The 45782-nt window shown below is 69.7% G+C and carries 39 protein-coding genes, 1 pseudogene and 1 riboswitch; of the genes and pseudogenes, 25 read left to right on the top strand and 15 right to left on the bottom strand.

Annotated elements, in window-relative coordinates; genetic code table 11:
• Nucleotides 1–687: 3-deoxy-7-phosphoheptulonate synthase (locus tag RIV14_RS09715; RefSeq protein WP_309325163.1), on the top strand; the 687-nt coding region annotated here is incomplete at its 5' end.
• 77 nt (nucleotides 688–764) lie between these two features.
• Here the strand turns inward: RIV14_RS09715 and pknB are convergent.
• Nucleotides 765–2792 carry a Stk1 family PASTA domain-containing Ser/Thr kinase gene (gene pknB, locus RIV14_RS09710; protein WP_075373679.1) on the bottom strand — a complete coding sequence of 676 codons (2028 nt, stop codon included), beginning with the start codon at nucleotides 2790–2792 and terminating at the stop codon, nucleotides 765–767.
• A gap of 98 nt (nucleotides 2793–2890) precedes the next feature.
• Entirely contained in the window at nucleotides 2891–4051 is a 1161-nt protein-coding gene (locus RIV14_RS09705) for a polyprenyl synthetase family protein (protein WP_075373680.1), read from the bottom strand.
• Between the two features lie 224 nt (nucleotides 4052–4275).
• Here RIV14_RS09705 and RIV14_RS09700 point away from each other — a divergent pair, with 224 nt between their 5' ends.
• The 5 genes from RIV14_RS09700 (at nucleotide 4276) to RIV14_RS09680 (ending at nucleotide 9538) form a co-directional block, all read left to right on the top strand.
• Nucleotides 4276–5922, top strand: a complete 1647-nt coding sequence (locus tag RIV14_RS09700; RefSeq protein WP_075373681.1) for an RNA polymerase sigma factor — start codon at nucleotides 4276–4278, stop codon at nucleotides 5920–5922.
• Between the two features lie 105 nt (nucleotides 5923–6027).
• A riboswitch (TPP riboswitch) is annotated at nucleotides 6028–6116 on the top strand.
• Between the two features lies 1 nt (nucleotide 6117).
• The gene (gene thiM / locus RIV14_RS09695) at nucleotides 6118–6948 is read left to right on the top strand and encodes a hydroxyethylthiazole kinase (RefSeq protein WP_075373491.1); all 831 of its coding nucleotides are present in this window, start codon (nucleotides 6118–6120) and stop codon (nucleotides 6946–6948) included.
• Complete coding sequence (thiE, locus tag RIV14_RS09690) at nucleotides 6945–7607, top strand: thiamine phosphate synthase (protein WP_004565045.1); 663 nt, start codon at nucleotides 6945–6947, stop codon at nucleotides 7605–7607. The genes thiM and thiE overlap by 4 nt, the downstream gene beginning before the upstream one ends.
• Entirely contained in the window at nucleotides 7604–8431 is an 828-nt protein-coding gene (gene thiD, locus RIV14_RS09685; RefSeq protein WP_075373465.1) for a bifunctional hydroxymethylpyrimidine kinase/phosphomethylpyrimidine kinase, read from the top strand. Before thiE ends, thiD begins: the two co-directional genes overlap by 4 nt.
• 204 nt (nucleotides 8432–8635) lie before the next feature.
• On the top strand, nucleotides 8636–9538 hold the full coding sequence (locus RIV14_RS09680; protein ID WP_075373466.1) for an arginase family protein: 903 nt from the start codon (nucleotides 8636–8638) through the stop codon (nucleotides 9536–9538).
• Nucleotides 9539–9585: 47 nt separating this feature from the next.
• On the opposite strand, the gene RIV14_RS09675 is transcribed toward RIV14_RS09680, so the two are convergent.
• Complete coding sequence (locus tag RIV14_RS09675; protein ID WP_075373467.1) at nucleotides 9586–9996, bottom strand: rhodanese-like domain-containing protein; 411 nt, start codon at nucleotides 9994–9996, stop codon at nucleotides 9586–9588.
• Between the two features lie 221 nt (nucleotides 9997–10217).
• Nucleotides 10218–10490, bottom strand: coding sequence for a DUF7455 domain-containing protein (locus RIV14_RS09670; protein ID WP_178387915.1), 273 nt, complete (start codon nucleotides 10488–10490; stop codon nucleotides 10218–10220).
• Nucleotides 10491–10658: 168 nt separating this feature from the next.
• Here RIV14_RS09670 and RIV14_RS09665 point away from each other — a divergent pair, with 168 nt between their 5' ends.
• From RIV14_RS09665 to RIV14_RS09655, 3 genes are all read left to right on the top strand, one after another.
• Nucleotides 10659–11438 carry a hypothetical protein gene (locus tag RIV14_RS09665; protein WP_075373468.1) on the top strand — a complete coding sequence of 260 codons (780 nt, stop codon included), beginning with the start codon at nucleotides 10659–10661 and terminating at the stop codon, nucleotides 11436–11438.
• Nucleotides 11439–11547: 109 nt separating this feature from the next.
• Nucleotides 11548–13800 (top strand): DNA gyrase/topoisomerase IV subunit B, encoded by a 2253-nt coding sequence (locus RIV14_RS09660; RefSeq protein WP_075373469.1) that lies wholly within the window; start codon nucleotides 11548–11550, stop codon nucleotides 13798–13800.
• A gap of 129 nt (nucleotides 13801–13929) precedes the next feature.
• On the top strand, nucleotides 13930–14982 hold the full coding sequence (locus RIV14_RS09655) for a GNAT family N-acetyltransferase (protein ID WP_075373470.1): 1053 nt from the start codon (nucleotides 13930–13932) through the stop codon (nucleotides 14980–14982).
• A 691-nt stretch (nucleotides 14983–15673) separates the two neighbouring features.
• On the opposite strand, the gene RIV14_RS09650 is transcribed toward RIV14_RS09655, so the two are convergent.
• Nucleotides 15674–17317: an amidohydrolase gene (locus RIV14_RS09650; protein ID WP_178387916.1), complete on the bottom strand. Its 1644-nt coding sequence runs from the start codon at nucleotides 17315–17317 to the stop codon at nucleotides 15674–15676.
• 69 nt (nucleotides 17318–17386) lie between these two features.
• Nucleotides 17387–19933 carry a DNA gyrase/topoisomerase IV subunit A gene (locus RIV14_RS09645; RefSeq protein WP_075373471.1) on the bottom strand — a complete coding sequence of 849 codons (2547 nt, stop codon included), beginning with the start codon at nucleotides 19931–19933 and terminating at the stop codon, nucleotides 17387–17389.
• 151 nt (nucleotides 19934–20084) lie between these two features.
• On the opposite strand from RIV14_RS09645, the gene RIV14_RS09640 reads away from it, so the two are divergent.
• Together RIV14_RS09640 and RIV14_RS09635 are read left to right on the top strand one after the other, a co-directional pair.
• Nucleotides 20085–20705 carry a DUF5998 family protein gene (locus tag RIV14_RS09640; RefSeq protein WP_178387917.1) on the top strand — a complete coding sequence of 207 codons (621 nt, stop codon included), beginning with the start codon at nucleotides 20085–20087 and terminating at the stop codon, nucleotides 20703–20705.
• A gap of 11 nt (nucleotides 20706–20716) precedes the next feature.
• Entirely contained in the window at nucleotides 20717–22045 is a 1329-nt protein-coding gene (locus tag RIV14_RS09635; RefSeq protein WP_143224250.1) for an alkaline phosphatase family protein, read from the top strand.
• 24 nt (nucleotides 22046–22069) lie between these two features.
• Here RIV14_RS09635 and sepH read toward each other — a convergent pair whose 3' ends face one another.
• The gene (gene sepH / locus RIV14_RS09630; RefSeq protein WP_428978877.1) at nucleotides 22070–23530 is read right to left on the bottom strand and encodes a septation protein SepH; all 1461 of its coding nucleotides are present in this window, start codon (nucleotides 23528–23530) and stop codon (nucleotides 22070–22072) included.
• 338 nt (nucleotides 23531–23868) lie between these two features.
• Between sepH and RIV14_RS09625 the strand changes: the two genes are divergently transcribed.
• The 4 genes from RIV14_RS09625 to RIV14_RS09610 are packed head-to-tail and all read left to right on the top strand — an operon-like array spanning nucleotide 23869 to nucleotide 26106.
• The gene (locus RIV14_RS09625; protein WP_004565030.1) at nucleotides 23869–24174 is read left to right on the top strand and encodes a DUF4193 domain-containing protein; all 306 of its coding nucleotides are present in this window, start codon (nucleotides 23869–23871) and stop codon (nucleotides 24172–24174) included.
• A gap of 27 nt (nucleotides 24175–24201) precedes the next feature.
• A complete protein-coding gene (locus RIV14_RS09620; RefSeq protein ID WP_075373473.1) occupies nucleotides 24202–24909 on the top strand; it encodes a DUF3710 domain-containing protein in 708 nt (235 codons plus the stop codon).
• On the top strand, nucleotides 24910–25287 hold the full coding sequence (locus RIV14_RS09615; RefSeq protein ID WP_075373474.1) for an OB-fold nucleic acid binding domain-containing protein: 378 nt from the start codon (nucleotides 24910–24912) through the stop codon (nucleotides 25285–25287).
• 33 nt (nucleotides 25288–25320) lie between these two features.
• The gene (locus RIV14_RS09610) at nucleotides 25321–26106 is read left to right on the top strand and encodes a DUF3159 domain-containing protein (RefSeq protein WP_075373475.1); all 786 of its coding nucleotides are present in this window, start codon (nucleotides 25321–25323) and stop codon (nucleotides 26104–26106) included.
• Nucleotides 26107–26118: 12 nt separating this feature from the next.
• Here RIV14_RS09610 and RIV14_RS09605 read toward each other — a convergent pair whose 3' ends face one another.
• Both RIV14_RS09605 and RIV14_RS09600 read right to left on the bottom strand, forming a co-directional pair.
• Nucleotides 26119–26781, bottom strand: coding sequence for a potassium channel family protein (locus tag RIV14_RS09605; RefSeq protein ID WP_004565026.1), 663 nt, complete (start codon nucleotides 26779–26781; stop codon nucleotides 26119–26121).
• 3 nt (nucleotides 26782–26784) lie between these two features.
• On the bottom strand, nucleotides 26785–27408 hold the full coding sequence (locus RIV14_RS09600; protein ID WP_256695097.1) for a potassium channel family protein: 624 nt from the start codon (nucleotides 27406–27408) through the stop codon (nucleotides 26785–26787).
• A 91-nt stretch (nucleotides 27409–27499) separates the two neighbouring features.
• Between RIV14_RS09600 and RIV14_RS09595 the strand changes: the two genes are divergently transcribed.
• The 3 genes from RIV14_RS09595 (at nucleotide 27500) to acnA (ending at nucleotide 33903) form a co-directional block, all read left to right on the top strand.
• Nucleotides 27500–29608 carry an APC family permease gene (locus RIV14_RS09595; RefSeq protein WP_075373477.1) on the top strand — a complete coding sequence of 703 codons (2109 nt, stop codon included), beginning with the start codon at nucleotides 27500–27502 and terminating at the stop codon, nucleotides 29606–29608.
• The gene (locus RIV14_RS09590) at nucleotides 29605–31002 is read left to right on the top strand and encodes a class I SAM-dependent RNA methyltransferase (protein WP_075373478.1); all 1398 of its coding nucleotides are present in this window, start codon (nucleotides 29605–29607) and stop codon (nucleotides 31000–31002) included. Before RIV14_RS09595 ends, RIV14_RS09590 begins: the two co-directional genes overlap by 4 nt.
• Nucleotides 31003–31230: 228 nt before the next feature.
• Nucleotides 31231–33903: an aconitate hydratase AcnA gene (gene acnA / locus RIV14_RS09585; protein ID WP_075373479.1), complete on the top strand. Its 2673-nt coding sequence runs from the start codon at nucleotides 31231–31233 to the stop codon at nucleotides 33901–33903.
• Nucleotides 33904–34261: 358 nt separating this feature from the next.
• Here acnA and RIV14_RS09580 read toward each other — a convergent pair whose 3' ends face one another.
• The gene (locus tag RIV14_RS09580) at nucleotides 34262–34723 is read right to left on the bottom strand and encodes a prevent-host-death protein (RefSeq protein ID WP_075373481.1); all 462 of its coding nucleotides are present in this window, start codon (nucleotides 34721–34723) and stop codon (nucleotides 34262–34264) included.
• A 369-nt stretch (nucleotides 34724–35092) separates the two neighbouring features.
• On the opposite strand from RIV14_RS09580, the gene RIV14_RS09575 reads away from it, so the two are divergent.
• A complete protein-coding gene (locus tag RIV14_RS09575; protein WP_075373482.1) occupies nucleotides 35093–36544 on the top strand; it encodes a dihydrolipoyl dehydrogenase family protein in 1452 nt (483 codons plus the stop codon).
• A 43-nt stretch (nucleotides 36545–36587) separates the two neighbouring features.
• Here the strand turns inward: RIV14_RS09575 and RIV14_RS09570 are convergent, their stop codons facing one another.
• Nucleotides 36588–37181, bottom strand: coding sequence for a YbaK/EbsC family protein (locus RIV14_RS09570; RefSeq protein ID WP_075373483.1), 594 nt, complete (start codon nucleotides 37179–37181; stop codon nucleotides 36588–36590).
• A gap of 6 nt (nucleotides 37182–37187) precedes the next feature.
• Nucleotides 37188–37841: a GNAT family N-acetyltransferase gene (locus RIV14_RS09565; protein ID WP_075373496.1), complete on the bottom strand. Its 654-nt coding sequence runs from the start codon at nucleotides 37839–37841 to the stop codon at nucleotides 37188–37190.
• 68 nt (nucleotides 37842–37909) lie between these two features.
• Between RIV14_RS09565 and RIV14_RS09560 the strand changes: the two genes are divergently transcribed.
• Nucleotides 37910–38368, top strand: a complete 459-nt coding sequence (locus tag RIV14_RS09560) for a tRNA (cytidine(34)-2'-O)-methyltransferase (RefSeq protein WP_075373484.1) — start codon at nucleotides 37910–37912, stop codon at nucleotides 38366–38368.
• A 23-nt stretch (nucleotides 38369–38391) separates the two neighbouring features.
• On the opposite strand, the gene RIV14_RS09555 is transcribed toward RIV14_RS09560, so the two are convergent.
• Together RIV14_RS09555 and RIV14_RS09550 are read right to left on the bottom strand one after the other, a co-directional pair.
• Nucleotides 38392–39255, bottom strand: a complete 864-nt coding sequence (locus tag RIV14_RS09555; RefSeq protein ID WP_070661846.1) for an SDR family oxidoreductase — start codon at nucleotides 39253–39255, stop codon at nucleotides 38392–38394.
• A complete protein-coding gene (locus RIV14_RS09550; protein WP_070661842.1) occupies nucleotides 39252–39827 on the bottom strand; it encodes a YbhB/YbcL family Raf kinase inhibitor-like protein in 576 nt (191 codons plus the stop codon). Before RIV14_RS09550 ends, RIV14_RS09555 begins: the two co-directional genes overlap by 4 nt.
• A gap of 228 nt (nucleotides 39828–40055) precedes the next feature.
• Between RIV14_RS09550 and RIV14_RS09545 the strand changes: the two genes are divergently transcribed.
• Nucleotides 40056–40952, top strand: coding sequence for a hypothetical protein (locus RIV14_RS09545; protein WP_075373485.1), 897 nt, complete (start codon nucleotides 40056–40058; stop codon nucleotides 40950–40952).
• Nucleotides 40949–42649 (top strand): DNA polymerase Y family protein, encoded by a 1701-nt coding sequence (locus RIV14_RS09540; protein ID WP_075373486.1) that lies wholly within the window; start codon nucleotides 40949–40951, stop codon nucleotides 42647–42649. Before RIV14_RS09545 ends, RIV14_RS09540 begins: the two co-directional genes overlap by 4 nt.
• On the opposite strand, the gene RIV14_RS09535 is transcribed toward RIV14_RS09540, so the two are convergent.
• Complete coding sequence (locus RIV14_RS09535) at nucleotides 42614–43357, bottom strand: phosphatase PAP2 family protein (RefSeq protein ID WP_075373487.1); 744 nt, start codon at nucleotides 43355–43357, stop codon at nucleotides 42614–42616. The genes RIV14_RS09540 and RIV14_RS09535 overlap by 36 nt on opposite strands.
• 147 nt (nucleotides 43358–43504) lie before the next feature.
• On the opposite strand from RIV14_RS09535, the gene RIV14_RS09530 reads away from it, so the two are divergent.
• The 3 genes and pseudogenes from RIV14_RS09530 to RIV14_RS09520 all read left to right on the top strand — a co-directional run.
• Nucleotides 43505–44152: a thymidine kinase gene (locus RIV14_RS09530; protein ID WP_075373488.1), complete on the top strand. Its 648-nt coding sequence runs from the start codon at nucleotides 43505–43507 to the stop codon at nucleotides 44150–44152.
• Nucleotides 44153–44284: 132 nt separating this feature from the next.
• Complete coding sequence (locus RIV14_RS09525) at nucleotides 44285–44983, top strand: SatD family protein (protein WP_075373489.1); 699 nt, start codon at nucleotides 44285–44287, stop codon at nucleotides 44981–44983.
• Between the two features lie 407 nt (nucleotides 44984–45390).
• Nucleotides 45391–45782 (top strand): annotated as a pseudogene (locus tag RIV14_RS09520) (hypothetical protein); the annotation flags it as partial.

The following is a 45782-nucleotide window of genomic DNA, read 5'->3' as shown; positions in this document are numbered from 1 at the left end:
GGCGTCGACTTCGAGGCCCTGCGCCAGGTCGACTTCTACGCCGCCCACGAGGCCCTCCTCCTGGAGTACGAGGACGCCATGATCCGCGAGGACTCCCGCTCCGGGCGCCTCTACGACACCTCCGCCCACATGCTCTGGGTGGGGGAACGTACCCGAGAGGCCGACGGCGCCCACGTCGCCATCCTCGCCGGCGTCCACAACCCCGTGGGCGTCAAGGTCGGCCCCACCACGTCCCCCGACGACATCGCCCGGCTCATGGACCGTCTCAACCCCGAGGGCCTCCCCGGACGCCTGTCCCTCATCACCCGCATGGGCGCCGACCGCATCCGCGAGGCCCTGCCGCCGCTGGTGGAGGCGGTGCGCGCCGACGGACGCCCCGTCACCTGGATCACCGACCCCATGCACGGCAACACCATCACCTCGGACAACGGCTACAAGACCCGCCGCTTCGAGACGATCCTCGACGAGATCCGTGGCTTCTTCGAGGTGCACCGCTCCCTGGGCACTGCCCCGGGCGGCATCCACGTCGAGCTCACCGGCGACGACGTCACCGAGGTCCTCGGCGGCGGCGAGCACATCGACGAGGCCGGCCTGGCCGAGCACTACGAGACCCTCGTCGACCCGCGCCTCAACCACCAGCAGTCACTCGAAGTCGCCTTCGAGATCGCCGAGATGCTCAAGGGCTGAGAACACCCACTGAGCGCCCGCCTGCAGAGCAGGCGAAGCGTGGCCCGGTCCGCTGAAGCGGCACCGGGCCACGTTCGTCAGAAGATGTTGATGGTGACCTTGGAGCCCGGCTTGACGCTGGAGCCCGGTGCGGGATCGGTGGAGCGCACCGTCCCGAAGGGGCCACCCAGGCGCTTGTTGACCTCCACCTTGAGCCCGGCGTCCTCCAGAGCCTTCTTGGCCTCGTCCTGGCTCTTGCCGGTCACGTCCGGGACCGTCACCTTCTCCGGCCCCTTGGAGACGGTCAGGTCCACCGAGTCGCCCTTGTAGTAGCCCGAGGCCCCGGCGATGGGGGAGGAGGAGATGACGTTCCCCTTCGCTACGGAGTCGGAGTAGCCCTTGCTGACCTTACCCTTCTTCAGGCCGGCGTTCTCCAGGGCCTTCTTGGCCTCGTCCTCGCTCAGGCCGGTCACGTCGGGGATCGTGGCCGGCTCCTTGCCCTTGGAGACCACGATCGAGACCTTCTCGGTGTGCTTGATGACCTTGCCGGCCTTGGGGTCGCAGGAGACGACCTTGCCCGACTCCACGCTGGCGGAGTACTCCTCGGTGACGTCCCCCAGGGTCAGGCCGGCCGCCGTGATCGCGGCTGTGGCCTGGTCCTTGGTCTTCCCGACGACGTCGGGAACGGTCTTGGTCTCCACGCCTCGGGAGACGGTGGCGGTGACGGCCTGGCCGAGCCCCACCTTCTGGCCCGCCTTCGGCTGGCAGGAGACGATGCTGCCGGCCGGGACCGTGTCGGAGTAGGCGCGCTCGGGCGTGCCCCAGCTGAGCCCCTGCTTCTCCAGTGCGAGCTGCGCCTGGTCCTCAGACATGCCGACGATGTTGGGGACGGGAACTCTTCTGCCGGGACCGGCCGTCAGGTACCAGGTGGCGCTCGCCCCGGTTCCGGCCACGGCCAGCAGCCCGATGATGACCGCACGACGGCGGATGAAGTTGCCGGTGCCCTTCTTCGGGGCGGGGACGGCAGTGGTCTTCTGAGCGTCGGCCGCCAGGGCCTTGCGGGAGAGCGCACGTGTTCTCCCCTTGGAGTCCGGGCCGATGGAACCGATGGGAAGGGAGACGGTGCGCATCCCGGCGTGCGGCGAGGAGTCCTCGGCGGAGGAGTCGTCGGCGTCGTCCTGGGGCTCGTTGTCGATGGCTGAGCGGGCGGCCTGAGCATTGGCCGTCATGACCTGCTGGGTGCGGATGGAGCCGGTCCCGCCCCCGCGGCGCACGGAGAGCTCGGACTCGGTGAGCTCGTCGACGACGTTGCGCAGCAGTGCCAGCGCCTCGTCGGCGTCAGCCGGGCGCTCCTGCGGCTCACGGCGCGTCATGGTGGCCACGAGCTCGTCGACGTCGGCCGGCATGTCGGGCACCAGCTTGGAGGGCAGGGGAACGTCCTCGTGGACGTTGCGGAAGGCGATCTGAATGGGGGAGTCTGCGGTGAAGGGCTGCTGGCCGGTGAGGAGCTCGTAGAGAACCACCCCTGCAGAGAAGACGTCGGCGCGAGAGGTGGACTCCCCGGAGGTGATGAGCTCGGGCGCCAGGTAGGCGACCGTGCCCAGCACGTTGCCCGTCGTCGTCTGCGTCACCTCCGTGACCGCCCGGGCCAGGCCGAAGTCGGCCACCTTGGCCACCGAGCCGTCCGAGGGCAGCAGGACGTTCTCCGGCTTGATGTCGCGGTGGACCAGGCCGGCCCGGTGGGCCGCGCCGAGCGGACGCAGCAGCTGGGCCACCAGGCCCAGGGCCTCCTTGACCGACAGGGGTCCTGCCGCAATGAGGTCACGCAGCGTGGGCCCCTCGACGTACTCCATGACGAGGTAGGCGACCCCGTCGAGGCTGCCCTGGTCGAAGACGGCCACCACGCCCGGGTTGGACAGGCGTGCCGCGGCCCTCGCCTCACGGCGGAAGCGTGAGACGAAGTCGGGGGAGTCGGCCAGGTGGGCGTGCATGAGCTTGAGCGCCACGGTCCGGTCCAGGCGACGGTCATGGGCGCGGTAGACGGTGGCCATCCCGCCACGCGCTAGGCGGTCGACGATCTCGTAGCGAGAGTCGACCAACCGACCAATGAGGGGATCTGTCACCACCCCGCGATTCTACGATGCCGGTCGGGTGGTGACAGCCGCCGGCCGGATCGGGCGGGTAGTACTGCCCGCCTGGCGGGGTGCCCTGTTCCTGCACCGGATCAGGAGACTCGGTGTGTCAGCAGGTCCGCCAGCACCGCCAGGTCCTCCAGGGATGCGGTGCTCACCACGCCCTCGGTCCCGAGTCGTTCCAGCGCCCGGTTCCCGGCGTCGCGGTGCGCGGCAATGATCTCCTCGTGGGCGGCGCGCGCGCCACAGTCCTCGATGAGAGCGGTGACCTCGCCGATCTGCTCCTCCGTGGCCTCAGGATTGGCCAGGACGCTGCCAAGCAGGTGCCGGCCGGCCTCGTCGCAGCGCCCCCAGGTCAGGGCCAGCAGCACCGTGCGCTTGCCCTCGCGCAGATCGTCTCCGGCGGGTTTGCCGGTGGTCTGCGGTGAGCCGAAAACCCCCAGCTCGTCGTCGCGCAGCTGGAAGGCGATACCGACGTCCTCGCCGAAGGCGGCCAGGTGCTCGGCGGTGGTCCCGCTCGGGTCCAGGCCGGCCAGGAGGGCGCCAATGAGCAGCGGGTGACGCACCGAGTAGCGGGCCGACTTATGCCGCACGACCGACAGGGCGTCGCCCTGCATGCGCCTGGCCGCAGCGCCCGGCTCCCGGTCCCAGGGCAGGGGCAGGTTCTCGCTGCGCACGTCGAGGAACTGGCCCAGGGCCACCTCGGTGGTCATGGCGTCGAAGGCGGACCGGGCATGCTGCACCGCGCTGCTTCTGGTCTTACTGGAGGCGCGCGACGGCGCCAGCGCGCTCATCTGCTCTCCAGCCAGCGACAGCAGGAGGTCACCGAGCAGGATGGCGCCATTGGCCCCGAAGGTCTGCGGGCGTCCCAGCCAGCCCCGGGCCTCGTGGTCTCGAGCGAAGACGCGGTGCGCCGAGGGCAGGCCCCGCCGAGTGTCGGCACCGTCCATGAGATCGTCGTGGACCAGGGCACTGGCCTGGTAGAGCTCCAGGGCCGCACCCAGGTGGACGGCGTCGGAACCGGTCAGGCACTCGGCTCGCTGCTCCGGGGTGCTCAGGATCGCGCAGCCGACGGCCCCCAGGACGGCCCGCATGCGTTTACCTCCGCTCAGGACGCTCCCGGCGGCCTCGAGCAGCTCCGGGGTGGCCTGGCCCAGGTCCTCCCAGCGCCGGTGGCAGTCCTCCAGGACCTGAGTCAGGCGGTGCTCGACGGCGGGACGGACACGGCCCAGGGCCGCAGGCAGCGCACTCATGACCGCCAGAGTAGTCCCAGCTCAGACGTCAGGAGGGGTGGTGACTCCCCCGGTGGCGGGTTTGCTGCGGCGCGACGCGAGTGCGAACAAGGTGAGGTCATACTAAGTCGTCTGTGCGGAGATCCTGAGGAATAAACGCTACAATTCGGGGGTTGTCTACTGTGCCGGGTCGGGTTCCCATACCCCGTCACCGGCTGTCCGCCCGCCCACGCGAAAGGAACTCCGTGGCTTCTTCCACAGTGACGCGCTCCAGCACCGAGCTCACTGACGACGTCGACGAGACCCCGCTCGACGACGAGGACTTCGACCTCGACGACGAAGGAGACGACGACGCCGGCTATGACGACGAGGACTACGACGGCTCTGACGAGGACGACAACGAGGACTCCTCTGACGAGGACGAGGACCAGGATGACGACTCCGAGGCGCAGACCGCCCAGGAGGATGACGGTCCGGCCCCCGAGCTGCGCGACTACTACCTGGATGTGAGCCTGGAGGAGAACGGCGACGGCTCCAAGCGCAGCCCCTTCAACGACCCCGCCTCTCTCAAGGGGGTCCGCCTGGCCCCGGGGGCGACTCTCTTCGTGCGTTCACGCACGGTCGTGGAGAACCTGGAGATCGCCGGTCACGGCACCCTGGAGGAGCCCATCACGCTGGCCCCCTACGGACACGGCCCGGTTCCCCGGTTCGTCGTGGGTGACTCCGCCCCGATGGTGGCGCGTGACTACCTCGCTCAGAACGGCTACATCTTCCGCGGCTGGGTTATCAAGGGCATCAAGATGCAGCCCTCCATCGCAGCCCTGACCGGCGAGCTCGAGCGCATGCGCCGGGAGGAGGCGGAGAAGGCCGCCTCCAAGAAGTCCGGTAAGCGCGGCAAGTCCCAGGACAAGGACGGCTCCTTCACCGTCTCCGACTCCGATGAGGGTGACGAGCCCGCCCAGCGGGTCGTCACCGCCGGCGCCACCGCGGACCCGGTCAAGGACTACCTCAAGCAGATCGGTAAGGTCGCGCTGCTGAACGCCGAGCAGGAGGTCGAGCTCGCCAAGCGCATCGAGGCCGGCCTCTACGCCGAGCACCGCCTGGCTGAGGAGGGTAACGACCTACCGGCCAAGCTGCGCCGCGAGCTGCACTGGGTGGCCCAGGACGGTCAGAGGGCCAAGAACCACCTGCTGGAGGCCAACCTGCGACTGGTGGTCTCCCTGGCCAAGCGCTACACGGGGCGCGGCATGCTCTTCCTGGACCTCATCCAGGAGGGCAACCTGGGCCTCATCCGAGCTGTGGAGAAGTTCGACTACACCAAGGGCTTCAAGTTCTCCACCTACGCCACCTGGTGGATCCGCCAGGCCATCACCCGCGCGATGGCGGACCAGGCCCGCACCATCCGTATCCCGGTGCACATGGTCGAGGTCATCAACAAGCTCGCCCGCGTGCAGCGCCAGATGCTCCAGGACCTGGGACGTGAGCCCACCCCGGAGGAGCTGGCCGTCGAGTTGGACATGACCCCGGAGAAGGTCGTCGAGGTCCAGAAGTACGGGCGCGAGCCGATCTCCCTGCACACCCCCCTGGGTGAGGACGGGGACTCCGAGTTCGGTGACCTCATTGAGGACTCCGAGGCCGTGGTCCCGGCCGACGCGGTCAGCTTCACCCTCCTGCAGGAGCAGCTCCACGCCGTGCTGGACACTCTCTCGGAGCGCGAGGCCGGCGTGGTCTCCATGCGCTTCGGTCTGACCGACGGCCAGCCCAAGACCCTCGATGAGATCGGCAAGGTCTACGGGGTCACCCGCGAGCGCATCCGCCAGATCGAGTCCAAGACCATGTCCAAGCTGCGCCACCCCTCGCGCAGCCAGGTCCTGCGCGACTACCTGGACTGAGCGGACGGACCCTGACGAAGGAGCCCCGACGGCTCCTGTGTGTCGACGGCGTCGGCCCCGGAACCGCATGGGTTCCGGGGCCGACGCCGTCGATGCTAGTGTCTCGATCGTGACACGGGGTGCCACATGGCTGAGAACACACCCGTCGAACCTGTCCAGCTAGTACTGACGAAGGGATGTCACATGCACTGGGGCATGTCTACCCCAGCGGCGCTTGAGGCGGTACGCCGCCACGCCCCGCTGGTCTCCTGCATCACCAACACGGTGGTCACCAACATCACCGCTAACGTTCTCCTGGCTCTGGGCGCGGCGCCCGCCATGGTGGATATCACGGGGGAGGCGGGCCCCTTTGCCCGCGTCGCCTCCACGCTGCTCATCAACCTCGGCACGCCTCAGCCCGAGCAGCGGGACGCCGCCCGTGAGGCCGTGGCTGCGGCAGCCGACGCGGGCACGCCGTGGGTCCTCGACCCGGTGGCCATCGGCACGCTGACGCACCGCACTGCGCTGGCCCGTGAGCTCTTCGGCCGGGGACCGAGCGTCGTACGGGGCAATGCCTCGGAGATCCTGGCTCTGGCAGGAGACGGCAGCGGTGGGCGGGGCGTCGAGACCGCCGACGACGTCGCCGCGGCACTCGATCCGGCCTGCGACCTGGCCCGCAGCCACGGCTGCGTTGTCGCCGTCTCCGGGCCCGTCGATCTGATCACCGACGGCGAGAGCGTCATCCACGTTCAGGGCGGCTCCGCGCTACTGACCCGGATGACTGGCGGGGGCTGCGCTCTGGGTGCGGTGGTCGCGGCCTTTCTCGGGGCGGGGCGGAAGGAGGGCCTGGATGACGTGAGCGCCGTCGTCGCTGCGCATGCCGTCTACAGCGCTGCTGCCGAGCGAGCGGAGGTCCGATCAACCGGCCCCGGATCCTTCCCACCAGCCTTCCTCGACGCCCTGTACGCCCTTGAGATGCAGGACCTGCAGAACGTTAGCGTCAGTGCTACCAGCGCGACCACCGCCGCCGGGGGAGGGCCGGCATGAGGGCCGCACCGGACCTGTCGGTTTACCTCGTCACCGATGAGGGCCAGTGCCGCTCGCGCGGCAGAGACGTCCTGGCCACCGTTGAGGCTGCTGTCGACGGCGGAGTCACCTGCGTCCAGCTGCGCGCCAAGGGTACCGACGGCGGACTCTTCCTGACTCAGGTGCTGGAGGTGGCCGAGGTGATTGGTGATCAGGTCCCCGTCATCGTCAACGACCGCGTCGACATCTTCCTGGCGGCGCGCGATCAGGGAGCGCCCGTGGCCGGGGTACACCTCGGCCAGTCGGACCTGCCCGCCCGCATCGCACGCCGTCTCGTCGGGGAAGAAGCCTACCTCGGGCTGTCGGCCGCGACTCCCGACGAACTGCGCACCGCCCAAGAGCAGGGCGCCTGCGACCACGTCGGCATCGGCGTCGTTCATCCCACCGCCACCAAGGCCGACGCTCCGAAGAGCCTGGGGGTGAACGGCGTGGCGCGCATGGCTGCCCTGATCGATCTGCCTGCTGTGGCCATCGGCGGCATCACGGCCAGCGACCTGCCGGCCCTCCGGGCGGGTGGTCTGGCCGGTGCCGCCGTCGTATCAGCCATCTGCACGGCCGAGGACCCCAGGAGCGTCGCCGCCGACCTGCACCGTGCCTGGGACGAAGGATGTCGGCGATGAGCCAGCAGCGTTCGGCAACCGTGACCGCCTTGACCATCGCCGGCTCAGATCCTAGTGGTGGCGCCGGCATTCAGGCCGACATGAAGGCCATGAGTGCCCTCGGCGCCTACGCGATGAGCGTCATCACGGCGTTGACTGCCCAGTCAACGCGCGGTGTGGCCGGTGTGCACGCCGTGCCGGTCGACTTCGTCCGTCTCCAGATGGACACGTTGCTGGAGGACATCGTCCCCGATGCCACGAAGATCGGGATGCTCGCCACCGCCGAGCTGGCCGACGCGGTGGGGGAGTACCTGCCTGGACTCACTCATACGGTGCTCGACCCGGTCATGGTGGCCACCTCCGGGGACCGCCTTCTCGACGAGCAGGCGGTCGGTGCCGTGCGCCGTCTGTGCGCCAAAGCCGATCTCATCACTCCTAACCTCTATGAGGCGGCCGTCCTGCTGGGGGAGGAGCCCGCGGCGACCCTCGGTGAGCTGCGCAACCAGGCGCAGCGCCTGAGGGATCTGGGTGCACGTAGGGTCCTGGTCAAGGGTGGTCACCTGAGCGGTGACGCTGGTGACGCCGTCGATGTCTACGCCGATGCCGACGGCGTCGAGATCTTGTGCGGTCGCAGGGTATCCACGCAGAACACCCACGGCACGGGATGCACGCTCTCTTCGGCGATCGCCTCGCTGCGACCACGCCGGGCGACCTGGCTGGAAGCGGTGCGGGACGCCAAGGACTACCTCACCGGCGCCATCGCACACGCCGAGGCCCTGGGCGTTGGACACGGGTGCGGGCCCGTCCACCATTTTTACCGAGTCTGGATTAGAGCCGGATGGTAAATTATGTCGTTGTCATCGGCGACCTCCCCGGCTCACGCTGCCGAGCTTGCACAGGGTGGAGGTGCGGCGCCCAGTGCGTCCTTGACGACGGTGACCGCTCCCACCAGGCACCTCTGCATGTGAGACTTAGGACTGAGTCAGGTGGTGTACAGCCCGGGATCGTAAACTGGACACCGGGAGACTCCCTCGCTCAGGAGCACTGAGATGGTTGACGCACGCACCGCTCTCGCCCAGTCCGACACCCTTCGCCTCATCTGGCCCCAGTGGCAGGGGGCGGGAGAGGCCTCGGTGCGCAGCCTGCTGCCCGAGCTGCCCTACGGGGAGGCGCGGCGCGTCTATGCACTGGGAACCCGGGTGCTGACGGCGCTCCTGCCCGAGCACGCCGGTCCCACGGAGATCGTCCCCGTCAGCGATGAACCCACTGGCGAGGAGGTTCTCGTCACTAACGGCATGGAGTCGCGTGCCCAGATCCTGGCCGGGATTCGTGACGCCCGCGAGGCGATCGCCCGGCACGACGCTCCCAGGATCCTCACCCTGGGCGGGGACTGCGCTGTTTCCGTCGTCCCCTTCACCGAGCTCGCCGCCCGTTACGGAGACGACCTGGCCGTCGTCTGGATCGACTCCCACCCCGACATCGGCACCTCGCACTTCCAGCACCCCGGCTACCACGCCATGGCGGTCTCTCACATCATCGGTACTGGTGACGTCGAGGTGATGGAGGAGTTGGCGGCCTTTGTCTCCCCGAGTCGACTGACCCTGGCGGGCCTGCACTCCTGGACCGAGGACGGCTACCCCAACATCGCCACGTGGGGGCTGCACGCCTTCGGCCCGGCTGACCTGGGCGACTCGACGGAGCCCCTGCTGAGGTGGCTGGAGGCCACCGGCTGCAGCCGCGTAGCAGTCCATCTGGATGTCGACACCGTGGACGCCGATGAGGTCCGGCTGAGACTGGGCTACGATCGCGGCGGCCTGAGTGTGACTCAGACCAACCGCGTGATCAGGGATCTAGGGCGGGCGGCCGACGTCGTCGGCCTGACGATCGCCGAGTACGTGCCCCGGCAGGTCGTCGCCCTCACCCATCTCCTGGAGGGGCTGCCGCTTCTCTGAGTGATCGGGGCGGGCCGGGCGAGCTTCGCCCGCCGGGGCGACCGACGTCAGCCGGTGACGACCTTGGCCCCGGTGGTCTTCTTGGCGGCGTCGAGGGTTCCCAGCTCGGTGACTCCGGAGAAACCAGCGTTGCGCATGACGGCACTGGCCATCTTGGGCTGGTCGGCGGAGCCGTAGAGCTGATACTGGGAGCTGCGGTCCAGACCTGAGATCTGGCTGGAGAAGTCACCCGAGGAGAAGTCGTAGTTAACGGCCCCCTCCAGGTGCCCCTTCTTGAACTCCTCAGCCGAACGCAGGTCGACGATGACGACGGGTCCGGTGGCCTTCGCGTCCGCCGGGGCGGTGTGTGCTGAGGAGGCGGCGCTGGAGCCGGTGGATCCGGAGCATCCTGAAAGCGCTAACGTGCCGCAGAAGACGAGCAGGGCAGAGGTGGTCATGACGCGGAGAGAGCGTTTCACAGACAGTTCCTTCAAAGGTCACGCGGCTTCGTCGAGCCTGGATGGGGGCAGGTTGCTTCATTCAGCGCAAGGCTCTGTGCCGGGGGACTCGGGGTGGGAACAGGAGCAGGGCCTCAGGAATGAGGATATGCGGCATCCGGTAGAAAAAGACTGTGATACTCAGTGAACCGCAGTGCCGACTTCAGTGAAGAAGTCCACGTCGGCTGGGTCGACCGGCGCCGTCAGCTGCCGGCGGCCAGGCTCGCGGTCTCGTCCTGGAACAGCAGTGCGACCTCCTTGAGCTTCTCTGCGTGCTTGCGGGCGTGGTGACCGCAGAAGAAGAGCTCGCCGGTCAGCATGACGACTCGGACGTAGGCCTGCGCGTCGCAGACGTCGCAGCGGTCGGCTGTGGTCAGCGGGCGCTCGGCGGAGTCGGCGGCAGGAGCGGTCTGCTCGTCCAGGGTGGTCACCGCCTGCGCGGCGGTTGAGGTTCCGGTTGTGCTCATGGACCGCATTGCATCATGACGCGGACGCTTCCACCCGCCCGAGGCGGCCGTTTCCGCCTGAGGCGCACGCGCTTTCGCCCACGGCGCACGTCACCACGGAACTGATCGGTCGGGTGAATGCTGGAAGGTAACCGTGGCGAGCTGTCAGCCCGCAGGAATCGGGAGGGAGCAGTCAGGATGTCGGTGGTGCAGGAGTTCCGCGACCGTGAGATCGCGAGCCTGGAGCGCTCGGGTTGGGCGACCAACGCGGTCCTTCGGCAGAGGCTGGAGGCCGTGGGGCTACGAGCGCCCGCCGAGGTCGTCGCCGAGTGCTTGGACGAGGATGCAGGAGTCGGAGGTGGCGCCGGTGCCCGCTGGGAGCGGGCCGAGCGCGCGGTGGCCCACTTAAGGGAGCACTTCGCCTCATTCCGCTTCTCCGACGACGTCGACTACGGACTCCTGGCGATCCCGGCCACCGACCGACTCGACACCCGCGGGGCCATTGATCCTGGCATCCGCCGCGGTCAGCAGCCCGATCTGACCGAGGACTTCGTCGACCCGGCCCTGGGGGAGGGAACTGACCTCAGCGCCTCCGTCGGAACTGCCGCCGGGACCATGCTGGGCAAGGACGGTTGGATGGTGGTGGCCGGCGTCGTCGGCCAGTACGGAATCTCGGCGGGAAGCCATGAGGACATCACCGCCGCTCCTACGGAGCTCTTCGAGGTCGACGGTGTCGACACCCGCACCCTCATGACCCGTCAAATCTGGGGAGCCCGCCTCCTGCAGTGCTCGCCCGGGCTCGTCCCCGACTCGGACTACGCCGAGCGATGGACCTTCACGCTCTTCCCTGCCGAGGGGCTGGTGGACGGGCAGGCCGCCTCGGGTACCGTGCTCAAGAGGCGGGTGCGCTTCCGGCTGGGTAAGGCGGGCCGTGGGATCGGCAGCGCGCGGGTGAGCCCCGCCCTTCCGCTGACGTAGCGGTCGTGGCGGCCCGTGGCGGCCTCGGTAGCTGCATGACGTATGACGCCACAGGCCTGCCGCGGCGAGGCACAAGGCACCAGCGGCACTGATCGGCTAGATTCCCAGCGTGCCCTCATCTGAGAACAAGACCAGCCGGGGCGACTACTCCGCCCGCCACCTCTCCGTCCTGGAGGGGCTCGAGGCCGTGCGCAAGCGCCCGGGAATGTACATCGGCTCCACCGACCAGCGCGGTCTCATGCACTGCGTGTGGGAGATCGTCGACAACGCCGTCGATGAGGCCCTCGAGGGGCACGGCGACGACATCTCGGTGACCGTCCACGACGACGGCTCCATCGAGGTGCGCGACAACGGGCGCGGCGTGCCCGTGGACATTGAGCCCTCCTCCGGCCTGACCGGCGTCGAGCTCGTCTACACCAAGCTGCACGCCGGCGGGAAGTTCGGCGGAGGCTCCTACGGCGCCGCCGGCGGCCTGCACGGCGTGGGGGCGTCCGTCGTCAACGCCCTGGCCGAGCGCATGGACGTCGAGGTCGACCGCGGCGGCAAGACCTACGCCATGAGCTTCCACCGCGGCGAGCCCGGCATCTTCGACGACTCCGCCGGGCGCAGCCCCTCCTCACCCTTCACCGGCTTCACGAAGGCCTCCGAGCTGCGCGTCATCGGCAAGGTGCGCCGCGGCGTGACCGGCACCCGGGTCCGCTACTGGGCCGACCCCCAGATCTTCCCCAAGCCCACCGAGTACGACGCCGCCGCCCTGCGCGCCCGCCTGCGCCAGACCAGCTTCCTCGTCCCGGGCCTCACCCTGCGCCTGGAGGACAAGCGCCCCAAGGCCGAGGCCATCGCCGCCTCCACCACGCCGGCCGCCGACGCCGGCGAGACCGACGACGCCGTCCACGAGGTCACCCTGCGGGCGGCCGCCAAGAACGCCACTGAGAACCGCGGCGACCTGTTCGACACCGGCGATGACGACGACGTCGAGGTCTTCCAGGCCCTGGGCGGCACCGCCGACTTCGTCGACTTCCTGGCCTCCGACGGCTCAGTCACCGACACCTTCCGCCTCACCGGCGAGGGCACCTACACCGAGACCGTCCAACAGCTCGACCGTGCCAGCGGGCACCTGCGGCCCGTCGAGGTCGAGCGCACCTGCATGGTCGACGTCGCCCTGCGCTGGGGGATCGGCTACGACACCACGGAGCGCTCCTTCGTCAACATCATCGCCACCCCCATGGGCGGCACCCACCTGACCGGATTCGAGCAGGCCCTCACCAAGGTGCTGCGCAAGCGCATCGAGGCCGACTCCCGGGCCCTGAAGCTCACCGCCAAGGACGGGCGCGTCGAGAAGGACGACATCATGGCGGGCCTGACCGCCGTCATCACCGTGCGCGTGCCCGAGCCCCAGTTCGAGGGCCAGACCAAGGAGGTCCTGGGCACCGGGCCCGTGCGCCAGATCGTCTCCAAGGTGGTTGAGCGCGAGCTCACCGCCCTGCTGACCTCCTCCAAGCGGGACCTCAAGGCCCAGGCGCGTGCCCTGGAGGAGAAGATCGTCGGCGAGATGCGCGCCCGCGTCTCAGCGCGCCTGCACAAGGAGATCACCCGCCGCAAGACGGCCCTGGAGACCTCCTCCCTGCCGGCCAAGCTCGCCGACTGCCGCAGCGACGACGTCGCCGCCTCCGAGCTGTTCATCGTCGAGGGCGACTCCGCCCTGGGAACCGCCAAGAACGCGCGCAACTCCGAGTTCCAGGCGCTCCTGCCGATCCGCGGCAAGATTCTCAACGTGCAGAAGGCCTCCCAGGCCGACATGCTGCGCAACGTCGAGTGCTCGGCCATCATCCAGGTGGTCGGCGCCGGCAGCGGACGCACCTTCGACCTGGAGGCCGCCCGCTACGGCAAGGTCATCCTCATGACCGACGCCGACGTCGACGGCGCCCACATCCGCACCCTCCTGCTGACCCTCTTCTTCCGCTACATGCGCCCCATGATCGAGGCGGGCCGGGTCTTCGCCGCCGTCCCGCCCCTGCACCGCATCGAGGTCTCCGGCTCGGGGCGGCGCAAGAAGGAGATCATCTACACCTACTCCGACGAGGAGCTCGTCGCCACTCTGCGCCGCCTGGAGCGCGCGGGCCGCAGCTTCAAGGAGCCCCAGCGCTACAAGGGCCTGGGGGAGATGGACGCCCACCAGCTCGCCGAGACCACCATGGAGCCCCAGCACCGCACCCTGCGGCGCATTACCCTGGGGGATGAGGCCCAGATCATGGAGGCCGAGTCCGTGTTCGAGCTTCTCATGGGCTCATCGGTTGAGCCCCGCCGCGACTTCATCGTCGAAGGCGCCCGTGATGTTGATCGCGAGCGCATCGACGCCTGATCCCCGCGTCAGGTCTCGGCCACTCCTTCAGGTAGGGTCAGTAACCTTCGTGTCACGGCCCGCCGCAGGTCGAGGCGCGCTGCTTACTGACTGATCGTCTTTTTTCATCCTCATGAGGGAGGTGCACTCATGGCACCCGGTTACGGTATCCGCCGGGCGGGGTCCTCACCGTGGCCCATCCTGCGCCCGGGTCCCCGTTCGTCCCTGTCGCGGGAGCTGTCCTGGCGGCCGCTGGGCCCGGAGGACAACCACGAGCTGGCCGCGCTCATCGCTCGGGCCGAGGACGTCGACAACCCGCCCTACCGCACCAGTGAGCAGGAGACGGCCGAGTACTTCCTTGACCCCACCTACTCCGGTGTCGCCGGGCGCGACGCTGACGGCGTCATGCGCGCCTTCGGCTTGGTGCGCCTGCGCCCAGCCGGGGAGATCTACGCCTCCATGACCGGCACCGTGGACCCGGCCGTACGCAAACGCGGCATCGGTCGTGCCCTCCTGCACTGGCAGGCCGAGCGGGCCCGCCACCTCGTGGGTGCCGAACGAGCCGGCACCGTGGCGGGCAAGGGCTCGACCCGGGTCCCAGCCCACGTGGTCACCACCGTCATGGAGGATGACAAGCGCATGCAGGGGCACCTGGCGGACATGGGTTTTGAACCGACGCGCTGGTACCGGGAGGTGCGCCGTTTCCTCGGCGACGAGATCCCCGAGGTGGACCTGGACGGCTTCATCACCATCGACCCGTGGACCCCCGAAATCGACGACGACGTCCGCCGTGCCTACAACCAGGCCATGGCCGAGACCTGGAAGGCGGAGAACGTCACCCCCGAGGACTGGACCGCAGGCAGTGCCTATTTCGCCCCCCAGTGGAGCTTTGTGGCCATGGACCGCTCCGGGGACCGGGCCCGGGTCGCCGGCTACCTGCGTTCGGGCCGCTACGAGCAGGACTGGCAGGCACTGGGCTGGCGGGAGGGCTACACCGACGTGCTCGGGGTCCTCAGCGACTACCGCCACCGCCGGATCGGGCCCGCGCTGCTGGTGGCCGCCATGCGCGCCTACGCCGCCGACGGCATGGAGTACGCCGCCGCCGGCGTCGACACCGACAACCCCAGTGGTGCCGTGGACCTGTACGAGTCCCTGGGCTACGTGCCCACCCGCGGCACCATCCTCTACGCCCTCGACGTCTGAGCGGGGCCTTCGTCTCCCGGGCGGTTTGTGCTGTCTCCTCACTTGGGAGGCGTTCGCTCGGACGGGAATCCGGGACAGGCTGGTGGTCCTGGAGGCGACGAGGCGCGGAGGGAAGAGGCCTGGCGGTTCCTGGCAGGTCGCTGGTGTCCACAGCGCTGACATCAACCCCGCATCGGGGCTGCGCGTCGGGGAGGAACCGCAGGATTCCAACGATCCCCGCTGGGTGCTTCGATGGCAGGCTCGTTCATGTCAGCGCTGTGGACACCGGGCCGCGCAGGAGTGAGTCCGGGGTTCTTACGGCATAGCCCGACGCCTCCGTCACAGGTCCTCCTGCACCGCTCCCTGCCCGCCGTCTGCGCAGGGGCCCGGAGGTCATGGTTCGACGCCGGCTCCGCCCCGCTCCGCCCCGAGTCGGTCTACTCCACGAGGGTCGGGATCTACTGACCAAGGGTTGTGCGTACTGCACGAAGGCCCCACCTACCCGCAGTACCCCCAACCCTCCTCCAGTAGCACCCCCCTCGTGCAGTGCATCCAGACGACACCGGCAGCCACCACAGTCACCGAGCCGGCCCCCTCCGACAAGCCCAAGCAGCAGCTCTCCGATCTGGCACACCCACTCCAGCGGTGTCTTGAGACGTCATGACACCCGAAACCCTCAGAAGACATGAGACAACACAGTCTCCCGGGAGGCTCACCCTCGCAGGTGGGCCACAGCTCCGGCCACCACGGTGGCCACTGGGCGAACACCCGCCAGCTCCTCGGCCCCCAGGCGCAGGGGGTCCTCGGCCAGGAGCACCAGGTCGGCCTGAGAGCCCACCGCCACCGGACCGGCCCCGTTGACACTGGCCGCCAGCGCCTCCTCCGCCGTCAGCCGCTGATCCGGCGACCACACCGAGCCATCCGGCGTCCGGCGCCCCACGGCCGCCGACATGGCCAGCCACGGGTCCAGGGGCGCCACCGGCGCGTCCGAGCCCAGCTGGAGCAGGGCCCCGGCGGCCACCATGTCCGCGAAGGCGTAGGTGCGCCCCTCCAGCCCCGGCCACACCCGGCCCACGGCCGCCCAGTCGTCAATGAGGTGGGCCGGCTGAACCGACAGCTCGATGCCGCAGCCCACGAGGCGCCTGAGCGCCCCGTCAGGCTCATCGAGGGCGTCGGCCGGCAGCAGCTGGGCGTGCTCCAGGCGCCCGGCGGCACCCGAGCGAGCGAAGGCCGCGGCGACGTCGTCGACCGCCGCGTCCCCGATGGCGTGGACGGCCATCTCATAACCCTGCCGGGAGGCGTGGGCCATGAGGTCTGTGAGCTCGGCCCGGTCGATGTTGACCACGCCGCAGGTGTGCTCCAGGCCCAGCTCGGCCGGATAGGGCTCGCACGTGTGCGCGCTGCCCGAGCCCATCGAGCCGTCTGCGATCACCTTGAGCGGCCCCTGAACCAGCACCGGGGAGCCGTCGGGCAGGTGGGGTGAGCCCGCCAGCTCTGTCCCGGTGCGCAGGCCCCTGGCGATCCACCGCTCCAGCTTGTCGCGGTAGACCCCGATGCGGATACGGGGCAGCACCTCAGGAAGGACGCCCTGGTCCGCCATGGCCCGCAGGCGCCGCGGCCAGTCATCGGGATCCTCCGACCAGCTCATGTCAACCACGCCGGTGATGCCCCGGGACAGCATGTCGGCCAGGACCTGCCGGTAGCCGGACTCCCGCAGCTCGCGCGTCCCGGGCACCTCATCGAGGCGGTCCAGCAGGGCGAACCACGGATCCTCCTTCATCGGCGCCCCCGGGTCCTGGGCGCTGGCCCCCGGTAGGCCCAGAGCCCGCAGCGCCGCCGAGTTCAGCCACCCAGAGTGCACGTCCCCGGAGATGAGCAGCGTGGGAGTCTCCCCGGTGACTGCGTCGAGCTCGGCGACCGTGGGCACCCGGGGCCAGTTGGACAGACGGTGCCCGAATCCCTGGATCGTGGCCGGCCGCGAACCCGCCGGCAGCTCCCGCAGCGCCCGGGCCACCAGTTCCAGGGCCTCCTCGGCGCTGCGGGTGGCCAGCGTGTCGATGCGCGCCGAGCGCGCCGCCTCCATGTCCAGGTGGGCGTGAGCGTCCCACAGACCGGGAATGAGGAAGGAGCCCTCGGCCTGAAGGACCCGTACCCCGGGAGCACCCAGCTCCTGCCCGACCTCGACGACCCGGCCTACCTCGATGCGCACATCCACGGGCTCACCCGGGGACGGTGGGTCGTCCAGGGCGCCAGGGTGCGAATCCCTGCGGCGCAGCGCCCCCAGCTCGGTACGGGACCGGAAAGGGACGATGCGCGCGTCCCTGATGAGCAGGTCTGCGGAGGGTTGATCAGCCATGCGCCACTTTAGGCACAGCCGCCCTGCTCGCGGGCGGATCTCCGGGATGCTGCTGCTACTACATCCCCGTCAGCCGATTCCGATGATGGGAGCCGGCAGCGGTGAGCCGGAGCCGTCGCGCCGCTCATCGGGTTCCGGCAGCGCGACCGGCTTGCCGCCCTCGCGCAGCGCCCTAGGCGGGGCCACCCCCACCCAGGCCACCACCAGCTCGTCCTCACCGCGCAGGAAACGGTGAGAGCGAACCCCGCCCGTGGCCCGTCCCTTCGCCGGGTAACGATCCAAGGGCGTGACCTTGACACTGCCTCCTCCGGTGCCCGGAAGCGAGCCCTCGGAGCCCGCCACCGTCACCACGATGGCCTCGGCCAGGAGCTCCTCAGGAACCGCAGCACCGGCGATAACCCGGGCGCCCTCATGCAGCGAGATCCCCGCCATCCCACCGGCGCCCCGGCCCTGCGGACGCACCTTGGCGGCCTGGAACCGCAGCAGCTGGGCGTCGGAGGTCACCAGGGCCAGGAAGTCCGTGTCCGCGGCGGTGCCCGCGAAGACCACCCGGTCGCCCTCGGACAGGGAGATGACTTCCCAGCTCTCAGCGTTCCTGGGCTCGTCGCCGGGCTTGACCCGCTTGATGACGCCCTCAGCCGTGGCCAGGACGATGGGAGGGTTGTCGGCCGACCCCACCGGGACCAGCCCCACCACCTTCTCCTTCGGCTCGATGTCCACCAGCTGGCGAACCTGAGTCGCACCGGCCAGCCCCGGGGCCCCCTCGGTGCGGGGCACCTCCGTGGTGGAGACGACGTCGAGCAGCACGAGCCGTCCGGTGTCGGTGACCGCGCCGATGCGCCCACGCGCCGTGGTGGCCACCTGAGAGGTCAGGGCGTCGTGGGGCTGGCGCCCGCCGGTGCGGGCCACCGGCTCGGCGCCGGGGGTGCGCGCCACCAGTCCGGTGGCCGACAGCATCACCCGGCACGGGTCGTCAGGGACGGTCAGCGGCACCGGGGAGGCGCTGGGCATGAGCGTCATCGGCTGAGCGGAGGCACCGGCCGGCTTCGCACCCCCACCTGAGGCGGGGGCGTCGTCCGCAGTCGCGGCGACGGCGGCCGACGACGTCACGCGCTCACCGGAGGCCTCCAGCAGTACCGTGCGCCGCGGGGTGCCGAACTGCTCGGCCACGGCCGCCAGCTCCCGGGAGACCACGCGCCGCAGCAGCGCGTCGTCGGCCAGGATCGCCTCGAGGGACTCGATCTCCCGAGCGAGCTCGTCGCGCTCCTTCTCCAGCTCGATGACCGAGAACTTCGTGAGCCGGCGCAGCTGGAGCTCCAGGATGTAGCCGGCCTGCGGCTCGGTGAGGTCGAAGACCTGCATGAGCCGGGTGCGCGCCGTGGCGGCGTCGTCGGAGGAGCGGATGACGGCGATGACCTCATCGATGTCGAGGATGGCGATGAGCAGGCCGTCCACCAGGTGGGCGCGCTCGCGACGCTTGCCCAGACGGAACCGGGTGCGCCGAGTGACCACCGTGAGACGGTGACGTACGAACACCTCCAGCAGCTCGCGCAGCCCCAGGGTGTGGGGCTGACCGTCCACGAGGGAGACGTTGTTGATGCCGAAGGAGTCCTCCAGCGGCGTGTGCTTGTAGAGCTGGGCCAGGACGGCCTCGGGGTTGTAACCGTTCTTGACGCTGATGACCAGGCGGGTTCCGTGCCTGCGGTCGGTGAGGTCGGCGACGTCGGTGATGCCCTGGAGCTTCTTGGAGCCCACCGCCTCCTTGACGCGGGCGATGACCTTCTCCGGTCCCACCATGTAGGGCAGCTCGGTGACCACGATGCCCTTGCGGCGCGGTGAGATGGACTCCACGTGAGCGGTGGCCCGCGTGAGGAACTTGCCCCGCCCCGTGCGGTAGGCCTCCCGGATCCCGTCCAGGCCCACGATCATGCCGCCGGCGGGCAGGTCCGGCCCCGGCACGAAGGCCATGAGATCCTCCAGGCTCGCCTCGGGGTGAGTCAGCAGGTGCCGGGCGGCGGCCACCACCTCCACGAGGTTGTGCGGCGGCATGTTCGTGGCCATGCCCACCGCGATACCCGCCGCACCGTTGACCAGCAGGTTCGGGAAGGCCGCCGGCAGCACCTCGGGCTCGGTGAGCGTGTAGTCGTAGTTGGGGGTGAAGTCGACCGTGTCCTCATCCAGGTCCGCCGTCAGCGCCAGGGCAGAGGCGGCCAGACGCGCCTCGGTGTAACGGGGGGCCGCCGGGCCGTCGTCCAGGGAGCCGAAGTTTCCGTGGCCGTCGATGAGCGGCAGGCGCATCGTGAAGGGCTGGGCCAGGCGCACCAGCGCCTCATAGATCGCGGTGTCCCCGTGGGGGTGGAGCCGACCCATGACATCTCCCACGACCCGGGAGGACTTCACGTGCGGACGATCCGGGCGCAGCCCCATGCGATCCATCTGGAACAGGATGCGGCGCTGAACCGGCTTGAGCCCGTCGCGGGCGTCGGGCAGGGCGCGCGCGTAGATAACGGAGTAGGCGTACTCCAGGAAGCTGGTGCGCATCTCCGTGGACAGATCGAGGTCGACGATCTCCCCGTCGGTCGGGGGAGGAGTCCGGGTGGTGGCAGACTTCGGCATGGGCGCATTCTCCGAGGAATCGGGCCGAAAACAAACCACGACACCCGGGCGTGACAGGTCAGACGCACCCGCCGGCAGCAATCGGCCCGCCTCGAGCAAGGGCATACCGACGCTCGACGACGAAGGGGCGGACGATGGCACAATGGCGACCATGACGACCCACTCAGGCCGCAGCTCGGCCGCCGGTCCCGCCTCGCGCGAGGCGTCGCAGGAGGCCTTCGCAGACCTGGTGCAGCAGGTGGAGCTCGCCGGCTACTACCCCGAGCTGGTGCTCGACACCCTCCGCCTGGCTGTGGGTGAGGAGGAGATCCTCTCCGGCATGGTCCAGGCCGAGACCACCTTCGCCGAGGCGGTCCACCGTCACCTGACCGTTCTGGCCCTGACCCCCAGCCGCCTCATCATCGTCCACGTTGACGACACCCCCGGTGACGACGGCAGCCCCGGCGCCCTGGCCACCAGCGAGGCCGTTCCGCTCAGCCGTATCCGCTCCATGGCCCTGACCCGTGGCGTGGTCGACCCGGCCCAGGGCGGCGGAACCCTCACCGAGATGACGATCGCGATCTCCTGGGGCTCGGTGCGCCGTATCGACATGGAGCCGGCCACCTGCGGCGACCCCGACTGCCAGGCCGACCACGGCATGACCGGCGTGTCCGTTCCCGACGACGTCGTCATCCGCGTGGCCGCGGGCGTGGAGGGCGCTGCCGCCCTGGCCCGTGCCGAGACCTTCGCCGGCCGGCTCTCCCAGATGGCGGCTCGCGCCGCCACCCTGTGACGGGGCCGGTCATGGGAACCCGGAGCGCCAGCGGGCAGCCCGCATCGGCTCCCGCTACGGACTGCCCGCAGGATCCGGCGCTTCGTTATGTCCTGGCGGTCGGCGCTGTCAGTGCCGGACTGGTCTTGGCTGACACCGGGCATGACGGCGATATCGACGTCAGCCCCACCGGTGAATCCGCTGAGCCAGTCGTCTGCGACGCCCGGGCCCGCGCGGTCGCCCACAGCTGGGGGATCGAGCCGGCCGGTGAGCCCGGGCAATCCGGTGGTCCGGGAACCGTCGTCGTCCTCGTGGACGGGCTGGGCCTGGAGATGCTCCGTCAGCGTCGTGGACACACCCCCACCTTGCGTCGGTGGCTGGCACAGCGCGAGACCGCAACTGTCGGCACCGGTGCAGGAATCCTCACCTGCCGGCCCTCGACGACGGCTGCGGCCCTGACCATGCTGGGTACCTCCGCCCTGCCCGGCGCCACCGGCATGGTCGGCTACTCGGTGCTCAACCCCCGCCTGGGGCCCGCTCTTGACCCCTCCGCCGTCCCCGGCCCCGACCAGGTCCTCAGCCTCATCACCTGGAAGGGCGACAACGTCCCCAGCCCCAGGTCCTGGCAGGACGTGCCCACGATCTTCGAACGGCTTCCGGCTGGGAGCGCGGTGAGCATCGGGCCGACCCGCTTCGCCGGTTCCGGCCTGACCGAGGCCGCCCTACGGGGCGCCTCGCACCTGGGAGCCGACCGGCTGGAGGACCGGCCGGGTCTGGCCGCCGGCGCCCTGCGCCGCGGCACCCCGCTGGTCTACCTCTACGTCGGCGAGCTGGACAAGACCGGTCACAAGCACGGGTGGCTCAGCGAGCAGTGGCTGGCCCAGCTCGAGCGCCTCGACGCTGCCATGGCCGAGCTGGTCCGCCGCGTCCCCGCCGGAACCAGGATCCTCCTCAGCGCCGACCATGGCATGGTCGACACCGATCCCGACCACCGCATCGACCTGAGCGCCCACCGTGAGCTCGCCCGCGACGTCGTCGCCGTGGCCGGCGAGCCCAGGCTGACGCACCTGCATGTCGCTTGCGGCGACGTGGACCTCGCCGCCGAGGTGGCTCAGCGCTACCGCCACGTTCTGGGGGAGCGGGCGATGTGGATCGGGACCAGGGAGCAGACCGGCGAGCACCTGGGCGCCCTCGGAGCGCGAGCACGAGGCGTCGTCGGCGACGTCGTCGTGGCCATGGCCGAGAACTGGGTCCTCGTGGACCCCCGGGTCCACTCTGAGTCCGCCATCGCCATGCCAGGCGTCCACGGCTCCTTCACCCCGGCCGAGACCGAGGTGCCGCTGCTCATCACCGAGGCCTGAGGTCCCGGTCCCGGCTACTCGGGGCTACTCGGGCCTGGCGCCGAAGACGATCTCGTCCCAGGAGGGCACGGAGCGCCGTGAGCGACGGCGGGACTTCTTCTTGGCCGGAGGTGTCCTGGGCATGTCGGGCAGGGGCTCCTGCGTACCGGCCGCAGAGGCGGCCGACGGGCCGGGGGAGGCCTTGGCCAGGACCTCGGAGCGCGAGGGCATGGGGATCTCCGGCACCGGCTCAGTGGGACTGTCCGCCCCCAACGGTGCCCGACGTCCCACAGGAATGCGCTCCACCGCGGGGCTCGGAGCCGACGGCGCCGCCGAGGGGGCGCTGGAGGCCGTCACCAGCCTGGTGCCGGCCGGGTGGTTGCCGGTGTGCAGGCGCCTGCGCTCCGACATCGAGTAGACCTGCGCGCTCAGACCCTCGGCCTGCTCCAAGGACTCATCGGTGGCCCTGGCACCGGCTTCGGCACGGCGCCCCTCCATGCCCCGGGCCGGGGGCGAGGGGACCTCGGGGCTCTCAGGGCTGCTGGTGTAGTCGATGCCGTGAGGGTCGGTGAAGGCGTCCTCGTCGCCGTTCCCCGCTCCCGCGAAGCCGCTCAGCTCGTCGTCCTGGGGCATCTCCACCTCGACGCGCCGGCCCCGGCTGGAGGCCAGGTCGGCCAGCAGCGCATCAGTGTCATCGGCCGACATGGCGCCACTGGTGGGGCGACCGTACTCCCGGACCGGAAGCATCCCGGAGGGCATCTCGACGGCCAGCCCGGTGGACTCGCCGGAGGCCGCAGCCGGGGCGGAGGCGGCCGAGACCGCGCCGCTGGCAGCTGAGCCCGCAGCCGCGGGGGAGTTCCCCGACTGCGCCGACGGCGCAGAGGCGGAGGCTCCGGGGGCCTTCGAATCCTGGTCGAAGACGGCCGGGCGCTTGGCCCCCGCTCCGGCCTCGGTGAGCCAGCGCGCCTCATCGTCCAGGGCGTGAACCGCGCGGGCCGTCAGGTCCAGTGACCAGCGCGCCTGCTTCTCCTCGGCGGACTGCACGAAGGTCACCATGATGAGCCAGGGGTCGCGGCCCTCGCGCAGCGCGTCCCACTCCAGGCTGGAAGGGTCGACACCGCGTGTGGCCAGCCGGTCCACCACCAGCTCGCCGAGCAGGGGGGAGTCCTTCTCCCAGCCGATCCGGCAGGACTGGGCCTGCGAGACGGCCCACTGGCGCTCGGCGAGTACCGGCCCCTCGAAACGGCGCACGTGCTCCACGTCCATACCCGTGCTGATCGCGACCTCGGCGGCGGTTGCGCCGGCGCGCATGTAGGCCTGGAGCTGCCGGGGGCGCAGGGGCGCCGGCGCCTCGGCGACCGTCCCCGACGGGGGCAGGATCGCTCCGCGGTCACGGCGCACCGCGGCCCTGAGGGCGTCGTCGACGACGATGCTGTAGCGCTCGCCGTCCTCGTCGGTCATGACAATCGTGTCACCGTTGGCACCCAGCAGCTCGAGCTCGACCATGGGTGGGGCCTCCTTCATCCCGTGTCAGCACTATATGCTCCACTGTGCCCCACAGCCTGCCATCCGCAGGCGCCGAGCCGTGGGAGGCGCAGCGGTGTGCCACATGTGAAGCAGGTGTGAATACCCTCGTGAAAACCCTCGGGGCGGACGCACTGAAAGCGAATCGTGTTCCTTCGTCGGGCGATTTGGCTTGACGGGCCACCTGGCGGTGCTATTGTGCGCGTGCCTTCCGGGACGGGGACGCTGAATCGTCGGCACGACGCCGGTGCGCGTGCACGGCTCGACTCCCGCCTTGCGAAGGTCACCCGAGAGCCGTCGACAGAAAGAGTGACGAGGCCATGGCGACCGACTACGACGCCCCGCGCAAGAATGATGACGAGCCCGAGGCCGATTCCATCGAAGAGCTGACCTCGCGGCAGAAGGACCAGTCATCCGCCGCGATCGAGGAGGACGAGAACGAGGCCGCCGAGGGCTTCGAGCTTCCCGGGGCGGACCTGTCCCGTGAGGAGCTGAGCGTTCACGTGGTTCCTCAGCTCGAGGACGAGTTCACCTGCTCGGAGTGCTTCCTCGTTCATCACCGCAGCCAGCTGGCCTTCGTCGACGAGGCGACCGGTCTTCCGGTGTGCGCAGACTGCGCCGGCTGATGTTCCCACCCAACTCAGGAGATCCCCATGGGACTGTTCTCGCGCCGTCGTGACGACGCAACCACCGATTCTGACGAGTCCACCTTCGGGCGCGACCCCGGCAGCGACGACCCCGACAAGGCCGCTGCCTCCGGCCCCTGGGACCTCAATGAGCTGCCCGAGGACCAGGAGGAGGTGCCCCGCATCGACCTGGGCGCGCTACAGGTCCCGGCCGTTGACGGGATGCAGCTGCGTCTGGAGCAGGCGCCCGACGGCACCGTCACCGCTGTTGTCCTGGCGCTGGGTGGCTCGGCGCTCGAGCTGCGGGCCTTTGCCGCGCCGCGCACCGCAGGCATCTGGGACGAGCTGCGCGGCGACATCGCCAACGAGCTCGCTGGAAACGGTGCCCGCTACGAGGAGAGCCACGGGGAGCACGGTACCGAGCTGGTCGCTCACCTGCCCATGCGCGGACCCGACGGCACGATGGTGACCGGCACGATCCGGTTCCTGGGGATCGACGGCCCCCGCTGGTTCCTGCGCGGCGTCCTCCAGGGACCGGCCGCCTCTTCCGAGCACTCCGCTCAGGCGCTGCGGGAGGTGCTGCGCGGAATCGTCGTCGTCCGCGACGGCCAGGCCCGTCCGCCCCGCGAGATCCTGCCCCTGCACGCGCCCGGAGCCGTGACCGGCCCCGAGGCCGAGGAGCTGCCCGGCATCGACCCGCTGGCGCCCGGCCCGACCATCTCCGAAGTGCGTTAAATGGGGGCGCTGTCGGCCTGGGTGAAGCGGCACTACGAATCGCTGCACACCAGTCGCGAGCTCCTCGAGGCCGAGGACGAGGAGCGCTCCGCCAGCCGGCGGGGCACCGATCCGATCGGCTCGCTGACCTCGCGTCAGCGGACCCGTGTCTCCGGTGTGCTGCAGGCGGTCACCTACCGCTCGAGCCAGGACAAGCCCATCCTCGTCGGGCAGCTCTACGACGGCACCGGCAGCATCGACCTGGTGTGGTGGGGCCGGCGACGCATCCCCGGTATCAAGCCGGGGGTCCATCTCCTCGCTGAGGGGCGGGTCGCCGACGGCACCCACCGCCAGCAGATCCATAACCCCGCCTATCGCCTGCTGGGGCCGGGGCAGTAGCAACCGGCAGCCACCTGCGGGAAGGACCATCGAATGAGCAGCCGTTCCACGGGAACCACCCGTACGGGCCTGGGAGCCATCGACTCCGAGCGCTTCGACGCCATGGCCGCCGTGGGCGGGTGGCGCGGCATCCTCGAGTCGGTCGTGCCTACTCTCATGTTCGTCCTGGTCATCGCGGTGCGGCCCACCGCACTGGTGGCGGCGCTGATCGCCTCCCTGGCCATCAGCGCCATCTGCCTCGTGGCCCGCCTGGTGCAGCGCCAGTCTCCGGTTCAGGTCGTCGGCGGGGTCGTGCTGGTCCTGGTCTCGGCCCTGTGGGCCTGGCGCAGCGGCGACGCCTCCAACTTCTACGCCACCGGCCTCATGATCAACGCGGCCTGGCTGGTCGCCTGCCTGGTCTCCCTGCTCATCGGCTGGCCGATCGTGGGCGCCCTCATGACGCTGTGGCATCGCGTCACCGACGAGTCTGACCGCAGTGATAGTGATGAGGACAGCGGCGCGAGCAAGGACTCGGGCAGCGCTCAGGCGCCGCAGGCCGACGACGATCCCGCCCCACGACCCTCGGCCTGGCGCACCGAGCCGGCCCTGCGCCTTGTCCGGCGCCGCTACCACGCAGGCACCTGGGTCCTGACGCTCATGTTCGCCCTGCGGCTCGTCGTCGAGGTGCCCCTCTACCTGGCCGGCGCCCAGGCCGTGTCCTACCTCGGGGTGGCCCGCCTCATCCTGGGCGTGCCGCTGTACGCCGTGACCCTGTGGTTCATCTGGCTGCTGGTGGCCCCCAGCCGGATCGCCCAGGCCCAGGCTCTTGCTCAGCGGTAGCGCCGCCCAGCGTCACGTGAAGATGAGGGGCAGCTCCTTCAGGCTGGACTCTCCCTCCCGAGCCGTGAGGAAGATGAGCTCATCGCCGCGCTCGAAGCGCTCGTCGCGGTCCGGTGTGATGGGGCGGTAGTCGCGCAGAATCGCCGCCAGCACCGTGTGGGGCGGCAGCTCGATGTCGGTGACGAGCTCGCCGATGACCGGTGAGTCCTCCGGCAGGGTCAGCTCGTGCATGGAGGCGCCCGACTGGTGGAAGTGGAAGATGCTCACCAGGCTGCCGACACTGACGGCCTCCTCCACCAGGGCCGTCATGAAGCGCGGGGTCGACACGGCCACGTCCACACCCCAGGTCTCATCAAAGAGCCACTCGCTCTTGGGATTGTTGACGCGCGCGACCGTACGGGGAACCCCGTACTCGGTCTTGGCCAGCAGGGAGATGACCAGGTTGGCCTTGTCATCCCCGGTGGCGGCCACAATGACGTCGCAGGTCTCGGCCCCGGCGCGCTCCAGGGCGTCAATGTCGCAGGCGTCGGCCAGCTGCCAGTCGGCCTGCGGGACCGAGGCGATGCGCATGGCCTCGGTGGAACGGTCAACGAGGGTGACCTCGTGGCCGTGGCTGATGAGCTCGCGGGCGATGGAACGGCCCACGGATCCGGCTCCGGCGATCACGATCTGCATGGCTCAGGCCTCCTGGGTCGGGGCGTGTGACAGGGCTCGGCGGACCTGACCGATACGGTCGGTGCTCACCGCCAGGTGCAGCCGGTCGTGCTCCTGGATGACGGTGACGGCCTCGGGCAGCAGCGCCGTGGCATCACGCGAGATCCAGGCCACCCGCACACTCAGTCGGTCCTCCAGGGCCCCGATCGTCGTGCCGACCCACTGCGGGGAGGCGCTGGGCTGGATGAGAGCCACCGTGCCCGAGGGATCCTCGAGCTCGCGGGCGCTGGAGCTCGGCAGGATGCGGCGCATCATCTGGTCAGCCGTCTGACGCACGGTGGCCACTGTGGGGATGCCCAGGCGCTCGTAGACGTCGGCTCGCCGCGAGTCGTAGATCCGGGCGACGACGTTGTCCACGCCGAAGCTCTCCCGGGCCACGCGCGCAGCCACGATGTTGGAGTTGTCCCCGTTGGAGACGGCCACGAAGGCGTAGGCCTCGTCGATGCCCGCCTGCTCCAGGGCGTCGCGGTCGTAACCGACCCCTTTGACCTTGCGGCCGTTGAAGTCCGAGGGCAGGCGGCGGAAGGAGTCCGAGGAGCGGTCAATGACGGACACCGAGTGTCCCATACGGTCGAGCTGAACAGCCATGGACGCTCCGACGCGGCCACAGCCCATGATGACGAAGTGCACGAGGAAGACGGTACTCCGTTGTCGGGCCAGGGACGTAACATCTGGAGACGTGCGTGACTTCGCAGACCGCATCAAGCGGCTTCTCGTCGGCCGTCCTGTCCCCAGCGGAGCCCTGGGGGAGACGCTCCTACCCAAGAGGATCGCCCTTCCGGTATTCGCCTCCGACGCCCTGTCGTCCGTGGGCTACGCCCCCGATGAGGTGCTCATCACCCTGGCCGTGGCCGGCGTCGCCGCGATCTCCCTGTCCCCGTGGGTCGCCCTGGCCGTCGTCGGCGTCCTGGTCGTGGTCGTGGCCTCCTACCGCCAGACTGTCCACGCCTATCCTTCAGGCGGCGGCGACTACGAGGTGGTCTCGGCCAACCTCGGCTCCCACGCCGGTCTCCTGGTGGCCTCGGCCCTGCTGAGTGACTATGTCCTGACCGTCGCGGTCTCAGTGTCCTCGGGCACCTCCTACCTCGCGGCCGCCCTGCCCGCCCTGGTCCCCTACAAGGTGGAGATCGCCGTCGCGGTCGTCACCGTCCTGGCTGTGCTCAACATGCGCGGCTCGCGCGAGTCAGGCCGGGCCTTTGCCATTCCCACCTACCTGTACATGGGTGTCATCGGCATCATGGCCGTCGTCGGCTTCATCCAGGAGCTGACCGGGACCCTTGGGCGGGCCGAGTCCGCCGGCTTCGACGTCGTCACCCACGCCGGCTGGGAGCAGGGCCTGACTGGCCTGGCCGGAGGCTTCCTGGTCCTGCGGGCCTTCTCCTCGGGGTGCGCGGCCCTGACCGGTGTGGAGGCGATCTCCAACGGCGTGCCCAGCTTCCAGCGCCCCAAGTCCCGCAACGCCGCCACCACGCTGCTGCTCCTGGGTGGAATCGCCGCGCTGATGCTCATGAGCGTCATCCACCTGGCCGGCGCCGTCGGCGTGCGCATGGTGGAGGATCCGGCCCACCAGCTCCTGCGCAACGGCGTCCCGGTCGGGGACAGCTATCACCAGGACCCCGCGATCGGACAGATCGCCGCGACCGTCTTCTCCGGCTTCCGCCCGATGTTCTACCTGGTCGCCACCGTCACCGGGCTGATTCTGGTCCTGGCCGCCAACACCGCCTTCAACGGGTTCCCGGTCCTGGCCAGCGTCCTGGCTCGTGACGAGTTCCTGCCCCGCCAGCTCTCCCAGCGCGGCGACCGCCTGGCCTTCTCCAACGGCATCATCGTCCTGTGGCTGGGGGCTGTGGCCTTCCTCATCGGCTTCGCGGCCAACACGACCCGCCTCATCCAGCTCTACATCGTGGGCGTGTTCATCTCCTTCACGCTCTCCCAGGTGGGCATGGTGCGTCACTGGACGCGCGAGCTGACCATCGCCACCGAGCCGCGGGCCCGCTCACGCATGTACCGCGCCCGCATCATTAACTCCATCGGCGTGCTGGGCACCGGGACGGTCCTGGTCATCGTCCTGCTCACCAAGCTCACCCGAGGAGCCTGGATCACCCTGACGATCATGGCGCTGCTCTACCTGGTGATGAACCGGATCCGTCGCCACTACCGCAGAGTCAGCGAGGAAGTGGCCATCTCCGACCTCCACGACGCCCGCGTCCTGCCGGCCCACGTCCACGCCATCGTCCTGGCCTCCCGCCTTCACCAGCCCACGCTGCGGGCCCTGACCTACGCCCAGTCGACCCACCCCACCGTCCTGGAGGCCCTGACGGTGGACACCGGTGACGGCGGCGCCGAGCGCCTCCTGGACGCCTGGGAGGAGGCCGACATCGCCGTGCCCTTGACGGTCCTGGACTCCCCCTACCGGGACATCACCCGCCCGGTCATCAACTATGTGCGCTCGGTGCGCCGTGAGTCCCCCCGCGACCTCGTCGTCGTCTTCCTGCCCGAGTACATCGTGCGCCACTGGTGGGAGCAGATCCTCCACAACCAGACCGCCCTGCGCCTCAAGACGGTCCTGCTGTTCACCCCCGGCGTCGTCGTGGCCTCCGTACCCTGGCAGCTGGGACTGCCCGGACAGCGGCACATCCACCACGGTGTGCGCGCCCGCACCGCTGAGGGCATCATTGACGCCGACGTCGCCATGCGCCGTCACGTCGACAGCCACCTCAGCCACCTCGACCAGCACAGCAGCTCCAGCACTGGCGGCGTCGATGCAGACCCCCAGGAGAATCGATGACCTCCCAGCCCAGCAGGATCGGAGAACAGCCCGCCCCCAGCCGTGGCGAGCCGCGCGAGCTGACCCTGGCGGTGGGGGCGCCGGCACACGGCGGACACTGCGTGGCCCGCCCCGTGGACGATCCGGGCGGCCGGGTCATCTTCGTGCGCCACGCCCTGCCCGGTGAGACGGTGCGGGCCCGCCTGACCGAGATGACCTCGCGGACCTGGCGTGCCGACGCCGTTGAGATCCTCCAGGCCTCCCCGGACCGCGTCGAGTCCGTCTGGCCCGAGGCCGGTCCGGCGGGCGTGGGTGGGGGAGAGCTCGCCCACGTGGCCCTGGACGCCCAGCGCACCTGGAAGCGCTGGGTCCTGGCCGACTGCCTGCGCCGGATCGGTGGGCAGGAGGCGGCCGATGCCGTCGCCGCCCTGCCCGAGGCCTCCGGCGCAGCCGCAGTGCCGGTCGAGCCCATGCCCACTGACGCCGCGGCTCAGGCCTCCAGCAGCGCCCGCCGGCGCGCCCTGGCCGGAACCGCCACCCGCACCCGCATCAGCCTGATGGTCAGCGAGGACGGCAGGCCCGGCATGCACGCCTTCCGCTCCGGGACGGTCCTGCCCCTGCGCCGCTTACCCCTGGCAGTTGGCGCCATCACCGAGATCGGACTGCTGGAGCGCTCCCGCTGGCGCGCCCACTACCGGCCCGGCATGCGCATCGAGGCCATCGCCCCCAGCGGCGGCGAGCCCGTCGTCCTGCTCGACGAGCGGCTCCTGACCGCCCAGGCCCGCAGCACCGGACGGCGCCGAGTCCGGGAGGTCGTGGACGCCTCCGCGCTAGGACTGGGGGAGCTGACCTACTCCGTCCACGCCGAGGGCTTCTGGCAGGTGCACGTCGACGCCCCACGGATGCTGGTCGAGCGCGTCGTGCGAGGCGCCCTGGGGGAGGACCTCGAAGGCGCCGCGGGCAGTCGCGTCCTGGAGCTCTACTCGGGGGCCGGCCTGTTCACCCTGCCGCTGGCCGCCCTGGTGGGGGACAGTGGTCAGGTCCTGTCCCTGGAGGGCAATGAGCAGGCAGTTCGCGACGCCCGCCGCACACTGCACGACCACCCCGCCGCACGTCTGGCGTCGGGCCGTGTGAGCGCCCGCTCGGTGCGTGAGCTCGCCGGCTCCTTCAAAGGCGGCCGCCCCGACGTCGTCGTCCTCGATCCGCCGAGGCAGGGGGCCGGGCGCGAGGTCGTCGAGGCCGTCGGCGCTCTGGGAGCCGAGCGGATCGTCCTGGTGGCCTGCGACCCGGCGGCCCTGGCCCGGGACCTGGGAACCCTCCTGCGAGCCGGCTATGCGCTGGGCTCCATGAGCGCGCTGGACATGTTCCCGCACACTCACCACTTCGAGACGATCGCGGTGCTTGAGCGCCCCTGAGCGGGGTTGCGTGCGGCCGGTGTCACCAAAAGTGTTCCCCGGGTGCCCGCCCGCCCACCGGGTTTGGACAGGTATCCCTACGTATTGACAACGGATGACACGCCGTGGACTACGGTCCACACCGGAGCATCCGCGCAGCCCTCCGCCTGGCTGTCGCCACGCGTCCGCGTGACAGGCCTGAGGCGGTGCAGGAGGCCGGAACGGTACGACAACTGGAAGTGAGCCCCGGTGACCAGCCTCAACACCTTCGCCTCGCGCAGCACCCTCGACGTCGACGGCCGCGACTACGAGATTTTCCGCCTCGACGCCGTCCCCGGCCTGGAACGTCTGCCCTACAGCCTCAAGGTGCTGGCCGAGAACCTGCTGCGCACCGAGGACGGCGCCAACATCACCGCCGACCACGTGCGCGCCCTGGCCGCCTGGGACCCGGCCGCCGAGCCCGACACGGAGATCCAGTTCACCCCGGCCCGTGTCGTCATGCAGGACTTCACGGGTGTGCCCTGCATCGTGGACCTCGCCACCATGCGCGAGGCGGTCGCCGACCTCGGTGGTGACCCCGAGGTCATCAACCCCCTCAACCCCGCCGAGATGGTCATCGACCACTCCGTGCAGATCGACTCCTTCGGCCTGCCCGGATCCCTGGAGCGCAACAAGGAGCGCGAGTATGAGCGCAACGCCGAGCGCTACCAGTTCCTGCGCTGGGGGCAGGGGGCGCTGTCCAACTTCCGCGTCGTCCCGCCGGGCACCGGCATCGTCCACCAGGTCAACATCGAGTACCTGGCCCGCATCGTCTTCACCCACGAGGCCGACGGCGTCACCCAGGCCTACCCCGACACCTGCGTGGGCACCGACTCCCACACCACCATGGTCAACGGCCTGGGTGTCCTGGGCTGGGGCGTTGGCGGCATCGAGGCTGAGGCCGCCATGCTGGGCCAGCCCGTCTCCATGCTCATCCCCAAGGTCGTGGGCTTCAAGCTCTCCGGTGCCATCCCCGCCGGCGCCACCGCCACCGACGTGGTCCTGACCATCACCGAGATGCTGCGCGCCCACGGCGTGGTGGGCAAGTTCGTCGAGTTCTACGGCGAGGGCGTCGCCGAGGTGCCGCTGGCCAACCGCGCCACCATCGGCAACATGAGCCCCGAGTTCGGCTCCACCGCCGCGATCTTCCCGATCGACGAGGTCACCCTGGACTACCTGCGCCTGACCGGCCGCTCCGAGGAGCGCGTGCGCCTCGTGGAGGCCTACACCAAGGCCCAGGGCATGTGGCACGATCCGTCCCGCGAGCCCGTCTACTCCGAGTACCTCGAGCTGGACCTGTCCACCGTGGTGCCCTCGATCGCCGGCCCCAAGCGCCCCCAGGACCGCATCGTCCTGTCACGGGCCAAGGAGTCCTTCCAGGAGGTCCTGCCCACCTACGCCTCCCAGCCCTCCAAGCCGACGCCGGTGACCCTGGCCGACGGCACCACCACCGAGCTCGACCACGGGCACGTCGCCATCGCCTCGATCACCTCGTGCACCAACACCTCCAACCCCTCGGTGATGATGGCCGCCGGGCTGCTGGCCCGTAACGCCGTCGCCCGGGGCCTGCGCTCCAAGCCCTGGGTGAAGACCTCCACCGCTCCGGGCAGCCAGGTCGTCACCGACTACTACGAGAAGGCCGGGCTGTGGCCCGCCCTCAACGAGCTGGGCTTCAACGTCGTCGGCTACGGCTGCGCCACCTGCATCGGCAACTCCGGACCCCTGCCGGCCGAGGTCTCCCAGGCGGTCAACGACGCCGACCTCGCCGTCGTCTCGGTGCTCTCAGGCAACCGCAACTTCGAGGGGCGCATCAACCCCGATGTCAAGATGAACTACCTGGCCTCCCCGCCCCTGGTCATCGCCTACGCCCTGGCCGGGACCATGGACATCGACTTCGCCACCGAGCCCCTGGGTCAGGACCCCGAGGGTCGCGACGTCTTCCTGTCAGACATCTGGCCCGACCCCACCGAGGTTCAGGCCGTCATCGACGCCACCATCGACCGCGAGATGTACACGCGCGACTACGCCGACGTCTTCGCCGGTGACGAGCGCTGGCAGGGCCTGGACACCCCCGAGGGGGACACCTTCGCCTGGGACGAGGAGTCCACCTACGTGCGCAAGGCCCCCTTCTTCGAGGGCCTGTCCATGGAGCTCACTCCGGTCACCGACATCAAGGACGCCCGGGTGCTCGCCCTGCTGGGAGACTCGGTGACCACCGACCACATCTCCCCGGCCGGCGCCATCAAGGCCGACTCCCCGGCCGGGCGCTACCTGGCCGAGCACGGCGTGGCCCGCGCGGACTTCAACTCCTACGGCTCGCGCCGCGGCAACCACGAGGTCATGATCCGCGGCACCTTCGCCAACATCCGACTGCGCAACCGGCTGCTCGACGGCGTCGAGGGCGGCTACACCCGCAACTTCTTCACCGGCGAGCAGGAGTCGATCTTCGACGCCTCCCAGGCCTACCAGGCCGCCGGCATCCCGTTGGTGGTCCTGGGCGGCAAGGAGTACGGCTCGGGCTCCTCACGCGACTGGGCGGCCAAGGGCACGGCCCTGCTGGGCGTCAAGGCCGTCATCGCCGAATCCTTCGAGCGCATCCACCGCTCCAACTTGATCGGCATGGGCGTGGTGCCCCTCCAGTTCCCGGCGGGTCAGAGCGCCGAGTCGCTCGGCCTGGACGGCACCGAGACCTTCTCCATCACAGGCCTGACCGCGCTCAACGAGGGCACCACCCCGCGCACCGTCGCGGTCAAGGTACAGAGGGCCGACGGCTCGGTCATTTCCTTCGACGCCGTCGTGCGCATCGACACCCCCGGCGAGGCCGACTACTTCCGCCACGGCGGCATCCTGCAGTACGTGCTGCGCCAGCTCGCCAGCTCCTGAGTGGGTCGACGGGACTACTTGGTTTCGTTGGGGTGAGCGGTGTGAACCTGCTCCAGGTAGACGGTATTGCCGTCGATATAGAACCAGATGCGGGCAGTGCCCTTGGCAGTAGGTTTGTGCTGCCATCGCTGAAAAGTGCGACCACCCCGGGTTACCGCACGTAGGGACCCCTCTAGAGGGTAATTGGTCGGGGTCATCGTGAGAGGTGAGTGAGTCAGGAAGTCCCAGGTGTCGCTCATGGGATTCCTCATGGTGGCTACCAGGTCACGCCACCCTTTCTCGGACTGCTTCGTGGCGAACTTCAGGAGGTACTCCGACTTTTTCGTCGGCCGTGGAACGAGGCTCTCCTTGGACATGATCAGGGTCGGTTGACGACTGCTTCATCATCGTCGTCGAGCCACTCGACCGGATGTGGGCTCAGACCCGCAGCGATTGCCGCGGCTGTCTCGCGCCAGCTGGTCAACTTGGTGATCGCCAGGTGCGGCTGGAGTGTTGAGAAGGAGGCTCGCGCTGCGTCGATGAGGTCGCGGGCGCACTGTTCTTGATCCTGAGGCGTCAGTGCATACATCCACGGGTATCGGCTGGCCATCCGGTCAGTGAGTGGGCCATCCTCAAGGGACACCGTGATGAGGGTGGCGGCGATGTTCAAGAGCTCATTGCGAGCGTCTGCCTCGCGCTGAGACATGAGGACGAGGGATTCCCCATCGCGGCGGGTCACAGTGACGGGGTGGTTCTCCGCCTCGGCGAAGACCTCGGCCGAATGCTTGCTCAGGTCGGATGAGCGGCGCACAGCTGGGGGGGAATCAACGGTGAGTGCCATACGAACATGCTATTCGGATCCTATTCGGAAGTCTAGTGGTCGCTTCCAGTGCGTTGGTCGACCGTCGTCCACGGGGGATTCGCCATGGATGCGCCCATTGACGTGAGTTTTGCCACGCTCGTCGACTCCCTGGATGCCGCCCTGGTCGCTCTCGGCGAGCAGGAGGGCGACCAGGTATCAGTGAGGACGAAAGGATAAGTCGCCTCAATGACCGGTTGGGAGAGGCGACAGCTGCGTGAGGCTCCCCCGGGTGCTGTCGGCGATCCGCCGAGGACGCCTGCCATCGCCCCGGAATAGCGGCCCTGCGCTTCCCGTTGCCCTGGCGTTCAGATCACGCCGAGCGGCGACCGCCGAAGGAGATGCGCACCCATGACCCAGTCCACCGTCAACAGCGACGCCACCAACCAGACAGACGTCCCGGTCGAGGAGGTCGACCTTCTCGTCGTCGGAGGCGGCAAGGCCGGCAAGTCCCTGGCGATGCTGCGCGCCAAGGCCGGCGACAAGGTCGTCATGGTGGAGCGGGACAAGGTGGGCGGCACCTGCATCAACGTCGCCTGCATCCCCACCAAGACCCTCATCTCCGCCGCCCGCGTCCTCCATGAGGTCCAGGGCTCGCAGGCCTACGGCGTCACCCTGCCCGAGCAGGACGGCGGCGCCGACGCCCTGGCCCAGGCCCGCATCGAGCTGGCCGCCTTCCGCGCCCGCAAGGAGGCCGTCGTGGGCGGCATGGTGACCGCCCACGAGAAGATGTTCCCCGCCTCCGGCATGGACTTCGTCAAGGGCACCGCCCGCTTCGTGGGGGAGCGCACCGTCGAGATCGCCCTGAACGACGGCGGCCTGCGGCGCGTGCGCGGCGCCAAGGTCCTCATCAACACCGGCACCACGCCGTCGGTCCCCCCGATCGAGGGCCTGTCCGACGTGCGCTACTGGACCAGCGAGGACCTGCTCACCCTGCCCGAGCTGCCCAGTAGCCTCATCGTCCTGGGCGGCGGCGTCATCGGCGTCGAGATGGCCTCCCTCATGGGGCTCCTCGGTGTCCCGGTCACCATCGTCCACGCCGGGCCGCACATCCTGGACCGCGAGGACGAGGACGTCGCCGCTGAGGTAACCGCCGGCCTGGAGGCCCTGGGGGTCACGGTCCTGACTGGTGCACTCGCCTCGAAGGTCGCCGCCGCGGCCGACGGGAACGGTGTCGTCGTCACCACCGCCGACGGGCATGAGGTGAGCGGATCCCACCTGCTCGTCGCCCTGGGCCGCACCCCCGTCACCGCCGGCCTCGGCCTGGAGACCGCGGGCGTGGAGCTGACCGAGCGCGGCTTCGTGCGCGTCGACGACCACCTGCGCACCACCGCCGAGAACGTCTACGCCGCCGGTGACGTGGCCGGCACGCCCCAGTTCACCCACGCCTCCTGGAACGACTTCCGCGTCCTGCGCGACCTCTTCGCCGGCAAGGAGGCCTCCACCACCGGCCGCCTCATCCCGTGGGCCGTCTTCACCACGCCCGAGCTCGGGCACGTGGGTTTGAGCGAGGCCGAGGCCCGCGAGGCCGGCTACGAGGTACGCGTCGCCAAGACCCCGACGGCGGCCGTCCCGCGCGCCAAGACCCTGGGCCGCACCGAGGGATTCTTCAAGGTCATCATCGACGCCCGCACCGACCTCATCCTGGGCGCCGCCATCATCGGCGCCGAGGCCAGTGAGGTCGTCACCAGCATCCAGATGGCGATGCTGGGTGACCTGACGTGGCAGCAGGTGCGCGACGCCGTCATCACCCACCCCACCATGAGCGAGGGACTCAACATCGTCCTGGACTCCCTGGGCTGAGAGCCTGAGGACTGGCCCCGCCTGAACGGTGAGACAGACCCGCTCAGGCGGGGCGTACCCCCAGGTTCTCGACGCGCTCGGCCCCCGGCAGCGCCACCAGCAGCACTCCGGGCACCAGGAGCTTGGAGTGGCGCACGCCCGAGCCGATGAGCACCGTGGCCCGGTCCGCCACAGCGCCGTCGACGAAGAGGCGCCAGTCCTCGGGCAGGCCGACCGGGGTGATCCCGCCGTACTCCATGCCACTCATCTCCATGGCCCGCTCCACCGGCAGGAACGAGGCCTTGCGCACGTCAATGCGCTTCTTGACGACGTGGTTGACGTCGGCGAAGTCGGTGGCACGCACGACGCAGGCGGCGATGCGCTCCTGGCCGGTGCGCTTACCGGCCACGAGCACGCAGTTCCCGGTCGCCTCAGGATCCAGGGAGTAGTGCGCGTTGAGGGCGTCGGTGTCGGAGTGGGACGGGTCAATGGGCACCACCTGCGCCTGACGCGCCAGGCCCGCGCCCTCGGGCGAGGCCGCCTCCAGCGCTCGCAGCGCGGCGGCCACGGGCTCAGCGAGCAGGTCAGTACGCTCCAGCGCCGGCTGCCAGCCGATCTCCGCGGCAAAGACCTCAGCCGGATCACGCAGCTCAGTCATTCCTTCTCATCCTTTCGACGACGTCGAGCGCCTCTCGATGCGCTCGGCCAGACGGGTCCTGACCCCGGGCCACTGCTGCGGGGTGATGGAGAACATGGCCGTGTCGCGCGGGCGCCCTTCCTCGCCGGGTGCCAGGGAGGGCTGCCAGGCGTGCAGGACCCCCTCGAAGGTCGCCCCCAGGGCCGCGATCGCGCCGCGAGCCACCTGGTTACGCGCATCGGTCTTGATGTCCACGCGGTCCACGCCCCACTCCTCAAAAGCCTGCGTGAGCAGCAGGAGCTTGGCGGCCGGGTTGATGGCGGTGCCGCGAACAGTGGGGGAGAGCCAGGAGGAGCCGACCTCGACGGCGAAGAGCCTCCCGTCCGGCATCCACCGGGGCGTCAGGTAGGCGGTATGCCCGACGACGCGGCCGGTGGCGAGCTCCACCTGGGCGAACGGTGCGTAGGTGCCCGTGTCCCGACGGGCCAGGCTACGAGCCACGTAGTCCCCGACCGTCCCCGGTGTCGGCACCATGGCGAAGGGGCTGGTCGCAGCCCCCTCGGCGGCCAGCTGCAGTCCCGGCACGTGCTCGGGTGTCAGCGGCTCCAGACGCACGATGTCGCCGGCCAGTACGCCACAGGTGAGGACGGGGGAAGGGACATGCGACTCAGTGGTGCTCATGGTGTCGATCATGACAGCAGGAGCACGGACGTCGTCGGGATGCCTCAGCATGTGGTCTTATTGTCCTCGTGCTGCACGTCATCTTCTTCTCCCCGCGCATCCCGGGCAACACTGGGGCGGCGATCCGCCTGAGCGCCAATACCGGCTCCATGCTCCACCTCGTGGATCCCCTGTTCGACATGGACGATGCCAAGCTGCGCCGCGCCGGCCTGGACTACCACGACCTGGCCAACACGCGCGTCCACGCCACCTGGCAGGAGTGCCTCGAGCAGGTCCCTGGACGCATCTTCGCCTTCACCTCCCACACCGAGCGCCTCTACACCCAGGTCGACTGGCGCGGTGACGACGCCCTCCTGTTCGGCCCTGAGCCCACCGGCCTGCCCCAGGAGATCCTTAACCACCCGCGGGTGAGTGCCCACTTGCGCATCCCCATGGTGGAGGGCAACCGCTCCCTCAACCTGGCCAACTCGGCCGCCATCGGCCTGTACGAGGCCTGGCGGTCCCTGGGCTTCGTCGGCGGAGCCTGAGCCCGCGCCTGAGCCGCGCCTTGTCAGAGCATGCCGGCGGGGCGGATCGCCAGGTCCTCCACGACCGCGTCCATCGGGGTGTTGACGGCCAGGCGCACGGCCGCGGCCACCGACTGCGGCGCCATATGATCCGCAGCCCGGTAGGCGGGGGTGGCCATGATCCCCTCGGTGCGCAGGCGCGCTGCATTGAAGGCGTGCAACCGCTCCTGCATGGGGGTGTCCACCCGGCCCGGGTAGATCGAGGTGACCCGCACCTTGCCCGCCTCCTCCTGGCGCAGCGTGTCAGCCAGGGACTTCAGCCCCGCCTTGGAGGCGGAGTAGAGGGCATTGCCCGAACGTGGGTTCACTCCGGCACCGGAGTTGATGAACACCGTCAACCCGCGCGCCTCCCGCAGCGCCGGCAGCAGCAAGCTCGTCAGGTACGCCGTCGCCACCAGGTTGAGGTTCAGAACCGCCCGCCAGCGCGTGGGCGTGATCTTGTCAACGGTGCCAGGTGCCTCCATGCCGGCGCTGTGCACCAGCACGTCGAGGCTCTCGATATCGATCCGGCTGACCAGCCTGGCCAGGGCCGTGTCGTCGGTCAGGTCGACCGGGCAGATGAGAACGGCCGTCTGGGACTCCTCCTCCAGCGCGAGCGCCAGCTCCTCCAGGTCATTGACGGAGCGGGCCAGCAGGATGAGGTTGTGGTCCCGGGCCAGGTCCCTGGCCACAGCCAGTCCGATCCCAGAGGTCGCCCCGGTGATCAGGGCAATGGGGCGGCGCTGATGGCGGCCGGAACCGGCGCGCGTGAAACCGTGAGCGGGGGTGAAAGGGACGGACTCCCCCTGACGGCGACGCCGGCCCGCCTTAGAGGACGAGGCATCGACCTGGGCAATCTGTGGGCTCACTGGCCGTCCCTGAGGAAGGCGGCGGCCCCGGGCTCCCCGGGCACGGAGTAGGTGGCGGTCAGCGTGGCCCGGGCGATGCAGTGCGGCACCAGGGTGAAGGCCGCCATGGCGGGACTTGCCTCGTCATCCAGCCCCAGAGTGTCCACGTCCAGGGCGGAGACGGTGAAGACGTAGCGGTGGTCGCCGTCGCCCGCCGGCGGGTAGGGACCGAACCAGGCATGGTCGCCCGAGTCCCCGGCCAGGTGGAAGGCGGCGCCGTCGAGCTGAAGGTCGCTGGCCCCCGCACCCCGCTCCAGCGAGGTGACCGAGGCGTCCAGATCCACGATGGTCCAGTGCCACCAGCCCGACATGGTCGGAGCATCCGGGTCGAAGCAGGACACGACGAAGGACTGTGTCTGCTCGGGAAAACCCGACCAGCTCAAGGCGGGGGAGATGTTGTCATGGATGCCGGTGAAGATGTCCGGGATCCGCCCCTGCTCGGTCAGGTCCGCAGAGGTCAGCGTGAAGGAGGGAACCGAGGGCAGGAGGCCGGTAGGGGCCGGCGGGCGAGGGCGAGTGAGGTCGGCTGTCATAGGTGTACCTCCAGGCAGGTGATGGATAGGGAAGGTGGCCTTCCATGAGGGCACAGCCCCAACTGTAGACGCCCCTGCGCAGACCCGTCCCTGTGGATCTCCTGTGGGGGAGCTCCGTGGGCTCGTCGCACCCTGAGGCCCCCTCGTTGCCTACGCCCCCGATTGATGTCGCAGCGCAGCGCTATCCTGAAACCCATCCATCGAACATACGTACAGAGAGGGGGTGTCATGAGAGCCTCGACCACGCGCACGCCATCGGAGGCCCAGAACCGCCTCAACCGGGCCCGCCTCGCCCTGAGACTGGCCGAGGAACGCACCGGACTGCGCGACTCAGCAGCCCTGACGGTGCAGCGCGCCCTGTCCTCGGCATCAACCAGCGCCCTGCTGAGCACATCAGCCGACTCGCCTCCAGCCGCATCCCCCGCATTCCCCACGGCGCTCTCGGCCTGCCAGGACTCCGGCGTCCTCACCCTCCACGGATCCGCCACCCTCCTCCTGGCCGCCCTCGCCCTGCGCCAGGGCGCCGCCGGCTGGTGCGGCGTCATCGGGGGAGACGAGCTGGGCTGGTGCGCAGCCACTGAGGTCGGCCTCGACCTCAACCGGGTCCTCACCGTTCCAGCGCCCCTCCTCGACGACACCTCCATCCTGACGGTCACCTCCACTCTGCTCGACGGCGTCGACACCCTCCTCATCGGCGCCACCGTCGCCGAAGGGCTGCGCCCCCAGCACCGCAGACGCCTGCTGTCCCGGGCGCGTGAACGCGGCCACCTCATCCTGACCCCCGCCCGCTGGGAAGGCGCCCGCATCCTCCAAGCCGCCCCCTTGGCCCCTGACGCCGGAACCAAGGACACGCCTCCCGCCAAGATCCCGGTGGAGACTCCCGCACAGCCCTCCACCGACGGCGTCGTCATCCCCATCGGGCGAGGTACCTCACCTGCCCCAGTGCGAGCCATCGAGATGCCGGCAGGCTACCTGCGACGCCTCACCTGGACCCTGACCGACCCGCAGCGCCCACGGCTCGCCGCTACCGAAGAGCTCACGCTCTCACTGTCCGCCGAAGGGCTGCGCACAGGCTCCCGCAACGCCGTCGTCTCGGCCCCCAACCCACAGGAGGCAGCCGGATGAACCCGCCACCACCTACCCCGCCGCCCGGACCTCCCGCCTCCAGGCTCGTGGCCATCTGGGTCCCCGACTGGCCCGTCGTCGCCCTCACCATGGAGGCCCGCCAGCAGCGCCGACACCCCCGAGCGCGCCAAGGAGCCCCTCATCTGCTGGACCCGGCCACCGAGCCCGTCGCCGTCGTCGGCGCTCGCGGAGTCCTCGCCGCCTCAGCCCCGGCCCGACGTGCCGGCATCACCGCCGGTATGCGACTGCGCACCGCCCGCTCCCTGTGCCCCGAGCTCACCGTCCTGCCTCCCCAGGAGGAGCGCCAGGCCCGAGCTTTTGAAACCGTCATGGAGACCCTCACCTCCCTCCTGGCGGACCCCATGGTGGCTCGTCCTGGGCTGGCCCTGTCCGGGGCCAGAGGACCCGCCGCCTGGATCGGCGGAGAAGAACCCCTCGCCTCAGCCCTCGTGGAGACCGTCACCCAGGAGGCCGACGTCGAGTGCCAGGTCGGCATCGCCGACTCCCTGTCCGGAGCCGTCCTGGCCGCCCGCCAGGGCATCATCGTCGAACCTGGCCGGACCCCGGAGTTCCTCGCCCCCTGGCCCCTGGGGGCACTCCTGACCTGCCTGCCCCTCAGCCGCCTGAGGCACGACGCCCGCCCCCTGCTGGAGACCTTCGCCCGACTCGGCCTGCGCACCTTGGCGGACCTGGCTGCCCTGCCCCGAAAAGACGTCACCGCCCGCTTCGGCCCCCTGGGGAGCAGGCTCCACCACCTGGCCTCCGGCACCCACCACGAGGCCCCCGCTATGCCCCGGCCAGCCCAGGACATCACCGTCGCCTCCGAGCTCGACCCTCCCGTCGAGCGCGCGGACACCGCAGCCTTCGCCGCCCGGCACCTCGCCGAGAACCTGGCGGCCCGCCTCCTGTCCGCAGGACTCTCCGCCGGACGCCTCTGCGTTGCCGCCCGCTGCGAGGACGGCACCGACCTGTCCCGGACTTGGATGCTGGAGGCCACCCCCACCCCCACCGAGCTCACCGACCGCGTGCGCTGGCAGCTCGAGGGATGGCTCTCCGGACGCTCCGGGCGCCCACCCTCCTCCGGCCTGGCCCACCTGAGCCTGACAGCCCTCGAGCTGAGCCCGGCCGCGACCTCCCAGGCGGGACTGTGGCAAGCGCCGGGCCACCAAGCCCAGACGCGCGCACGCCGTGCCGCCGAGCGCGTGGAGTCACTCCTCGGAGCCGGAAGCGTCCAGGTCCCCCGGGCTGTTCCCGGGCGCGACCCGCGCTCGCGGGTGCGCATGATCCCCTGGGGGGAGAGCGAAGGTGTTGGTGAGTCCACGGGTGGTGAACCGGCGCCCTGGAGCGGCGCTCTGCCCGAGCCCTCACCCTCCGTCGTCCTGCTCCGGCCGGTCCCCGTGCGCCTCACCGACGTTCAGGGGAGAGAGCTCGGCGTCGACATCCACGGTCAGCTCGACGGCGTCCCCGGCTTCCTCAGCGTCGGTGACGGCTCAGGTGGTGTTGACGAGGGTGCTGTGGGGACTTCCTCCCAGATGGAGTCCGTGCTCCTGTGGGCCGGGCCCTGGCCGGTCGACGAGGGCTGGTGGACCACGTGCGGGCCTTCGCGTCGCGCCTACCTCCAGGTGGTCACCGACGTCGGACCGCCCCGCCTGCTGGTGCGATCAGGCCAGTGGTGGCTCGATGCCCTCTACTCCTGAGGAGTTGTCCGATGGCGTGGCCGCAAGGGATGGGGGCTGGCGCCGTCGTCCCTTCAGCCACAGAAGAGCCAGTGTCACCAGGCACAGCCAGGCCAGCCCCAGGGACCAGCCGGCCAGGACGTCGGTCATCCAGTGGTAGCCCAGGTAGACACGGGAGGTTCCCACCAGCAGAGTCGCCCCCGCCGCCGTCATGATCGCCAAGGTCCGGTACAGGGCCGCCGCAGTGGATGCCAGAACCATCCCCGCCAGCAGGCCGGCGAAGACGGCTGTGTTGAAGGAGTGCCCCGAGGGGAAGGAGGTGGTCGAGGCGGGGGCGCCCAGAAGGGTGTCGGTCGAGGGACGTGCACGCCTGAAAATCTCTTTAAGCGCCACCGTCAACAGGCTGGAACCGACCATCGTGAGGCTCAGGACCAGTGCGCGCACGCGGCTGCCTCGCATGAAGAGGAGGACGGCACAGATCGCGGTCAGGATCGTCAGCCCCACAGTGGAGCCCAGGGCAGTGAACACCTGCATGATGATGGTCAGAGCCGGGTGACGCTCATCCACGGCCCAGGTGGTGACGCTCTGGTCATGAGGCGCCAGCCCCGTCCCGGAGCTCGTGGTCAGAGCCAGCCAGGAGAACAGCGACAGCGCGATGACGGCGGTCGCGGCCAGCGTGCCCGCTTGCCTGGTGCGCCAGGTGTGAGGCAGGTGGTCGAGTGAGAGCATGAGGGGGAGGCTATCCGGGCTGGTCTGGATGAGGCTATGCGTGCGCCATGGGGAGGCTGAACGGCGTCGTCACGTCTTGCCCGCGCCCAGGGCGCTCGGCGGGTAGCATCCGGCCCGAGTGATTCGACCCGGCTCAGGAGGACCCGCGTGGCCAAGCTCTACTTCCGCTACGGCGCCATGAACTCCGGTAAGTCCACGGGGCTGCTCCAGACCGCCTACAACTACGAGGAGCGCGATCAACGTGTCCTGCTCCTCAAGGCGGTGGTCGACACCAGAGGTGAGGACTCAGTGGTCTCCCGGCTCGGGGTGTCGCGCCGCGTCGACCTCCTCGTCGACACCGACGATGATCTGCGCGCCCTGGTGCACCGGCGGGCCCTGAGCGGTGCGCAGCTCGCCCGCGACGAGGGTGGTGCACTGCGGGAGGCGGTGCCCTTGCGTGAGGTTCTTGACTGCGTGCTCGTCGACGAGGCTCAGTTCCTCACGGCTCTTCAGGTGGATCAGCTCATGGAGATCGCGCTGGTCGATGACGTGCCTGTCCTGGCCTACGGGATCCGCACCGACTTCCGCACAGTCAGCTTTCCCGGGTCGCGCAGGCTGCTGGAGATCGCCCACTCCCTGGAAGAGCTCAAGACCATCTGCCGCTGCGGACGCAAGGCCATCTTCAATGCCCGCAAGGTGGGGGAGTCCTTCGTCTTCGACGGCGATCAGGTGGCCATCGACTCCGGGGACGTCACGTACGAGTCGCTGTGCGGCCAGTGCTACCTCGCCGCCGGTGGGAGGCTTCCCGGCCGGTGAGCCGTGCTCCGGGACTGAGCTTGTGTCGGCGGGAGTACAAGGCTGACCGAGGGGGACGGTTGGAGCGAGAGGTCAGCCCCTGTTCCGAGATGTTCCTTGTATTTTGGGTATTACAAGCATTATCGTGAAACTGTGAATGTCTCCTACGCACTTATCGCAGACATCATCCGCTCGCGCGAGCTCCCTGATCGCAGGCGTGCTCAGCGCGTCATCCACGAGACTCTGGACCGAGCCGCTGAAGGGCTGGCGCTGACACAACGCCCGTACGCCACGGTCGGCGATGAGCTGCAGGCGGTCTCGGCGGCCCTCTCCGACGCACTCGCCCTCACTTTGCGCACGCACCTCCTCCTGCCTGAAGGCTTGGGCTTGCGCTTCGGTATCGGCGCCGGAACGATCTCCGAGATTGAGGGCGCGGCGGGAAGTAGTGCGGACGGCGCGTCGGTGCGTCTGATCCAGGACGGCTCGGCATGGTGGGCCGCACGCGAGGCCATCGAGAAGGCGCACCATCTCCAGGACGAGGGGAGGTCCTTCATTCACACCTGGCTGCGCATCCATCCGGATGCGGTCAGCGGATCCGGGGGGGAGTGGGGCGAGCATGAGAGGTTCGTCAACTCCATCCTCATCCTGCGTGACCAGGCGATATTCCGCTTTCAGCCCCGTCAGCGCCGCATCATGGCCGGGCTCCTCATGGGGATGACCCAGATTGAGATCGCCCGTCAGGAGAAGGTGAGTCAGCAAGCCGTCTCTGAATTCGCTCGCAGTGCCGGAGCCTCCTTGCTGGAGGTTCAAAAGCTTCTTGACGGGTTGAGTGGGGGAGGTGAAGGAGAATGACGGCCCTACTCCTTCTTCTGCTTGCCTCCGCCTCCGTGGTTGATGGCTCCGACCGGGTGAGTGGAAGGTTGTCCCGGATGTCCGTCGGGGCGAGGCTGCTGGTGGGAGTATCTGCAGTCGTTGCTCTTGGTGTCCTGGTCGGGTGGCCCGTTCTTCATCTTGGGGCGGGAGGCGTCGTCGTCAGCGTCCTGGTAGCTACTGCGTGGCTGTGCTGCGGTCTGGTTTCACGGGCCTGGTGGGAGAAGTCGTTGAGAGTCCGCCAGCGGGAGCGGGTGGGACAGGGGACCTCCGAGGCTGGTGCGGATCAGCTGGAACCGCTTGTCCGTCTTGCCTGCGCGGGGCTGTTGCTCCTCGCCGTGGCGCTCTGCGTCGTCGTGTCTCAGCCGCTTGGGTCTCGGGCTGCCAAGATGAGCGCCGTCGTCGGAGTCGTTGTCCTTCTGGCTGTTCCCGCCAATCGAGTCGTCGCCGACATTCTTGCTGTTGCTCGCCACTCCTCGCAGGGGAGCGGAAAGATCGTTGTCACTGGTTGTGAGCCTTCACAGGAGAGCGGGAAGCAGGATGAGGCGGGGATCTCGATGCGCGGCGGTCGCTGGATCGGTCCGCTTGAGCGAATCCTCATTCTCCTGCTCGCCTCCGTTGAAGCGCCCGCTGCTATTGCCGCAATTGTTGCCGCCAAAGGTGTGATCCGATTTCCCGAGATCAGTCAGGATAAAGCGGGGCAAAAGGCTGAGGAGTTCCTCGTCGGCTCCTTCGCCTCCTGGATCCTGGCGGTCTTGGGTGCTGTAACTATTCACCTCGC

The organism is Actinomyces acetigenes, assembly GCF_031296635.1.
In the GTDB taxonomy this organism is placed as follows: domain Bacteria; phylum Actinomycetota; class Actinomycetes; order Actinomycetales; family Actinomycetaceae; genus Actinomyces; species Actinomyces acetigenes.
Note: the sequence above shows the minus strand (reverse complement) of the source record. Positions and strands in the feature narration are given on the sequence as shown.

Bases quoted from the DNA above. Each gene is read 5' to 3' on its own strand.
- RIV14_RS09705 (WP_075373680.1), bottom strand. From the start codon at position 4,051: ATGAGTGCGCTGCCTGCGGCCCTGGGCCGTGTCCGTCCCGCCGTCGAG.
- thiM (WP_075373491.1), top strand. From the start codon at position 6,118: ATGTCTACCCCAGCGGCGCTTGAGGCGGTACGCCGCCACGCCCCGCTG.
- thiE (WP_004565045.1), top strand. From the start codon at position 6,945: ATGAGGGCCGCACCGGACCTGTCGGTTTACCTCGTCACCGATGAGGGC.
- thiD (WP_075373465.1), top strand. From the start codon at position 7,604: ATGAGCCAGCAGCGTTCGGCAACCGTGACCGCCTTGACCATCGCCGGC.
- RIV14_RS09680 (WP_075373466.1), top strand. From the start codon at position 8,636: ATGGTTGACGCACGCACCGCTCTCGCCCAGTCCGACACCCTTCGCCTC.
- RIV14_RS09670 (WP_178387915.1), bottom strand. From the start codon at position 10,490: ATGCGGTCCATGAGCACAACCGGAACCTCAACCGCCGCGCAGGCGGTG.
- RIV14_RS09665 (WP_075373468.1), top strand. From the start codon at position 10,659: ATGTCGGTGGTGCAGGAGTTCCGCGACCGTGAGATCGCGAGCCTGGAG.
- RIV14_RS09655 (WP_075373470.1), top strand. From the start codon at position 13,930: ATGGCACCCGGTTACGGTATCCGCCGGGCGGGGTCCTCACCGTGGCCC.
- RIV14_RS09650 (WP_178387916.1), bottom strand. From the start codon at position 17,317: ATGGCTGATCAACCCTCCGCAGACCTGCTCATCAGGGACGCGCGCATC.
- RIV14_RS09645 (WP_075373471.1), bottom strand. From the start codon at position 19,933: ATGCCGAAGTCTGCCACCACCCGGACTCCTCCCCCGACCGACGGGGAG.
- RIV14_RS09640 (WP_178387917.1), top strand. From the start codon at position 20,085: ATGACGACCCACTCAGGCCGCAGCTCGGCCGCCGGTCCCGCCTCGCGC.
- RIV14_RS09635 (WP_143224250.1), top strand. From the start codon at position 20,717: ATGGGAACCCGGAGCGCCAGCGGGCAGCCCGCATCGGCTCCCGCTACG.
- sepH (WP_428978877.1), bottom strand. From the start codon at position 23,530: ATGGTCGAGCTCGAGCTGCTGGGTGCCAACGGTGACACGATTGTCATG.
- RIV14_RS09625 (WP_004565030.1), top strand. From the start codon at position 23,869: ATGGCGACCGACTACGACGCCCCGCGCAAGAATGATGACGAGCCCGAG.
- RIV14_RS09620 (WP_075373473.1), top strand. From the start codon at position 24,202: ATGGGACTGTTCTCGCGCCGTCGTGACGACGCAACCACCGATTCTGAC.
- RIV14_RS09615 (WP_075373474.1), top strand. From the start codon at position 24,910: ATGGGGGCGCTGTCGGCCTGGGTGAAGCGGCACTACGAATCGCTGCAC.
- RIV14_RS09610 (WP_075373475.1), top strand. From the start codon at position 25,321: ATGAGCAGCCGTTCCACGGGAACCACCCGTACGGGCCTGGGAGCCATC.
- RIV14_RS09605 (WP_004565026.1), bottom strand. From the start codon at position 26,781: ATGCAGATCGTGATCGCCGGAGCCGGATCCGTGGGCCGTTCCATCGCC.
- RIV14_RS09600 (WP_256695097.1), bottom strand. From the start codon at position 27,408: ATGGCTGTTCAGCTCGACCGTATGGGACACTCGGTGTCCGTCATTGAC.
- RIV14_RS09590 (WP_075373478.1), top strand. From the start codon at position 29,605: ATGACCTCCCAGCCCAGCAGGATCGGAGAACAGCCCGCCCCCAGCCGT.
- RIV14_RS09580 (WP_075373481.1), bottom strand. From the start codon at position 34,723: ATGGCACTCACCGTTGATTCCCCCCCAGCTGTGCGCCGCTCATCCGAC.
- RIV14_RS09575 (WP_075373482.1), top strand. From the start codon at position 35,093: ATGACCCAGTCCACCGTCAACAGCGACGCCACCAACCAGACAGACGTC.
- RIV14_RS09570 (WP_075373483.1), bottom strand. From the start codon at position 37,181: ATGACTGAGCTGCGTGATCCGGCTGAGGTCTTTGCCGCGGAGATCGGC.
- RIV14_RS09565 (WP_075373496.1), bottom strand. From the start codon at position 37,841: ATGAGCACCACTGAGTCGCATGTCCCTTCCCCCGTCCTCACCTGTGGC.
- RIV14_RS09550 (WP_070661842.1), bottom strand. From the start codon at position 39,827: ATGACAGCCGACCTCACTCGCCCTCGCCCGCCGGCCCCTACCGGCCTC.
- RIV14_RS09545 (WP_075373485.1), top strand. From the start codon at position 40,056: ATGAGAGCCTCGACCACGCGCACGCCATCGGAGGCCCAGAACCGCCTC.
- RIV14_RS09540 (WP_075373486.1), top strand. From the start codon at position 40,949: ATGAACCCGCCACCACCTACCCCGCCGCCCGGACCTCCCGCCTCCAGG.
- RIV14_RS09535 (WP_075373487.1), bottom strand. From the start codon at position 43,357: ATGCTCTCACTCGACCACCTGCCTCACACCTGGCGCACCAGGCAAGCG.